A 40650-nucleotide genomic window follows, 5' to 3' on the forward strand; every position below is an offset into this window, starting at 1 on the left:
GGTACTTGGCGCACCGGCGGGCAATGGTAGCGTCGTTGTGGTGCAAACCTACAGTGGCTTGGTACATGGCCTGAATGCCGAATCGGGAGAGCGCCTGTGGACTTATACCTCGCAGGTTCCTCGCCTTACCATGCGCGGCACCAGCAGCCCGGTGATTGTTCGCGGTGTTGCCCTGGTGGGCTTGGCCAATGGCCGGATTGTTGCTCTGGACGCCGATACTGGCACCGTGCGTTGGGAACAGCGCGTAGCGGTCGCGCAGGGCAGTACCGAAATTGATCGTCTGGTCGACGTCGACGGCCGCTTGCTGTTGATTGAAAACGAGCAAATTGTGGTCGTTAACGGATATCAGGGCAAAGTGATCGCCATTGATATTGCCAGCGGCCGACCGCTGTGGGCGAAAGACAATTCCAGCTACGTGGGCGCGGCCGAAGCACTCGGTAACATCTACGTGGTCGACGCCGAAGGCGGTGTTAGTGCGATTGCCGAAGGTGGCCAGAGCATTGTTTGGACGCAAACCGTATTGGCGCGTCGGCGCTTAACAGAGCCGGCGGCGTTAAGCGGTGTTGTTGCGGTTGGCGATTTTGACGGCTACCTGCATCTGCTGGGCCAATTAGATGGCCAGCTTATCGGCCGCACGCGGGTAGACAGCGACGGCCTGCGAGCGCCCATGGCGGTGGATGGAAAGCTGCTATACGTCTACGGCAACAGCGGTAAATTGGTAGCGTATAAAGTTACCGATCGATAGTCGATTGGCTGACGCGGTGTATATTCAGGTAAGAGAAGTATGGTTCCGGTAATCGCCTTAGTCGGCCGCCCCAATGTGGGCAAATCTACATTGTTTAATCGCTTAACCAAGAGCCGCGATGCCTTGGTGGCGAATTTTCCCGGGCTGACCCGCGACCGCAAATACGGCGATGCCATTCTCGGTGATCGCCATTTCATCGTTATTGATACCGGCGGTATCAACGGCGATGAAGAGGGCATTGATGAAGCGATGGCGCAGCAGTCATTGCAGGCCATTGATGAAGCGGATGCCGTGCTGCTGATGCTAGATTCGCGTGCCGGCTTGATGCCTGCTGACCAGGGGCTGGTTAACCACCTGCGTGGCTGCTCGAAACCGGTGTTTTTCGTTGCCAATAAAGTGGATGGCGCCGACCCCAATGTGGCCATGGCGGAGTTTTACCAAACCGGCGCCTCGACGATTTATCCTCTGACTGCGACGCACGGCAAGGGTGTGCGCAAGCTGATCGACGATGTTCTCGCCCTGTTTCCCGAGGCTGATGAAGCCGCCGAAAGAGAAGAAGCCACCGGTAAAAAAATAGCGGTAGTTGGCCGGCCAAATGTGGGTAAGTCCACCCTGGTTAACCGCATGCTCGGCGAAGATCGCGTTGTCGTCTACGATCAGCCGGGTACCACCCGCGACAGTGTGTACATCAATTATGAGCGCGATGGGGAACCCTATACCCTGATCGATACCGCGGGCGTGCGCAAGCGCCGCCACATTAACGAAGCGGTGGAAAAGTTTTCAATTGTTAAGACCCTCAAGGCCATCGATGACGCCAATGTGGTGATTTTGGTGATGGACGGTCGCGAGAATATCGTCGATCAGGACCTTCACTTGTTGGGGCAAGTTGTCGATGCCGGACGCGCGGTGGTGGTCGCGATCAACAAATGGGATGGCCTGACCACCGACCAGAAAAACCGTATCAAGACGGAGTTGGACCGCCGCCTGCAATTCATCGATTTTGCTGAAGTGCATTTCATTTCTGCCCTGCATGGTACGGGGGTAGGGCATTTGTATGAGTCGATAGAAAAGGCCTACCGCTCTGCGACCCAAGATCTGCAAACCCGCCGTTTAACGATGATCCTGGAAGGGGCGGTCTACGACCATGCGCCGCCGATGATCAATGGTCGCAGAATCAAACTGCGCTATGCCCACCCCGGTGGTCACAACCCGCCGATCGTGGTGATTCACGGCAATCAAACCAGCAAGGTGCCCAATAGCTATACGCGCTATCTGGAGAAAGTTTTCCGCCGCGAGCTGAATATGGTGGGCACGCCCATCCGCATTGAGTACAAAACCTCCGACAACCCCTACGAGGGCAAGAAGAATCAGCTTAGCAAGCGCCAAATAGACCGCAAGCGACGCTTGGTCAGCTTTGTTAAGAAGAAAGAAAACAAGAAAAAACGCGGGCGTTAACGCGCAATCGTCCGTGAAAAGCGTTGTGAATATGTCTTTGCCTACCACGCCTGCCAATGCCGATATGGATACGCCCGAGCGTATTCGTGAGTTTGTCGAGGCGTTTTACGAGCGCTTGCTGGCCGATGAGCGCCTGGCACCCATTTTTATCGATGTTGCCAACATCGATATTCGTGAGCATTTTCCGCGAATTCAGGCGTACTGGGAGAAACTGCTGCTGGGCGGTGATAATTACCAGCGCCACACCATGAATATTCACCGTGCACTTCACGCCAAGCAAACCCTGACGTCTGCCGATTTTGAACGTTGGCTGAGCTACTTCGAGCAAACTGCGGATAGTCATTTTGCCGGCCCCAAAACTGAGCGCGCCAAAATGATCGCCAAGCGCATCGCCACCAATATGGAACACGCCCTGTCATCCTGAAGGGCGCCCAGTGTTAATGGCTAAGCATGGTGCCTGCCAGCGCCAGGCAAAACCCCATAACTGCCCCGAGAGGCGGTGCCCAGTGTTTGTCGAGCCGCGACTGCGGTGCAATATCCTGAAATATCAGGTACAAAATCCCGCCTGAAGCGAACAGCATAATCCCACCTAAGATGCCTGGTGCATCGCCCAGGAACAGATAACCGAGTAGGCCGGCGATAGGTCCCAGCGGCACAAAGGCATACATTATTCTCAAGCTACGGCGCGCGTTGGCGCTGATTTGATTGAGCTCACGGTAGGCGTTGAAGCCTTCGGGCAGGTTTTGTAATCCTATCAGCAGCGCCATCAGTGCTGCCGTCGGTGACCCCGTCGCCATCAGCCCGCCCAGGGCGATCGCTTCGGGGATGTAGTCGAGCATCATCCCCATTAATTGTGGTGACTCTCGTCGCCGCAAGCCCATTGCTCTCTCAATGGCGAAAAAACACAGGCCACCCAGCACAATGGTGATGATGGCCAGAGCCGGCATGTCCATGCCTTTCAGGCCTTCCGGCACTAAAACCAAGCTAACCGCGCCCAGCAAGATGCCGCCGCCAAAGGCGATAACGAAGTGGCGAAATTCGTTCTCTAGCCAATCCGGGCCGAGGTGTTCAACGCGTGCCAGCAGGCCGCCTATGGGAATGGCGACGCCGGCCAGTCCAGCGTAGAGCATTATTTGCAGAATGTCGGACATACTTATTCAGACTCGCTCTGCTCAGCATCCGGGGTGGGTTGGCGCAGTATGTAGATACTGACTAGCGCGGCGATGCTGCACAGCACGGCGCTTACCCAGGGGATTCGCACGATCAAAAAGGCGCTACTTAACATCATTATCCACAGCACAGTGATGATCAGCGCCTTTATCTTTTTGGGAATGCCTTGCCCCTCAATGTAATAGCGAATGTACACACCGAACCAGGGATGCTCAGTTAGCCAGCGATAGAACTTGGGCGAGCTGCGAAGAAAGCAGGCGGCGCTGAGAATCAAAAAAGGCGATGTCGGCACCACGGGCAGCAATAAGCCGATCATCCCTAAGACAAATGACAGCCAGCCTATGGCGATCAGGCTATAGCGGATGACGGGATTGCGGTGCTCGTAGGGTGACTTCATGTTGAGTGGCGTACGACCTCTGGGTTTGTTGTCTGTGGCATTTTAGCGCGCTGATCGTTTTTGTCAGCAGAGTGATCAGCAGCGACATTGTCTGGTTTACGCCTCACAGAGATACTCCTCCGGCAAGCCAAATCTGGGCCTGCTATTGCACTATCGGCCATATGGCCTAGGTAGCTGCAGGGCAGGGTACATTACCAAGGAGAGACGAGATGTCTTCATCGGCTGAAATTTTAAGTCAGGCCTTTACATTGGGGTATACCTATACCCGTTCAACCGGCCCTATTGTGGGCCAGTTTCTCACAGCGTTGCGCGACCGGAAAATGGTCGGTATCAAAGGCAGCGGCGGCAAGGTTCTTATGCCGCCGGTCGAATTTGATCCAGTGAGTGCGCAAGCGCTGAGCGAGTTTGTGGATGTTGCCGATTGTGGCGTTGTGCAAACGTGGAGCTGGGTCAGTGAGCCGCGTAAGGCGCACCCCAGCGACAAACCCTTTGCTTGGGCGCTGATTAAGCTCGATGGCGCTGATACGCCCATGCTTCATTGGGTGGATGCGGGTGATGCGGCGCAGATGTCTACGGGTATGCGTGTGAAAGCTCGCTGGGCAGAGAAAACCCAGGGCTTAATCTCCGATATCAATGGCTTTGTTCCCGAGGCGACCGCGCTGAGTGAAAACTACCAAGCTAATGAGGCGGAAGAGCCTATCACGGGTATCGACTCGCCCAGCTACCTGACCTACAACTTCACTGCAGGTGGCGCGACCGCACGTTACCTGGCTGAACTCAAGAAAGGTAAGTTGGTAGGACAGCGCTGCCCCTCCTGTGAAAACGTTTATATTCCTCCACGCGGTAGCTGCGCTGCCTGTGGTGTGGCGACAACCGACGAAGTTGAATTGACCAATAAGGCTACCGTCGAGTCGTTCACTATCGTGTATATCCCCATTCCCAACAACCCGATCAAGCCGCCCTACGTGATTGCAAACCTGGTGCTCGACGGCGCCAATATCAGTTTCCTGCACCTGCTTAGTGAGTGTAAGAACGAAGATGTGCGTATTGGTATGCGGGTTGAAGCCGTGTGGAAGCCCGAAGAAGAGTGGGGCTATGCCATGGAGAATATCCAGTACTTCAAGCCCATCGACGAGCCCGATGTTCCGGTGGAAGAAATTGGCAAACTGAAAAAAGGGGGCCGTTAAGATGCGCGATGTAGCTATTGTAGCTTTTGCCCAGTCTGATTGTGTGCGCGATGCTGGCGCTCGCAACGAAGTTGAGCTGATCATGCCGGTCTTGCAGGAAGTCTACAAGCAGACGGGTATTAACAGTGCTCAGGATGTTGACTTCACTTGCTCTGGTAGTTGCGACTACCAGCAGGGCGCAGCCTTCGCATTTGTGGCGGGTGTTGACGCGCTGGGTGCCGTGCCACCAATTAAAGAGTCTCACGTTGAGATGGACGCCGCCTGGGCGCTCTATGAGTCTTGGCTAAAAATTCAAATGGGTCAGGCCGAGTCGGCACTGATTTACGGCTTTGGTAAGTCGTCGCCAGGCGAATTGCCGATCGTACTCTCTCAACAGCTCGACCCTTATTACTTGGCGCCACTTTGGGTGGACACCATTGCCTTCGCTGCCATGCAGGCGCGGGTGATGCTGGAGCAGGGTTTGATAACTGAAGCCGAGATGGCTGAGGTCGTTGCGCGCTCACGCAAAAACGCCGCCAACAACCCCCACGCTCAGTTGAAGGGTGATGTCAGTGTGGATGAGCTGCTCGCCGAGCCCGAGTATGAATCGCCACTGCGTCGCCACGATTGCTGCCCAATCTCTGATGGCGCTTGTGCAATGATTATCTGCACCGTCGAGAAGGCTAAAGAATGGGGTAAGCGCTATGCCGTGATTAAGGGGATTGATCACCGCATCGAGACCCACCACATCGGCTCGCGCGATCTAACGCAATCAATCTCTACCAAACAAGCAGCTGAGGCGGCTGGCGTCGCGCAAGGGCCGGTGGATATTGCCGAGTTGTATGCGCCGTTCAGCCACCAGGAAATCATCCTGCGCCGGGCGCTGAATTTATCCGATGACACCAAGGTAAACCCGTCGGGCGGCGTGTTGGCGGGCAATGTGATGATGGCCTCCGGCCTGTCGCGCATCGGTGAAGTGGCCATGCGATTAATCAACGGTGAAGGCAAGCGCGGCGTGGCACACGCAACGTCGGGGCCGTGTCTGCAACAAAACCTGGTAACTGTACTGGAGGCCCAATAATGGCTCAATTAGCTGCTGTGGTCGGCGTCGGTCAGACCAAATACAAAACAAAGCGCGGCGACGTATCGATCGCGGGCCTGGTTCGCGAAGCGGCGCAGAATGCGCTCAATGATGCTCAGCTAACCTGGGATGACATCGATGCCGTCATCCTCGGCAAGGCGCCGGACATGTTCGAGGGCGTTATCATGCCCGAGCTGTACCTCACCGATGCACTGGGTTGTAACGGCAAGCCAATGCTGCGTGTGCACACTGCTGGCTCGGTTGGGGGCTCCACGGCTATCGTGGCGGCATCCTACGTGCAGAGCGGCGTGTTCAAACGCATTCTCACGGTGTCGTTTGAGAAGCAATCCGAGTCCAACGCCATGTGGGCATTGTCTAACCCTCAGCCATTTTCCCCACACTTGAATGCGGGTGCTGGCGGTTATTTTGCGCCGATTATTCGCGAGTATATGCGCCGCTCTAATGCCCCCTATGACGCGGGTATTAAAGTTGCCGTTAAAGACCGCTTGCACGGTGCCAAAAACCCGCTGGCGCATCTACAGCTGCCAGAAATTACTATGAAAGAGGTCGAAGACAGCCCAATGCTGTGGGAGCCACTGCGCTTCCTTGAGGCCTGTCCGTCGTCTGATGGTGCCTGCGCGATGGTGATTGCCAACGAAGATCTTGCCGAGCAATCACCGGGCAAACCGGCGTGGATTCGCGGTGCGGCAATGCGCTCTGAGCCGACTATGTACGCCGGTCGTGAGCAGGTTAATCCGCAAGCGGGCCGCGATTGTGCGAAGGATGTGTACAAGCAAGCGGGTATCGACAATCCTCGCAAGGACCTCGATTGCGCCGAAGTCTACGTGCCATTTTCTTGGTATGAGCCCATGTGGCTGGAAAACCTCGGTTTTGCCGAAGACGGTAAGGGTTGGGAGCTCACCATGAGCGGCGCAACCTCCTTGCTGGAAGGTGGCGATATTCCCTGGAACTGCTCTGGTGGCGTACTGTCGTCGAACCCGATTGGTGCCTCGGGCATGATTCGCTTTGCCGAAGCTGCGCAGCAGGTGCGCGGTGAAGCGGGAGACCATCAAGTGGACGGTGCCAAGACGGCATTGGGTCACGCCTATGGCGGTGGTGCCCAGTTCTACTCAATGTGGGTAGTGAGCAGCGAAAAGCATTAACAAATGGTCATCAGCCATCCCCCTTAACTCGTCCCTTGGGAGGATGGCTGGGTGAGAATGGCCTTGTTACTGTGTTGGGCTATACGCCGTTCTGGCCTGCCCGGCAATACGGTTGCGATACATTACTGCGAGTCATCGCAGAGATAACAATTAAACAAATTGGCGCCGCCGTCGAGGCGGCGTTGATCTAACAGGGACCCACTATGAGCATGCATTTTAACCTTGCGGATTTGTTTGAAGCCGTTGCCGATAAAGTACCCAGCCGTGAAGCGCTGGTATGTGGCAGTAGCCGTGCGACCTACGCCGAGCTTGATGCTGGCGCCAACCGTATGGCCCACTACCTGAGCAGTCAGGGTGTGAACGCCGGCGACCACGTTGGTTTGTACATGTACAACTGCAACGAATATCTGGAAGCGATGCTGGCTTGCTTCAAAATTCGCGCGGTGCCTATCAATGTTAACTACCGCTATGTGAAAGATGAGCTGCTTTACATCTTTGATAATGCAGACATGGTTGCCTGTGTGCATCACCGCGAGTTCGCCCCGCATATTGCCGAAGTTCGTTCGGCGGCGAAGAAACTGAAAGTATTTGTGTCGGTGGATGACGGTAGCGATGCAGACATCGCCAGCATTGGTTCTATCGACTACGCGCAGGCCTGTGAAGGGCAGAGCGCCAAGCGCGATTTCGCTGAGCGTGCCGATGACGACTACTTTGTTCTCTACACCGGTGGTACTACGGGCATGCCTAAGGGCGTTATGTGGCCGCATAAAAATGTATTTTTTGCGGCGATGGGCGGCGGCGGTCACTTTTCGCCACTCGGCCCCTGTGAGAAGCCCGAAGATATTACCGAGCGCGTTGGCGAGCACCCGCTGACCGGTATCGCACTGGCGCCGTTGATGCATGGCGCATCGTGGTGGTATGCCTGTATCCAGCTGCTTGCGGGCAACAAGCTGGTGCTTAATCACAATCGCTCCTTCGACGGTGCCGAGGTATGGCAGATCGTTGCGGACGAAAAAGTGAATGCTGTGCAGATCGTTGGCGATGCCATGGCCATTCCCCTGTTGGATGCACTCGATGCGAACCCCGGTCGCTGGGATTTGTCGGCAGTATTTAACGTTGGTTCAGGCGGTGCGATCTTCTCTGAAGCCAAGCAAGAGGCCTTCAAGAAGCATTTCCCTAATGTCTTTGTTACCAACGCGTTTGGTTCGTCGGAAGGCGGCCAAATGGGCATGGATAACGGCAGCAAGAAAACGGCATCGGGACTTGGCAACGTTAGTCGTACCGACTACATGGACGTGATTATCGACGAGCCAGACCAGCCGCGTCGTCACGCTGAACTCGGCGAAACCGGTATCTTTGCTCGCGCGGGTTACATCCCAATGGGCTACTACAATGACCCTGAAAAAACCGCCAAGACCTTCGTTGAGGTGGACGGTAAAACCTGGTTGTTGACGGGGGATGCCGCCAAGCTGGAAGAAGATGGGTCAATTACTGTCTTCGGTCGCGGCTCAAACTGTATTAACAGCGGTGGTGAGAAAATTTTCCCCGAAGAGGTTGAAGACGCGCTTAAGGCCCACGACGGTGTCTTCGATGCACTGGTCATTGGCGTTCCCGACGAGCGTTGGGGTAGCCGCGTGAGTGCGGTTATTCAGGCGCGCGAGGGTGTCGACCTCGACCTTAAGAATGTTCAAGAGCATTGCCGCAAACATGTGGCGGGTTACAAGGTGCCACGCGAGGTGCATATCATTGCAGAAATTCCTCGCGCCCCCAGCGGCAAGCCCGACTATAAAACAGCAAAAGCCTTTGCGCTGAGTGGTGAGGGGCAGGTTTCCTGATCCCTGGGCCGGGGTAGCGATGCTACTCCGGCACACTCTGCCCGCATTCATGGCCGCTGCTTTTCACTTATTCTCATAACAATGAATTGCTAATGGAGCCAATCATGCCTACCGAACTGCCTATCAGTACCGAAAACTGCATCGTTGAAAAAGACGGCCACGTACTGATTGTTACCCTGAACCGCCCGGAAGCAAAAAATGCGTTCAGCCCTGAAATGCTGTTGGGGCTCTATAAAGCGTGGCGCTTGCTGGATGAAGACGACGATCTTCGCTGCGCTATTCTTACCGCCAACGGCGATACCTTTTGTGCGGGAATGGATCTTAAGGCCGGAGCGGATGGCCAACAGCGCAGCACGGAAGAGTTTATGGAATTGATGGCCACAGTGCCCAATATCCATTGGCAGGCACTGCTGCGTGACAACCGCCCCTGCAAGCCATTGATCCTTGCTGTGGAAGGTTATGCGCTGGCGGGTGGAACGGAAATTCTTCAGGGTACTGATATTCGCGTTGCGGCTGAGGATGCCATCTTCGGTGTGACGGAAGTGGCGCGTGGCCTATATCCGATGTCCGGCTCAACTGTGCGTCTGCGCAAACAAATTCCCTACTGCATTGCCGCTGAAATTCTGCTGCTTGGTGAGCACGTTAGTGCACAGCAGGCGCTGGAATTTGGCTTGATTAACCGCATTGTGCCCAAGGGTGAAACCTTGAACGAAGCGAAGAAAATAGCCGAAAAAATCTGTGCAAATGGTCCGCTGGCGGTGAAAGCGGTGACGCGTTCATTGCGTGAGCACACGGAGCACCTGGCAGAAGACGAGGCGATGCTGAAGTCCGATGAGCTGGCAGGCCCGGTGTTTGCCTCCAAGGATGCCAAAGAGGGCATGCGCGCCTTCAAAGAAAAACGTCCCGCCGAATTCATCGGCGAATAGACCGTCGCAGCGGCGGACGATGCTTCCGCCGCTACCCGCGACCCCCATCTCAATACCAATAATTCCCCCACTAAGAAGGATGAGGCTATGTCTGGGCCACTAAACGGCGTGAGAGTTATCGAGATGGCCGGCATTGGCCCCGGGCCTTACGCCTGTATGTTGTTATCCGACCTGGGCGCTGAGGTGATCCGAATTGATCGCAGCGGCGCACTGGGCCAGCCGGGTGATGTCAGCACCCGTGGTCGGCGCTCGATAGCCTTAAACCTGAAATCAGAAGACGGGCTCGCGATTGCCCGACAGCTGATCGATAGTGCCGACATGCTTGTCGAAGGTTTCCGACCCGGTGTGATGGAAAAGCTAGGCCTGGGCCCCGAGGTTTGCTGTCAGTCAAATGAAAGGTTGATATACGGTCGCATGACGGGGTGGGGGCAAAACGGGCCGCTGGCAATGACAGCCGGTCACGATATTAATTACATCGCCTTAAGTGGCATGTTGGCAAGCATGGGCGATGCTGACCGCCCACCACCGGTGCCCCTGAACGTGGCGGGCGATCTGGGTGGCGGCTCGCTATTTCTGGTGATGGGAATGCTGGCGGCGTTGCATGAGCGAAGCCAGTCAGGCAAAGGACAGGTTATCGATGCGGCAATTTGCGACGGCGCGGCATCGTTAATGAGCACCCTGCACGGCCTCAAAGCGATCGACTTCTGGGATGCCGAGCGAGAGCACAACATGCTTGATGGCGGCGCGCCGTTTTACCGCAACTATGAGTGCAAAGACGGGCGCTATATCTCCTTCGGCGCAATCGAGCCACAGTTTTATGCGTTGTTGCTGGAAAAACTGGATATTGATTTTGGTGGCACAGACTACAGCGTGCAGTTGAACAAAGCCGATTGGCCGCGTCAGCGTGAGCAGATCGCTGCGCGAGTTAAGGAAAAGACCCAGGCACAGTGGTGCGCGATTTTCGACGGCACTGATGCCTGCGTAGCACCGATTGTGCCGTTAGATGAGGCAATCGACCACCCACATAACGCCCAGCGAGGGAACCTTGTTGAACGCGATGGCGTGGTTCAAACTGGCGTCGCGCCGAGGTTGTCTCGCACTCCCGGTGAAATACAAAGTGGCCCAGCGGTGAGTGGCGCTCAAAGCCGGGAGCTACTGCAGGAACTGGGTTTCGATACAGAAAAGATCGAGTCGCTAATTGCGGGGAATGCGGTTAGTACAGACTGATAGGGAGAGAGAATGAATCACGCACACGCTTTTTACGACGTGCTAGAGCGCAGGCGGTCAGTTCGCGCATTTCGCCCCGAGCCGATAGCCGAGGCGCGCTTACAGAAGATTTTTCGCGCTGCGCAGCAAGCGCCGTCGAACTGTAACACGCAACCGTGGTTGTGCGCGGTGGTCAGTGGTGAGCGATTGGAAGTACTCAGATCAGCGATTCCGGAAGCATTTACCGCAGGGCAGTGGACCATGGACTTTCCCTACGATGGCCAATACCAAGGGGTGTACAAGGAGCGCCAATACCAGGCAGCGACTGACCTATATAGCGCGATGGGGATTGCCCGCGAGGATAAAGCCGGGCGCAATGAACAATTCATGCAAAACTTTCGGTTTTTTGGTGCGCCGCACGTGGCATTTATTTTCCTGCCCGAGCCCTTCGGTTTACGCGAAGCAGCCGATTGCGGCATGTATGCCCAAAGCCTGATGCTGGCTCTGACAGCAGAGGGCTTGGCCAGTTGTCCGCAGACGGCACTGAGCTTTAATGCCGACCTAGTGCGAGAGGTACTGGGAATAGGTGCGGAAAATAAACTGCTATTTGGTATCTCCTTCGGCGAAGAAGACACCGATGCCGCAGTGAATAATTGCCGAACCCAGCGCGACACCTCAGACAATTGCCTGCGGTTCTTTTCCTGAATAGAGCGAGATAACTATGAGCGATACAGTACTTCAGAAACTAGACGAGCACGGTGTGCTGCTGCTGACGTTGAACCGACCCGAGAAAAAAAATGCTTTTAGCAATGAGCAGTGGCTAGCCTTTGGCGAAGCGCTGGAAGCCGCCGATGAAAATCCGGCGGTCGCCTGTGTGGTGGTGACCGGAGCGGGCAGTGATTTTTCCAGCGGCGTAGATCTAAACGATTTTTCAGAGGCGGGTGGGGAGCACCCTTTCGAGCGCTGCGCGCGACGTCTGGTCGACTTTAACAAGCCTATTGTGAGCGCGGCCAAGGGCGTGGCGATAGGTGGTGGCGCGACCTTACTGCTGCATACCGATGTTGTCTATGTGGGCGAATCCCTGCGTTTGCGTTTTCCTTTTACCGCGTTGGGCTTGGTGCCTGAGTGGGGCAGCAGCTACCAGCTTCAGGCCGTCATCGGTGCCCGTAAAGCCGCAGAACTGATGTATACCTCTGAGTGGCTGGGGGCTGAGCGCGCAGTAGAGCTGGGTATTGCCACGGCGGCTTACAGCGATGACGAGCTGCTGGAGCGGGCTATGGAGAAGGCAAGAGAAATTGCGAAGTGGCCGGTCAGCTCGTTGCGTGAGACGAAAGATCTGATGCGCCGAGTGCACCGTGCAGCGATTCATGCCGCTATTGATGCTGAACAAGCAGGCATGGCGAAACTGGCGGGTAAGCCCGAAAATATTGAAGCTGTCGTAGCGATTATGGAAAAGCGCGCACCGGATTTTTCCCAGTTTCGCAAGGCATAACTCTCTGTGAGGTGAGGGTTGCCAATATTTGATTGAGCCCAGGGAGTGAAAATGAATCAGCCCTATATTGGTTATCGCGGAGCGGTAAAGCCTGAGTGGATCGATGTAAACGGCCATATGAATGCGACGCACTTTGGTTTGGTGATCTACGAGGCGCACGCCGCGCACAGTGAATGGCTAGGCTTTAATGAGGAGTATGTCGAGCGGGCCCGGTGTGGCAAAGCAGTGCTGGAAAGCCATATGCGCTATGAGCGTGAGGCCGGGTTGGGCGACCAGCTGGAGGTGCGGTGTTGGCTGCTGGCGGTCGATAATAAGCGTCTGCATTTCTTCCACGAGCTGTATAACTGCAGCCGGCAATGCCGCAGCGCCACATCTGAGCAAGTGGACATTCATATCGACTTACAAGCGCGGCGCTCAGCAGACATGCCCGAATCGCTGCAGCGCTTTTTGCGTAAGCAAGTCCGCGAAAATCTGGCGCAGCCGCTGCCGCTAAATATTGGTAGTCAATTGCGGCCGCCGCGAAATACCTGGTTGGATGGCGAATGATCAAGTCTTGGTATCGGCGTCCGCTGATACATTTTCTTGTGCTGGGTTGCCTGTTGTATGCGGCAGAGCATTGGCGGCTGCAATACGCCGCTTATCAAATTACGGCGCCCGATGCGGCGTTTTTGATCGATGCTGCTGTGCAAGTCGAAACACTGCAGGGGCGACCGCTTTCCTCGGCGCAGCACGCGGCGCTGCGTCAACATGAAATTGACCAACGCATATTGTTTAGCGAAGCACTGCGCCGAGAGCTGCATTTGAGCGACCCTGTTGTCAAACAACGGCTATTGCGCAACGCGGCTTTCCTGGGGATGGACGGCAGCGCTGAGCAGCAGATGAATACGGCGTTGTCCTTGGAGCTCCATCGCGGTGACGAAGTGATTCAGCGCCGTTTAATACAGCGCATGGAAGCACTCGGCAGCGCTTCCGGAGCGTTAACAGCGCCAACGGAAGCCCAGCTGAGGGCTGCTTACGAGGCCGATAGAGCGCGCTGGAGCGGTGAACCGAGTTATAGCTTCCAGCATGTTTTTATCAGTGCAGACAAACGAGGTATGCAACAGCGGGCCCAAGACCTACTCCAACGGCTGCGTAGTGGGGCACTCAGTGACGCCGCGGCTCTCTCACAGGGAGACAGCTTTCTGCTTGGCTCTGAGATGTCTCAAGTCTCGGCATACCACCTGGAGCGCAGTTTTGGTGAATCTTTTTCCCAGTGGATGCAACAGCACTCAGCAGCGTCGTTGCAGTCTTCCAATTGGCAGGGCCCCGTTGCCTCGGCGTATGGTTTACATCTGGTTAAGATAACGGGCTTTCATCCTGCTACTGAGCGCGCATTTGACAGCGTTAGGTCGCCGCTGCGCGAGGAGCTGTTACAACAGCAGCGCGCAGACAACCTCCAGGGCTTCATAGAGCAATTACGCCAACGTTACCGAGTGCGCAGCCCATGAATGTATTTTGGCGCCTATCATTCCTGGCGGGACTAATGCTGTTTGCTGGGGCGAGCTGGGCACATAAATTAGCGCCGTCGTTGCTGGAATTTCGCGCAGTAGGCAATGCTGAATATCAGGTGCTGTTTCGCACGCCAGCTGACGCACAGCGACCGCCGCATCCGCAGTTTCCCGCTGCGTGTTCACCTTCAGCGCCGAATATTTCGCCTCAGGGAACGGCCCTGGAGTGGCGCTGGAAACTGCATTGTTCAAGCCCCTTGTCTGGGCAGAGCATCGCCATCACGGGCTTGCAGCAGAGTCGTACAACGGCCTTATTGCGTGTTCAGAATGAACGCGGTGAGCTATTCGAAACACTCCTAACGGCGGACGCCCCGCGCTTTGAATTTGCCGAAAAAGCATCGCAGGGCAGCGTCTTTACACAGTATTTGGGCCTGGGCTTCAGCCACATCTTAATTGGTTTGGATCATTTATTATTTGTAGCGGGGCTGCTGTTACTGGTTAGCACATGGCGCCTGCTGTTGTTGACCATTACCGCGTTTACGGTCGGGCACAGTATCACCTTGGTGCTGGTGAGCATCGACGTGTTGCCGCATTGGCCGGCCTTGGTGGAGTTGGCTATCGCGGCAACGATTTTACTGTTGGCCCTGGAATTAACGCGCCCGGCATCTGGCCGCGCTGGCGGTATTTTGCGCCGCCACCCCTGGCCGATGGCGCTGCTGTTCGGTTTGGTGCACGGGCTGGGCTTTGCCGGCGTATTGGCGGAACTGGGTCTGCCCAGTGGACACCTGCTCAAGGCGGTGTTGGCCTTTAATATTGGCATTGAGCTCGGGCAGCTAGTTTTTGTTGCAGCACTGGCCGCGGTGCTGGCAGCCCTGCGCTCGGTTTCGCGCTGGGAGCCGCCATTGCGCTATGCGCTGATATACAGCATGGGCGCGATATCGGTATTCTGGTGCCTGGATCGCGGCGTTAGCCTCGCGGCAGAGCTTAGCCGTGCCGCCCTGTAAGCACTCAGCTGCTGAAGGGCGCCATATCAAAGTAGTCCCGCCACTGCTGAATTAACCCGTCGCGCAATAGAAATACCCCCATAACAGGCAGGTCAATGGTCTTGCCTGCCAGGTTTATTCGGTCTGTGCGTTCATTCATGACAACACCATTAGCGTCATCGCAAAGCTGGTGGTGCACAATGAATTCAATGTCTTCCAGGCTGTTGAGAAAACCCTCGATAAATTCGCGTATGGCGGCTTTGCCAATGTGTGGCGGTCCCATAGGAATGTTGCAGTATTCGGCGTCCTCGTGAAAGAAACCCATGATCTGTTCGAGATTTCGCTGGTTCCACGCCTGCATAAACTGGTCGATTATTTGCTGATTCTTGTCGTTCATTGCTTGTGTCTCGCCGTTATTATTTTCTGGTTTACAGTGTAAGCTTGCTCGGGTAGTTTTACCAGTACCTGCAATGAAGCTTGCTGAGGCTCTGCTATGAATCGTCCGTTTTACCACAGTCGCCGTTGTTTACTTTCTCACCTCATTGAGCGGGGAATGCGGTTATCGGCGCGACGCTATACCCGTCGCACAAAGCGAGTTGACAGCCCGGGCGCCGAGACCGCCACGGGAAATATCGCCGTGGGGCAGCCCACGCGCCCGGAAGATTTTCGGCCGCTGGAAGACGCCTGTTTTCAGAACCCCTATGCCTTTTACAAAATGCTGCGCGACGACTACCCGGTTTACCAGTTGCCCAATGGCATTTACTGCCTATCCCGGTATCAGGATATTGTTGAGGTGAGCCGGAACACTGACGTTTTTTCGTCTACCCATCAGGGCGTGATTGCAGGGCTAAAGCCTGGACACAGTGTCGAGCGCGAGGCGGCGAAGTTGCGCCCCCTTGAAATGATGGGAGTGATACCCAGCGACGTGTTGGCGCTGTCTGATCCGCCGGCCCATACCGCCGAGCGCAAGGTCGGACATCGCGGTTTAAATGCGCGGGTGGTCAAGGCCATGGAAGACGAGGTGACGGCGCTTTGTCGGGAAATGATGGATGAGGTCATCGACAGAGGGGAACTTGAGTTTATGCGCGACTTCGCCTGGCGCTTGCCCATGCGACTGATCATTCGCATGCTGGGCTTTCCCGAAGCAGACTATGAAAAAATAAAAGACTGGTGTGTGCACGGTATTGCCACACAAAGCGGTATCGCTCAGGGGGCGGCGCTAGCCCGCAGTCAGGCAGAGCTGGTGGTGTTTTATCGCTATTGCTGGCAGCAATTTATACTGGCCAAGCGGCGGCCACGCGATGATCTTAGCGCGGTGTTTGTGCAGGCGGCCACGGGCGAAGATGCGGTGATGGCTGAGCACACCGCGGTTTCCGCAGTAATGCAGCTGCTGATCGCCGGGTCGGACTCCTCCGCGACCAGTATGGGAAATGCGCTGAAACTGTTAATTGAAAACCCCGAAATCCAGACGCAACTGCGCGAGGATTTGGATGGCTTACTGCCGGTCTTTATCGAAGAGGTCTTTCGCCTTGAAGCGGCCTTTCAGGGGCATTTTCGTTGGACCAAGAGCGCGACGCAATTGCACGGTGTACACTTGCCCGCCGACAGCCGGGTGTTTCTAATGTGGGCGGCGGGGAATCGCGACGAGCGCGTATTCACGGCGCCCGATGACATTCGTCTTGACCGCAGCAACGGCAAAAAACACCTGACATTTGGTCACGGTATACACGCCTGCATTGGTCGCGAGCTGGCGCGCACGGAAATTCGTATCGTATTGCGTGAGTTTCTGCTGCGCACCGAAAACCTATCCTTAGCGGGGCCTTCCCCCTATGTGGCGTCGATGTTTGCACGCACATTGCAGTGCTTGCCGATCCGCTTTACCGCTAAGCGCGGGCTCGCTGGTGGTGGCGGAGGAGCCGAGCGTCGCGACCACGCCGGAGCGGCATAGTTGTGTTGGCTACAAATAAGATAAGTCGAGGTGATATGAGTGGCAGTTTGAATCGCCAGCGTTTTGTGGATGCTGCGCTAGACGTGATTGCCGATGTTGGTGTTGAGAAATTATCGATGCGCCGCGTTGCCAGTCAGCTGGGGGTTTCCGCAATGGCGATGTACAAGCATTTTGCGAATAAAGAGGAGTTGCTGGGGGCCGCCTTTGAGGAATTTATCGCTCGCGCGGAGGTTCTGCCCGATGACCAATTGCCCTGGGATGAATGGCTGACTGTGAGTGCGCGGGGCATGTACCAGGCGCTGTGTAGCGAAATGTCCTGGGTGCCCTGGCTGGGGAAATTGCGCCTTGGCGGCAACGCGCTCCGGGTGACAGAACGCTTTGCCGCCAAGCTGGCGGAAAGTGGATTGGCGACAGATGCCTCGGTGAGGGTCTATATGGCGACTATTCAGCTCGTCGTCGGCGCTGTGTGTATGCGGGCCTCTTTGCATGCCGGTCATTGGCAACAGGGCGAGGCTGCGGCGGCGATGCCTGAGGCACTGTCGCCGGAGATCTTAACAGGCTTGGCCAATGCGGTTGCTCAGGAGCCCATCGACATATCCTTACCCCTGTTGATTGAGGGGGTTCGCCACCAATTACTGGCTTAATGCCGCCTGCCTGCCCGCCAGTCGACCGAAAAATGTCGCATCACCCACCGACATGCCGCTGGCGTATCCCTTTGCGGTGCGCGGCAGGCCCGCGGTTGCACGGCCTGCGGCGAAGAGGCCGGGGATCGCCTGGTTGTCGACATCGAGTACTTCGCCATTACAACGTGTTTTTAAGCCGCCAAGCGTAAAGATTAGCGGGCCATTGGTGCCCGGCATAATGATTGCGCGCATTTCACTGGCGGAATACTCCAGCAGGGCGTAAGGCGGTTTATTGAGCGGCTTTAGCCATTCGGAGGTTTTGTGGAAGAGCGGGTCGCGCCCTTCACTGGCATGTCGATTAAAATAGTCGACAGTATCCTCCAGCGCGCCGGGGGGGAAGGGCGCTTCTGATGCCACTTCAGCGATGCTGTTACCGCTGGCGATCAGCGGCGCACGCTCCAGGTAATGTGAGGCCTCGTAGTCCTCTTCCTGCACAAGTAAATAGAATTTTTGCTCAGGCTGCTGGCAGGAGTAATGCGCTAACCGGGCAAGGTAGGCATCTTCATTGATGTAACGCTGACCACGCTGGTTGAGCAGCAGGCCGTAGGTAAGCTTGGCGGGTGGGTAGAGTGGGAACGACATGAAGGCCTGATCCATATTGATGGCTTGGCCACCCGCCGCGAGCCCCAGCTGGATACCGTCGCCCATATCATAGCTATTGCCGTAGGGCACCGCGTATTGATGAATCTCTGGCAGATATTGGCGGGTCATCGCCTCATTCATAACAAAGCCGCCGGTGGTCAACACCACCCCGCGCGTGGCGCGGATCGCGATTTCGCGGTTATCGTGTTTCGCGATAACGCCACAGATTCGCCCCGTATTGTCCGCCAGCAGTGCCAGTGCCCGGCAGTCGTTAACAACGTCCACTCCCGCTTCATCAACGCGCTGCATAATTGCATCCATAAAAATTTTGCCGCCTTCGTCACCTTCGTTTGAGGGGACGTGGCCACGCGGCACTGGCTCAGCGATGGTATTGAAGGGGTAAGATTTTTCATTGCCGGTAAACAGCAGCGATTCGTCGCTGAGTGGCACCACGGTGCGCTCATGCATTACCGCACGCTTATAGCTAACACCCAGTGACTCTACCCAGTCGAAGTGAGCGGCCGCGCCCTCGGCGTAACAGCGAATTTTTTCGCTGTCGCCGTAGGGGCCCAGCGCTTCGTGTAGGTAGGCGAGCAGGTTTTCAGTACTGTCGTGTATGCCCAGGTCTTTCTGCAGCGCGGTGCCGCCACTGCCGCCGAGATACATTTCGCAGCTGGATAACGCGGTGGCACCGCCACCAGCGCTGGCGCGCTCAATAATACAGACCTTCGCGCCGGCCGCGGCAGCCTCAAGGGCCGCGGCAGCGCCAGCGCCCCCGTAGCCGCAAATTAACACGTCGGTGGTGATATCAAAGTGAGTAACGGATTCAATCGGGCGTATGCGGGCGTTCGCTGCCATCTTTCAGTACCTCATTATTGTTGTTTGTGACGTCGATAATTTTAACTTATCATTTGATAAGTATTAATGTCGAGTCAAAAGAGCGCCCCATGGCTAAGCCGTCATCACGAAATCACATTATTGCTGTTGCCACCGAGCTGTTTGCCGAGCGCGGTCTGTCGGTGTCGCTGCGGGAGGTCAACGAGGCGGCGGGTCTGAGCGCTGCGGCCGTTCACTATCACTTTAAAAACAAGGGGGCGTTGATTGATGCGGTGCTTCGCAGCCGCATGCGACCCAAGGCCGAGCGAGAAGGGCAGCTACGACAATTGGCCACTGCGCCCAAGGTCACCATCGACGATATTGTTCGGACCTTGCTTGCGCCGCTGCGCGAGGTGTTGTCGGAAGACGCCATCGCAGGGCGGCAGTATGCCAGGGTGATTGCCCGGGTGTACGCCGAGCAGTCGGAAAAGCTTCCCTTGCTGGATGAATTCCTGTCGCCAGCCAATGCGCTGATTGCCATGCTCGCGCAACAGCGCCCGGATCTGTCATTGCTGCAGTGCCGACTCCGCTATGGCTTCGCTGTGGAAGCGATGCTCAACACGCTGTCTTGCGTACACTTCCCCAGCCCCTTTGGTGGTGATGAGGTGGCGGACGATATGGCCATGTTGTTTGATGAATTACAGAAATTTTTGGTGGCCGGTTTGATGGCGCCTTAAATAATTTGCTGTCATATCGTATTGATGTTGTTGCATGTCCCGGTTGGGACATGCGGGCACGACAGCGTTCCTCCCTTTTATTTATCTGGTGGAAGTAGGGGGCTGCCTGGGTCTCAGCTAGCTTTTTTCTGCGTAGTATGTTGACTCTGCGCTGCGGCATTGATTACGGCCTGTAGTGATGCGCTGACGACATCGTTGTTCACCGCCACGCCGATATAGCGCTGCTTGTTAATGCTCAGCAACACGTAGGCTATCGCTTCTGACGCAGTGCCTGATTTCAGGGCGTGCTCGCTGTAGTCAATCACTTCCACCGCGTCGCCATAGCGCTGTTGCCAGGCATCGGTCAGAGCACTGATCGCGCCATCGCCTTCACCTTCCAGGGAAACCGCTTGGTCGTTGATATGGGTGACCAGCTTGAGCCGGTCGTGACCGCGATGGCTGGCATTGTCCTGACTAATGGAGAAATTCTGCAATGACTGCTGCCCCTCAGGTTGAAGGTAACTGGCGGCGAAGACCGACCAGATCTCGGCTGCACTGAGCTCTCCCGATTGGGCCTCGGCTTCGGCCTGTACTTTTCGGCTGGCGTCAATTTGCAGCCAGCGCGGCATATGCAGGCCGTAGTCGTTCTCAAGCACCCAGGCGACACCGCCCTTGCCAGACTGACTGTTAATCCGGATCACAGCCTCGTAGTTGCGACCTAGGTCAGCCGGATCAATAGGCAAGTAGGCAACGTCCCACTGCGCATCTTTGTCCTGCTGGGCGAGGCATTTTTTTATCGCATCTTGATGGCTGCCCGAGAACGCCGTGAACACCAGCTCACCGGCGTAAGGGTGGCGGGGGTGCAAGGGAATCGCTGTGCAGTGCTCAACCACCGAGATGATTTCGTCCATATCGGAGAGGTTCAGCTTGGGGTCAATGCCCTGGCTATACAGATTCATCGCCATAGTGACGACATCCATATTGCCGGTGCGCTCGCCATTGCCAAGCAGGGTGCCTTCAATGCGGTCGGCGCCTGCCATCAATGCCAGTTCGGCAGCCGCAACCCCGCAGCCGCGATCATTGTGAGTATGAATCGACACCCGGTAGTCTGCGCGGTACCGACTGTGGCGGCAGAAGTACTCGACCTGGTCGGCGAATACATTGGGAGTGGCGCATTCTACGGTAGCGGGCAAATTGACGATGAGAGGTTTACCACTGTCACGCCACTGGGCGATAACCGCATCGCAGACCTCAACGGCGTAGTCGACTTCGGTACTGCTAAAGCTTTCGGGTGAGTATTGAAAGGTCCACTGGGTTTGCGGGTAGCGCTCAGCGTATTCCCGAACCCATTTCGCCCCTTGAACGGCGATGGCTGTAATACCCGCTTTGTCGAGACCAAATACCCGCTCGCGCTGCACAGGGCTGGTGGAGTTATAAACATGGACAATGGCGCGCTTGGCACCCTCCAATGCTTCGAAGCTGCGAGCAATCAAGCTCTCGCGCGCCTGCACCAAAATTTGGATAGTGACGTCGTCAGGTATACGTTGCCCCTCTATCAAGGCGCGTACAAAGTCGAAATCGGGCTGGGATGCAGAGGGAAAGCCAACTTCAATTTCCTTAAAACCGAGCTTGACCAGCAAGTCCCACATACGCAGTTTTTGTTGCACGGTCATAGGTTCAACCAGGGCTTGGTTGCCATCGCGCAGATCAACTGAACACCAGTCGGGGGCGCGATCGATAACGCGGCTTGGCCACTGTCGATCATCTAAGGCGATGGTGGGGGTGGGGCGGTATTTGCTGTGGTCAAAAGTCATGTCAGTTCCTGTCGTGAGGCTTGGCCTCATAGTTGTTTTTTAGCCCGCGGGTAGCGGGCTGTTTTTTTTCAGCCTTGTGGGCCTTTTAACGCGTCGGAGTCGCGGGGTGTTGCGGCTCGTTCGGTGAGGGTGGAAGGGGTAACTTCCTGTAGTTGGGCTACGTGGAACAGTGTAGGGAAAACGGTATGGCAGGCGATTGCGAAGTGCTGGTTAATTTGGGGTGAAAATTCTTTTTTATTGCCAAGATTGCTTTTGTTTTGGAATAATATTGCTATTGATCGTTATTTGGTGATTTTTATGAATATAGATCGCTATGACAGAGCAATTTTAAGTGCCCTGCAGAATGACGCGCGTCTGAGTAACCAGGAGTTGGCTGATCATATTGGCTTGTCGCCGTCGCCCTGCTTGCGGCGGGTGCGGCGCCTGGAGGAAAGTGGCTTAATTGAAGGTTACCGGGCCCTGCTCAATGCCCGCCAACTGCAACTTAAGTTGATGGCTTTCATCCATATCAGCATGGACAAACACACGCCTGAGCGCTTCGAGAACTTTGAGAAGAAAGTGGCCACTTGCGACGCAGTATTGGAGTGCCACCTGATTACCGGCCAGGATGCCGACTACCTGCTAAAAGTGATCGTCGAAGATATGGACGGGTTTCAGGCCCTGTTGCTGGAACAGATTACTCGAATAGAAGGCGTAAGCGGCGTACACTCGAGCTTTGTAATGAAGTCGCCAATCAGTAAAACGGCGCTACCTATTTAGCGTAAAATGACGAAGGGGTGATGATATGGGCGGTCAGTTTATTGCTTCACTTGAAGAGGTGAAGGACGGGGAATTTCTCAAGCGGGAAGTCGATGGCAAAAAGGTATTGCTAACCCGTGTGAACGGGCAAATCGCCGCTGTCGAGAACCGCTGCCCGCACCTGGGCTTGCCGCTGGCGAAAGGGGCGATTTGTGACGGCGCCGTTACCTGTCCTTTTCACGGTAGCCGCTTTGATTTGCTCAGTGGTGAGAACCTGGATTGGACGCACTCTTTCTTTGGGGCAGAGCTGCCGAAATGGAGTCATAAGCTGATTGCATTGGGTAAAGCCCCGCAAGATTTACATACCTTTGATATCGAGTGTGTTGATGGTGCGGTGTATCTGCGCGGGTAAGGTATGTTGTGCTTTTTGTGTAAGGGCTTGAGATAGTAATGGCGGTAGATATTTCCGTTGTCCCGATTACCCATGCCATTCAGCAGGCGGTTGCGCCGGTTTTTTTGCTGGCGGGCATCGGTGCAATATTAAATGTGCTCACCAATCGCTTAGCCAGGATTATTGACCGGTCGCGTAATTTGCACGCCAGGCTGGAGATGGTCGGACCGGAGAAATCTGAGACAATACACGCTGAGTTGGTTGTGCTCACCAAGCGCGCTCGGGTGGTCAATCGCGCTATTGGCTACGGCACGGTGAGTGCCTTGCTGGTATGTACGGTGATTGCGACGCTGTTTATCAGTGCTGTGGGCGAATGGAATAGCGGCATGTTTGTCGTCGCGCTGTTTGTGTTGGCAATGTTGTTTCTTATTGTTTCGCTTTTGAGTTTCTTGCGAGAGATTCAAATGGCGATGAAAGTGATCCTCAACGGGCCGTGACGACGCCAGCGCTTTTTATTGTCGCTTACGCGTCTTTGTCGTCGGGCGCTTCGGCCCGCGGCACCTGGTGTTGTTTGCTAACCTTCTGCAGCATAAATACCGGGTAGTGCTTGCGAATATAGGTTTGTTCGCGAAACAGCTGCCCAACATCCAGGCTTTTGTCGAGGGCAATTGCCAAACCGTCACTGTCTTGCCGAATAGCCACACCTTCAGCTTCCAGCGTTTTTCCGTCATGAAAGATAATGACGCCGCTGAGCCGGGTGGAGATGGCTAAGTCGGGCTCATTGACCGCCGCGATTTTTAGCCCCTTTTCTGAGACATCAATGACCGAGTAGCGCTGACCGGAGTGCGCGTGAAAGGGGGGCTGTTCATTATCTGGGTAGGGCACCCGGAAATACCGTCGCTGGCTAGGCGGCTTTTGTTCGCTCATTGCGTTTTTCCTTCATCTCTGAGCATGAGCATAGCAGAAACCGTATCCGGCAGCGTGCGACAGCGGTTTACAGAATTTATTTACTTTTACTATTTGGAGAAGATCTATGACCGACAAAATCGTCATTGTGGGAGGTGGCGCCGGAGGCCTGCCGCTGGCAAGTAGCCTGGGTAAAAAACTGGGGCGCCGGGGTCGTGCAGAAATCACACTGGTGGATAATTCTGCCAGCCATATCTGGAAACCTCGCTTCCACGAGGTGGCCACGGGCGCGATTGATGCAGACTTAGACGCGGTGGATTATCGAGCCCATGCCCGGCGCAACCATTACCATTTTGCCTTGGGCAAAATGCAGAGCGTGGACCGGGAGAACAAGCAGTTGGTGTTGGCGCCTCATTGCAATGCAGCGGGTGAGGAAGTACTGCCTGAGCGACGACTGGACTACGATTATCTTGTGTTGGCAGTGGGCAGTCGCGGGAACGATTTCAACACACCTGGTGTGCGCGATCATTGCTTGTTCCTGGACAGCCGCGAGCAGGCGGACCGCTTTCACGACCGTTTTCTCGATCTGTGTTTGCGCGCCAACCATCGCGCTGAGCCACTTTCTATCGCCATTGTTGGCGGCGGCGCAACCGGCGTTGAGTTAGCTGCGGAGATTCATCACGCCGTTGCCTTGTTGAAACTTTACGGACATGAGCAACTGGATCGCAGTCGCCTGAGGGTGGATGTTATCGAGGCGGGTCCCAGCCTGTTGCCGGTACTTAAGCCGGCACTGGCGGCGACGGTGAAATCTGAGCTGGAGAAAATGGGGGTGAATGTTCACCTGAATACCAAGGTGAAAAGCGCTGATGCAGAAGGCTTTGTTACCGCCGACGATCAGCGCATTGATGCGGACATCCGGGTTTGGGCGGCCGGCATCAAGGCGCCATCGTTTTTGGCGGAGCTCGGCTTGGCGCACAATCGCATCAACCAGCTGATGGTTTCGTCCACCTTGCAGACCGAAGATCCCAGTATTTTCGCCATTGGGGACTGTTGCGCCTGTGAGATGTCGGAAAACAAATTTGTGCCACCCCGCGCGCAGTCTGCCCAGCAAATGGCTAAACACCTGTCCAGGAACCTGCAGCGACAAATTGCCGGCGAGGCGCTAAAACCCTTTACTTACCGCGACCATGGTTCCCTGGTATCGCTCTCTAACTACACCGCGGTAGGGAGCCTGATGGGAAGTTTGCGTGGCGGCTCGGTATTCGTAGAGGGCTGGTTGGCGCGAATGATGTACATCAGTTTGTACCGTATGCATCAAGTTGCCCTTTATGGCTGGATCCGCACGGCGATGCTGCTGCTCGCCGGGCGTTTTAATAAACTGTGGCGCCCGCGCCTAAAACTACATTGACGTAGCGCTGGCCGCTGCTGCGTCGGAGTGCTAAAAAGGAAGGCACACGACAAGCAGGAGGCCGTAGTGGACGGACAACATGAGCAGGCCACTGCCCGTAAGGCGCAGTGGTTGCACTCCGAAGCAGAGTGCGTTGAGCAGGTGCGCCAGCGCTTGGGTAATACATTAACGCTGGCGCTACCGCTGGGCTTGGGCAAGCCTGTTGCCCTGGTCGATGCGTTTTACCAACAAGCCTGCAAGCACCCTGAGCTTTCCCTTACGGTGATGACGGCGCTTACCCTGGAGCGTCCGCAAGAGAATGACCCGGTACGCGGGCGTTTATTAACGCCGGTATTTGAACGCCTGTTTCGCCGTTATCGCGAGCCCTTGTATACCACTGCGGAACGTCGCGGCGAGCTACCGCCGAATGTGCAGGTACACGAGTTTTATTTTAAGGCTGGCGCCCGCCTTGGTAATCCGATAGCGCAACAAAACTATGTAAGTAGCAACTATACCCATGCGGCTCGTGATATCAGTGAGCGCGGCTGCAATGTGGTCATGCAGTTGCTCGCCCGGCATGCCGATGGCCGGCTGAGTATGAGTTGCAACCCGGATACCTCCAATGCCTTGCTGGAGCGATTGCGCGCAAAGGCTGAGCCATTTGTCGCTATTGGCGTGGTACACGACGAGCTGCCCTTTATGGTTGGCGATGCCGAAGTTAGTGAACAGCACTTTGACTATCTGTTGAACAATGACAGCCACCAGCACGGCTTGTTTGCGGTGCCGCGTTTGCAGCCGGTTCCCGCTGCCGACTATGCAATTGGGCTGATCGCCAGCAGTTTGGTTAAAGATGGTGGAACGCTTCAACTGGGCATTGGCAGTATGGGTGATGCGATTGTGCAGTCGCTAATGCTCAGGGATCAGCGCAATGACAGCTATCAGCAACTGTTACAGCAGTTGGGTGTTAGCGCCTCGCTCAGCGATCAAGTAGGTGGGCGTTTACCGTTTGAACACGGCCTTTACGGCGCCACCGAGATGTTTGTGGAGGGCTTTCTTTCGCTGTTCGACAGCGACATTTTGCGCCGCGAAGTATACGATTTCTGGGCGTTGCAGCAGCTGATTAACGAGGGGCGTTGCCAGCCCGACAATTTACAGGCGGACTGTTTGACCGCTATGGCAGACGTCGGTGTGCGAGAGCTACGCGGTAAGGACTTTGAGGTATTGCAGTACCACGGTTTTTTCCGGGATGACTGCCGCTATCGCGAGGGCCGCCTGATCGCGGCAAGTGGTGAATCCTGCGCGGCGAATATGGCGAACCCGTCGAGTCAGCGGTTTATCGCCGAACACTGTCTGGGAAGGGCGCTGCGAAATGGAAAAGTATTGCACGGGGGCTTCTTTCTGGGCAGTGAAGACTTTTACGCTCGATTGCGCGCGCTACCAGAGGAGCGCCGTCGACAGCTTGCGATGTGCGGTGTCGATAAGATCAATCAACTCGATCTGAACCCACGGCTATTCCGTGCGCAGCGGCGCGACGCACGCTTTATCAACACAGGGTTGAATGTGAGCTTAAACGGCGCCGTCGCCTCCGATACATTGGAGAGTGGCCAGGTTATTTCCGGTGTTGGCGGGCAATACAATTTCGTTGCGATGGCCCACCAACTTCAAACGGGGCGCTCTGTGCTGATGATCCGCTCGCATCGTCGGGGCGCTTCCGGCCCGGAGTCGAATATTGTGCCGCACTACGGTGCCTGCACCATTCCGCGTCACCTGCGGGACCTTATTGTTACCGAGTACGGTGTTGCCGATTTGCGGGGTAAGTCAGATCGCGAGGTAGCCGAGGCGCTTATTGCCATTGCCGATAGTCGATTCCAGCCTGAGTTGATCCGCTATGCGCAGCAAGCGGGTAAGCTTCCCGCTGATTTTGTATTGCCTGAGTCGCAGCGCAGCAATACGCCGCAGCGCATTCAGACAATCATTGCCCGTGCGGCAGCGCAGGGTCTGTGTCCGCCGTACCCACTGGGCTGCGATTTTAGTGATGTTGAGCTGCGAGCGGCTAAACGGCTTCTCAAGGTAAAGAATATGAGTGCCTTGCAGCTATGTCGCACATTGTTGCAGTCAACGCCGATAGATAGTGCCTCAGATGAACTGTTAGAGTTGCTCGCGCTGAAGCAGGTAAGCGGGCTAAAACAGCGCCTTTTGCGGCGATTATTGCTGGCAGTCGACGATTGAATTTGTGGCTCTGCTCACATTTTGAACAATTGGCTTGTTGGTCATTGAGCTCCGCAAGTTATTGATAATGAGGCTAAATATAGTCGTTAGCGATAGTGGGGTAGGGGAAAATGCCTGCTGCTGTCGCCATCTGTTTTCGCTAGTGTGAAGGCTACTGAATTGCACGCCGCGACATAAGTTCTTGTTTGCGACGGCCCAGCGAAAAGCAATAGGTGACGTATGAAGGCAGTAATGGCAACGAAAGTATTGATTGGGTGTTTGAGTGTGTCGGCGTGGTGTTATGGCGCGGAACCTGAGCAGTGCTTGAACTGGACAGTTGAAACCCATAATTCCGCCTCGAAAGCCTCCAGTTGCGCCTATTACATGCGCGACAAGGTGTCCACGCGCTTCCTTGTACAAAACCAGTGTGAGAGTAGAGTGTCAGGGGTTTTCAGTTACACGCGAGAAGATGCGGTACGGCCGCTGAGTGTACAGGCCTTTGATGTTGAACCGGGGGAGGTTGAAGAGGTGGCGAACCCTTGTGACGAAGCCGGTGACTGGCGCATTCAGGTGTCGCAAGTCAGTTATTGAGAGCCTGCCTTGTCGCCGCCCTGTTGCGGTAGTTTTCGCCAGACAAAAAAAAGCGCTGCATATTTGCAGCGCTTTTTTTATGCCAGAAGACCTAGCGAAGTTCGAAGCGAGCCGGGTCCATGCCCATAACGCTTTCGGTGCTGCTGTCCATTGACGCTGCGTGAGCTTTCGCGCGAGGTAACAGGCGAGAGAAGTAAAACTCAGCCGTTTCCAGCTTGGCTTTGTAGAACTCGCTGTCGCCTTCACCGGCTTCCAGCTTGTTCGCGGCGACTTCTGCCATCATCGCCCAGTAGTAGGCCATAGACAGATAGCCTGAGTACATCAGGAAGTCATAGGACGCGGCTGATACGGCATCGCGGTTACGGCTGGCGCGCGCGACCATTTTGATGGTTTTCCAGTTCAGGCCCAGGGTGTAGCCAATCAGCTTGGCACTGTGGCCACGGCGCTTGCCGCTGATCAGGTTTTTGAAGCCAAATTTGTAAAGCTTTTTGCTGAAGCCTGCGTACAGTTTAAAGCCATCCAGAACCACTTTTCGGCCGATCAGGTCCATCGCCTGAATACCGGTTGTGCCTTCGTACATGGTGGCAATACGTGCGTCGCGGTAAATCTGCTCCATGCCGTGCTCAGTGATGAAGCCGTGGCCACCGTAAACCTGCATGGCATTGCTGGCAGATTCCAAACCGGTTTCTGTCAGGAAGGCCTTCAGGATAGGAGTTAAGAAGCCCAGCTCGTTTTCCGCTGCGTCGCGCTCTTCCTGAGTGTTGGCGTGAACCATTACGTCAGAGTATTTGGCGGCGTCGTAAATCATTGCGCGGCCACCTTCAGCAAAGGCGCGAGCTGTTAACAGCATGCGGCGCACATCGCCGTGGTGGATGATTGCATCGCCGGCTTTGTCGGGGTTTTTAGTGCCTGACAGGGCGCGCATAGAGTGGCGCTCCATCGCGTAGGGCCAGGCGTTCTGGTAAGCCAACTCTGACGCAGCCAGGCCTTGGATGGCCGTGCCGATACGGGCGGTATTCATGAAGGTGAACATGGCCGCCAAGCCTTCGTTCTCTTTGCCCAACATATAACCGGTGGCATCGTCGAAATTGATAACGCAGGTCGCGTTGCCGTGGATACCCATTTTCTTTTCGATGCTGCCACAGGCAACGCCGTTGCGCTCAGTGATGTTGCCGTCGTTGTCAGACAGGAACTTGGGCACGATAAACAGAGAAATACCCTTAGTGCCTTCCGGCGCGCCGGGTGTGCGGGCGAGTACAATGTGGACAATATTTTCGGCCAGGTCGTGTTCGCCAGCAGAAATAAAGATCTTGGTGCCGGTCAGTTTGTAACTGCCGTCTTCTTGTGGCTCGGCCTTGCTCTTCATTTGACCGAGGTCAGAACCGCAGTGGGGTTCGGTCAAGCACATGGTGCCGGTCCAGGTGGCTTCGCAGAGCTTGCGCAGGTAAAGGCCTTTCTGCTCTTCAGTGCCGTGTACGTAAAGCGTGTTCATCGCGCCGAGGCTCAGGCCTGGGTACATGCCCCAGCTCCAGTTGGCGGTGCCGACCAGCTCTGATTTGATCAAACCCATTGACATCGGCAGGCCCTGGCCGCCGTATTCTGCGGGGTGAGACAAGCCCTGCCAGCCGCCCTCTACCCACATATCGTAGGCTTCTTTGAAACCGGGAGGTGTGGTGACTTCGCCGTCTTTCCATACACAGCCGTGCTCGTCGCCGCTTTGGTTGAGAGGCGCAAGGACTTCTTCAGAGAATTTTGCCGCTTCGCCAATGATGGCATCGATCATGTCGGGGGTGGCTTCTTCGCCGCCGGGGATCTGGGCATAGTGTGCTTGGTAGTCGAGCACATCGTTGATCACAAAATCGATATCGCGTACCGGGGCCTTGTAAGTAGTCATGGCTGCCTCGTGGTTGTCTATTCGCTGTCGGAGGAATTCCCAGTGAGGAATTCAGCTAGGTGGCGGAGCATAACGAAAGCGTTGCGGCGACAAATTGGCCGTGCCAACCAATAAAAAATGACAGTTGGGTCAATGTAGACACGAGCTGTTGTCAAAAAAGCGCGAGGCAGTTGGCTCAGCGGCGCCCCGCTATGCTTGAGAGATATGCGGTCAGGAGGGATACTGGGGGTTCGCGTTCTCGCAGGTGGAGTTGTCAGCATGAATGTTGATTTTTCAATTTGCATGGAGCGCCATCCGCTACCCGCGGGTGGCTATTTGGCCCAGCTTACGCTGAATGCGCCGTCGCGGCGCAATGCCATTACCCCGGAGATGGCCGAGCGTTTGCACCGGGCGCTTCTTGGCCTGCGCGACGACCCCGAGGCGGTGGCAGTACTGCTCGATGGCGCTGGCGCTGGCGGTTTTTGCGGCGGTGCTGATGCTCAGCGTATGTTGGCGTCGGCACTGGCCAATCCGGGGGGCGCCGCCGTCGAAGCGGAGGCCTTTCTACGCTGTGGCTATATTTCCGCGTTTTTGATTCACACTTTCCCAAAACCTGTAATTTGCTGGGGTGACGGCAGAGTAATGGGGGCCGGCCTGGGCCTGATGGCGGGTGCCAGCCACCGCATTGTCACTGAGCACAGCCGCTTATCGGTGCCCGAGGCGAGTATTGGTTTACTGCCGAACGCGGGCGCGGGCTGGTATTTGGGGAAGATGCCCGGCGAAACCGGTTTGTATATGGCGCTGACCGGCGTGCAGCTGGGTGCGGCTGACGCGCTTTATGCCGGGCTTGCTGACTACTGCTGGGCATCGGCAGAAAAATCGACCTTGTTGCGCAGTTTATTGCACTTGCCCTGGTGCGACGACTCCTCGGCGAATCACGAGATGCTGACCGATGCACTCACTGACTGGGAAGTGGAGCAGGGTATTTGCTTGCAGCACGCGCCGCTGAAAACGCACCGGCAATGGATAGACCAGCATTGCCGTGAATCCTGCCCGGCAGGCCTTGAGGCCGCTTTAGCGGGCGCCGCACCGCGCGACGCCTGGTTGTCGGAATCGCTGGCGGGCCTTCGTCGAGGCGCCGCGAGTGCTCATAAACTAATTGTTCGCCAGTTTGAGCGCAGTCGCGGTTTGGGGCTGGCCGATGTGTTGCGTCTGGAAATGACCCTGGCAGCGAACCGGCTTCGCGACCCGGAGTTTGCCGAAGGGGTGCGCGCGCGCTTCAAAGACCGCGACCAGGACCCTCACTGGTGCTACCGCAGCGTGGCCGAGGTGCCGGACGAGGAAATTGAGGCGCTTTTTGTGCCGCCCTGGCAGCAGCACCCCCTGACCGCGCTGGGATAAGATGCACGAGGCGTTTATTGCGCTTCAGCCAGGATGTCCTCGTCGGTGTCTATTTGACGCGGAGCGGATATCCAGTTGTCGAGAGCATCTAGCATGTCGCTGCGCCGCCGTTTCAGGCCACTAAATGCCAGCAGCGGCGCAACATGGCCACCGTCGCTTACAAACAACTCCGCAGAACTTCCCGCTGACTGCAGTAATTCAACCAGCCGCTGACTATTGCGCACACTAACCGTTGTGTCGTCGCGACCGTGTATGAGCAGCGCTGGCGGGTGATTGGCACTGACAAAGTTCACCGTATTGCCCTCTGGGTAACGCTCTGGTGGGCCAAAGATCGCCGCCACCTTCTTTGCCTTCGGTGGCAGGAAGTCGTAGGGGCCAGATAGCCCGAAGACACCACTCAGCCACGCTGGGCTGCCGCCTTCTGCACGAAGGTAACGCTCATCCAGGGCAAGCATCAGGGCGCTGTGTGCACCGGCAGAGTGACCACCGACATAGAGTTGCTGCGGGTCGCCACCGTACTGCGCGGCAATTTTACGCACGGCTGCCACGGCGCTTGCGGCATCTTCAATAAACGCGGGGAAGCGCACTTCGGGGAATAAGCGGTAACTGATGATGACGGCCAGATAGCCACGTTGAGCCAGGGTTTCGCCCACAAAGCGATACTCGCTGCGCTCGCCAGATGACCAGTAACCACCGTGAATAAAAACCACCACAGGAAGATTATTGCCCTGCTCGGGGCGATAAAGGTCAAACTTGTTTCGGGGGTGCTCGCCATAGGACAGCGCTGGTATATGCGTGGCACCGGAGTCGGGCGTCAGGGCATTGACAAGATGCAGGGCGCAGCCGGTTACTGAAAAAAATGCCATAAGGAGTCCTGTCCACCGTAGAGCACAACTGAGATTGCTGAAAATAGGGCTCATTAGAGCGTGATTCCGTATTGGATAAAAGCGTGTTTACGGTGTGGTGCCGCAGTTGTGATCAGCAGAATAATTTTTGCCTATCAGTTTTATAGATATAATCGAATTTATCTATTTTTGGTGCGCGGTTAAGGTGAAAGCCAGCAATGAGGATTGAGGGCAAATACCATGAAAAAAACTCTGAGCTTTGCCGTGATGCATTTCAGCGTGGCCTTTGCCGTGGCTTATATACTGACCGGCAGTGTATTGATCGGTGGGCTGTTAGCCCTGGTTGAGCCAGCAGTGAACACGGTGGCGTTTTACTTCCACGAGCAATTTTGGCAGCGGCTGCAGTCATCCAGACCGCAGCCAGCGGAGGTGTTATCCGTTTAACAGATGCTGTATCAGTGCCACCACGATACCGACGGCAACCAGGGGCAGTATCCAGCGGCTGATCCGCTGTTGCTGCTCAGGGCTTGCCCGCGGCGCGTATTTTTCAATTAGTGGCACAAGCAAAAACAGCGAGATAAATATCGCCGCAACAAGGGCTAGCATGGTAGCCATAGCGTCGCCTCTCCTTTATTTAAAACGCCTACTGGCCGCGCCACTTTACCTGGTAGAGGTCGTGACGTCGGTCGCGAAGATTCTGCACGGTGCCACTATTGCGGGCGACGTGCAGGCTTTCTGGTCGCAGGTCTGCAATGGCAACGGTTTCGACATTGGGCGTGGTGTCAGCGGCAATACCGTCGCGGGCAAAGGAGAAATCGCAGGGTGTCAGTATGCAGCTCTGTGCATACTGAATATCCATATTCGCCACGTTGGGAAGGTTGCCGACATTGCCCGACATCACGACATAGATTTGGTTTTCCACCGCCCGTGCCTGACAACAGTAGCGTACGCGCATATAGCTCTGGCGTTCGTCTGTGCAAAACGGCACGAACAGGATCTGAGCGCCCTGGTTCACGAGATGGCGTGATAATTCGGGGAATTCCGAGTCGTAACAGATCAATACGCCAATGGGGCCGCAGTCGGTGTCGATAGTATTCAGGCTGCTGCCGCCCTCAATATTCCACCAATACGCCTCGTTGGGGGTCGGGTGGATTTTCGGTTGCTCGTCGATGCGGCCATCGCGATGAAAGACATAGGAGATATTTTCCACCCGTCCATTGGCGACGCGGGTAGGGTGGGAGCCGCCGATAATATTGATGTTGTAGCGCACGGCGAGGTCTTGCATGGCTTCGCAGTAGCGCGGCGTGTATTTGGTCAGGGCTTCAATGGATTCCGCTGGGCTGAGCTCTTGGTCTTCAATGGAAAGGAGCTGGAGGGTAATCAGCTCAGGGAAGACCACAAAATCCGCTTTGTAGTCGGCGACGACATCGACGAAGTATTCCACGAAGGACATGAATTCCGCGAACGACTGCACTTTGCGCTGCATGTATTGCACTGTGCCAACGCGCACGGTATCCGCCTGCCTGCCACCAAATTCGCTGGTTTGGGTGATATAGGCGTCTCTGGCGATCTTCGGGTTGTGCCATACCAGGTGGGCGCCAAAGCCCAGCGAGTCGCGGTCGGCGCTGAGGTAGTTTTCAACCACGCCCAAAACCTCAAAACCGTTGCCAATCTGGAATGACAGTACCGGGTCGCGCACCTGTTTTTGCATTACAGCGTCAAGGTAGGCTTCGGCACTGCCGAAACGGCGCAAACGCTTGGCCAGCCCTGGCAGGCGACCGACAAAAACAATGCCCTTCAGCGACAGGGACTCGCAGAGTTTTTTACGGGCATTGTAGAGCCGTTGGCCAATGCGATAACCGCGCACACTTTTGTCGACACACACCTCCATGCCATACAGCCATTCGCCATTGGGGTCGTGCCGGGTGCCGTAGCCATTGGCCGTTATCGACTCCCATGTGTGGGGCTGCAGGCATACTTTACCGCTGACGCGAAACGTGGCGCAGTAGCCGACGATGTCTTCGTCGAGGGTGACCACAAACTTCCCCTCCGGGAAGTGGCTGAGCTGACCGCGCAGTTCCGCCGGTGAGTAGGGGTCGATGCCGGTGCCCTGATACACCCGACGGGACAAATTGACGATGCCCGGAATATCGCCGCGTTGGGCGGTTCTTACATGCAGCCGTTTGCCCGAGGCGGTGAGCTTTTCGCCGCCTCGTGAAGCCGATTTTGCCATTCTATGATCTCGCTAGCGTACGGGAAGGTGGAAACTATTCACTGGTTTTCGCGCTGGACGCACGGCGCTTCGCAGGCGTTTTACGGGCGGATGGCTTGGCCTTGGTTTGGGTTTTGCTCTCCGAGTCGCGCTTGGTTGCCAAGCCGCTGACTGTTTTCAACAGGCGAGTGGTCATATCCAGCGTTTTCATGCCCTCGGTGAAAGCCGTTTTGGCGATTTGCTGCACCATCTCCGTATCGCCTTCGGTGATGCGTTTTTGCACAGAGTCCCAAATAGGCTGCATATCGGGCAGGCCGACTAAGCGCCGCAGCTCTTCGGGTTCGATCTCCAGTTCTAAATGTACTTTCATTCAAGGTGCTCCTTGTGGATATGCTGAGTATGCCACTGGCAAAGCAAGGGTCAATCACCTGTTGTTCGCGAATCGCATTATTTTTGTAGCTGTCTCAAAACGTACTGCAAAATGCCGCCGCAGCGGAAGTATTCGGCCTCTTGCAGGGTGTCGATCCGGCTGTGGGCAAGCACCTCATGACGACTGCCGTCGGCCCGCGACAGAACAACTCGCACGGCTTGCTTGGGCGTTAATTCAGCGTCGCAGGGAATCAAATCAACCTCTTCCAAGCCATTGAGATCAAGCATGGTCAAGGAAACTTCACCGTCCAGTTCAAGCGGTAAAACACCCATACCAATCAGGTTGGAGCGGTGAATGCGCTCAAAGCTCTCTGCAATCACGGCGCGAACGCCCAATAGCAATGTGCCTTTGGCAGCCCAGTCCCGGCTAGAGCCCGTGCCGTATTGTTTGCCGGCGATAATAACCAGTGGCGTGTTGGTCGCGCGGTACTTTTCTGCCGCTGCGAAAATGGTGGTGACATCCTCACCATTGGGGGCCAGTGTAAAGCCGCCTTCTTTCTCGACCATGCGATTGTTCAGCCGGGTATTGGCGAAGGTGCCTCGCAGCATCACTTCGTGGTTGCCCCGCCGCGAGCCATAGGAGTTAAAGTCAGCAGGCTCGATACCCAGGCTTTGTAGGTAGTGGCCGGCGGGACTGTCGTCGGCGATTTTACCCGCTGGCGAAATATGGTCGGTGGTGATGCTGTCGCCAAATACGCCAAGTATTCTGCCGTTGCGCAAGGCATCGAGCTGTTGCTTGGGGGCGGCGATATCGCTAAAGAAACCAGGCAGGCGAATATAACTGGAGTCATCTTGCCAGTGGTACGTCTGCCCGGTGGGGGCGTCGAGCTGGCGCCATTCCTCGGTGCCTTTAAAAACGTCGTCGTAGGCCTCTCGATACATGCCACCGCTGACGATTTTGCGCACCTCATGGATTTCTGCGGTGGTCGGCCACAGGTCTCGCAGAAACACCGGTTGTTCCTTGCTGTCGTGCGCGATGGGGTCGTTTTGCAGGTCGATCAAACTGGTACCGGCCAGCGCGAAGGCGACAACCAGCGGCGGTGAAGCCAGCCAGCTCGCTTTAATTTGCGGGTGAATGCGGCCCTCGAAGTTTCGGTTGCCGGAGAGCACCGCCGACACCAGCATATCGCCGTCGTCGATGGCTTTGGCAACAGGTTCCGGCAGCGGACCGGAATTGCCGATACAGGTGGTGCAGCCGTAGCCAACGATATCAAAGCCCAGTGAATCCAAATCGTCTTGCAGGCCGCTATCGGCCAGATACTGGCTGACAACTTTGGAGCCGGGGGCCAGGGAGGTTTTCACCCAGGGTTTAACGCGAAGACCGCGCTCGCGGGCTTTGCGTGCCAGCAGCCCAGCGGCGATCATCACGTCAGGGTTGGACGTGTTGGTGCAGCTGGTAATCGCCGCCAACACAACATCGCCGTGCTGCAGGGGTTGGTTCATGTCCGGGATGGGTGTCTGCTGATCGAGGTCGCGCCCCTGCAATTCAATATAGTCGCGCATTGCCTGGCCTAATTGAGGCAGTGCGACGCGGTCCTGTGGCCGACTGGGGCCAGCCAGGCTGGGTTCAACAGCGCTCAGGTCGAGGCTCAATGTGGTGGTAAATACCGGTTTGTCGCCAGCGGAGCGCCACAGCCCCTGCGCTTTGCAATAGGCCTCTGTCAGCGCAATAGTGTCGGCGCTGCGGCCGGAGAGCTTCATGTAGGCCAGAGTGGCGTCGTCGACGGGAAAGTAACCACAAGTGGCGCCGTACTCGGGTGCCATATTGGCGATGGTCGCCCGGTCGGCAACGCTCAGTTCGCCGAGGCCGTCGCCGAAAAATTCCACAAACTTGCCAACAACGCCCTGTTTGCGCAGTAGCTCCACCACGGTCAGCACCAGGTCGGTGGCGGTAACCCCCTCGCGAAGGGCGCCGCGCATTTCAAAACCGACAACATCGGGAACCAGCATGGAATAGGGCTGGCCCAGCAGCGCCGCTTCGGCTTCTATACCGCCCACTCCCCAGCCCAATACGCCCAGGCCATTGACCATCGGGGTGTGGCTGTCGGTGCCCAGGACGGTGTCGGGATAGGCGAGAGGGCCGTCGTCATCCTGCCCTTGAAATACCACCTGCGCTAAGTATTCGAGATTAACCTGATGGCAAATACCTGTGCCCGGTGGCACAACATTGAAGTTTTCAAAGGCGGACTGCCCCCACTTTAAAAACCGGTAGCGCTCGACATTGCGCTGCATTTCCTTGCTAACATTTTCCTGGAAGGCCTGGGCGGAGCCAAATTGGTCGACGGTCACCGAGTGGTCGATAACCAAGTCCACGGGGATTTGCGGGTTGATTACCGACACGTCGCCACCGCGCTGGGCGACGGCATCGCGCATGGCCGCCAGATCGACTATGGCAGGCACCCCTGTGAAGTCCTGCATGAGTACACGTGCCGGCGAGAAGTTGACATCGGCGCCGCCGCTGGCCTTATCCGCCCATTGGCACAGGGTGTCGATGATGTGCTCGTCGACCTGCGCGCCGTCGAAGTGACGCAACTGATTTTCCAGCAAAATTTTAAGCGACTTGGGCAATCGCTCAACGCCGGGTGAATCGAGTTTTTTTAGGTCGTAATAGCGAAAGTGTTTTCCTGAACAAGTCAGCTCAGAGAGCCATGATTCCCTACTTTTCATTACCGCCCCCTCAATCGTGTGATAACGCCAGTGCAGGCCTAATGCTTTGACTACAACCCTAGCACAAGGTTGCGTGGATGAAAGCGGCTTACCTTGCCGCGCCGCCGCTAAAGCATCGCGTTTTTCAGGTCGCGACGGCGGGGGCGAAGGTGTAAGCTTGCAGGCGTTTTGCCCTGTTGTGGGGCGTGATAATGGAAAGCGGCGAGGATGCTATGACAGTAATTGAAAACACCATCAACGGACTGATGAGCAGTAGTCCAGCACAGTCGGAGTTCTACCAGGCCGTCGAGGAGGTGTTGGAGTCGCTGGAGCCGTTGTTGGAGAAGGAGCGTCGCTACACTGAACACAGCATTATCGAGCGGATGGTCGAGCCAGAAAGACAAATTATGTTCCGGGTGCCCTGGGTCGACGACGCTGGCTGCGTGCAGGTAAACAAGGGGTATCGCATCGAATTCAACTCGGCGCTGGGGCCCTACAAAGGCGGCTTGCGCTTTCACCCGTCGGTAAATGCAGGGATTATCAAATTCCTCGGCTTTGAGCAGATATTTAAAAATGCCCTGACGGGCCTGGAAATTGGCGGGGGCAAAGGGGGCGCGAATTTTAACCCCAAGGGCCGCTCGGATCGCGAGATCATGCGATTTTGCCAGTCGTTTATGACGGAGTTATACCGCCATATCGGCCCTCACACCGACGTTCCCGCGGGGGATATTGGCGTTGGTGCGCGTGAAATTGGCTATATGTTTGGTCAGTACAAGCGGCTGACAGGTCGCTACGAGGGTGTGCTTACTGGCAAGGGGCCCCTGTGGGGAGGCTCGTTGGGACGGCGCGAGGCCACCGGTTATGGCTGTGTGTATTTTGCGCAAACGATGATGAAGGCCCACGACGAGAGCCTGGAAGGGAAAACCTGTTTAGTTTCCGGTGCGGGCAACGTGGCGATTCACACCATTGAAAAACTCCGCCAGATTGGCGCCCGTCCAGTGAGCTGCTCCGATTCCACGGGCACCTTGTACGACGCTCACGGCATCGATGTGGAAATTTTGAAACAGATCAAATTGGAGCGGCGGGAGTCCCTTGAGGCCTACCTGCACGAGTTTCCCAAAGCCGAATTCACGCCGATTGATGATTACCCCGAAGACGGTCACGCGGTATGGCGAATGGAGGGCGAGGTCGCCTTTCCCTGTGCAACGCAGAACGAATTGACGGCGGCCGATGCCCAGGCGCTATTGGCTAACGGTTGCCTGTGCGTCTGCGAGGGGGCCAATATGCCTTGCGAGCCTGCGGCGGCGGAGTTATTGATGCGAGAGGAAATCCTCTACGGCCCGGGTAAAGCTGCCAATGCCGGTGGCGTGAGCGTCAGTCAGTTTGAGATGAGCCAGAATGCCAGCATGCGTCGTTGGACTTTTGAACAAGTGGACGAGCGACTGCAGCAAGTGATGGCGGATATTTATGCCCGCTGTAGTGCGGCAGCGAAGGAATTTGGCGAGCCGGAGAACTTGGTTGTGGGGGCAAATATTGCGGGCTTTCGCCGCGTCGCTGATGCGATGATTGAGCAGGGTGTGGTGTAAGGGCACAGGGTAGCGGTGCAGGGCAATCTTGCCGTGGAGGATAAATGTCTTCAGTAATCGTGTTTCTCGATTTTTTTGGTATCGCGGTGTTTGCGATGTCGGGTGCACTGACCGCCGGCCACAAGCAGCTGGATATATTCGGCGTACTGGTTGTGGCCCTGATCGCCTGCCTGGGCGGCGGCACGCTGCGCGATGTGATCCTCGGCGCGCACCCTGTGATATGGGTGGCTAACCCCGCCTATCTCTATGTGGGCATTAGCGCAGCGATGGTGGTTTTTGTGCTGGCGAGATTTGTGAGGCTACCGCTGCGCACGCTGGAAGTGTGCGATGCGATCGGGCTGGCCTTCTTCACCTTGGCAGGCTTGCAAAAAGCGCAGTCACTGGGTCACAGCGCTGATATCGCCTTGTTGATGGGCCTGATGACAGGGGTTGCAGGCGGTATTCTTCGCGACGTGTTATGCAACGAAATCCCGCTGATATTTCAGCGGGAAATATACGCAACCGCGGCGATCGCCGGTGGCGCGCTGTTCCTGGTTTTACAGGGGCTAGGCGTTGCGGGCAGCGTTGCCCTGTTTTTGGCCATGGCCACCATACTTATACTGCGCCTAACAGGCGTGTTTTTTGGTCTGTCGCTGCCGCGCTTCCTGCTGAGCAAGCCTTAGCGATCAAGCTGCTGGTGGCGGTATTGCGCTGGCGTGAGCTGCGTCCAGTTTTTAAAGGCGCGACTAAAGGCACTCTGCTCTGAAAATCCCAGTAGCGCCGCCACTTCACCGAGCTGCAGCCGTGGGTCGGCCAGATAATCTTCGGCCAGTTGCTGGCGGGTCTGTTGAAGAAGCTGTCGAAAGTTGCAGCCTTCTGCGGCAAGTTTTCGGTGGAGGTGGCGCACCGAGACATGCAGGTTGTCGGCGATGCGCTCGGCGCTGGGTGGCCCCTGGCGCAGTTGGCTAACCAAACGCTGCCTGACGATATTTGCCAGCTCCTGGCCCTGCGGTGCTTCAAGGCTGTTTAAGAGTTTCCGCGCCTGGCCCTCCAGCACCTCGATGAGAGCAGGGTCGGCGGTGCGCAGCGGGGTACTGAGCAGGTCCAGCGAGATACTCACCCGCGTTTGGCTGTGGCCGAAGCTCACCGGGCAGGCAAACCACTGCTGGTATGGCTGCACATTTGCGGGGGCCGGGTTAATAAACTCGACCTTTAGCGGCGCGGCGTCTGGCTGATTGGTGATGTCCCGGCAAAACTGCAGCAGGGCCGCAATGGCAGTCTCGTCGACCAGGGCGCCGGGCCTGCCATTCTCGGCACTCCAACACAAGTCAATGTAGTCACCGCAGTCCACGCGCTGCATGGGGTTCACGTCGTAGATCAATTGGTGGTAGCGCTCCAGGCGTTGCAGCGCGCCGGCAACACTGCCACAGGCCAGCAGTACATAGCCGAGAATTCCCAGGTGACGGGGGGTAATACGTTGTCCCAGGTGCAGGCCTAGCAGCGGGTCATCAAGAGCAGCTGACGCGCGCTGCAGGTAGTCGCGCCAGCGCAATACCGGAAAGCGACCCATGCCTTGCGGCGCGGGTTCACCGAGTAGCTGTTGCGCATCAATCTGGTGTTCGGCCAAATGCTCGTAGAGCAATTGAACATAGGTGTGGGGCACCACGGCGTTTTGAAGTCGGGTCTGGGGCATTGCGGCACCTTAACATGTCCGAAATGGTCAAATACATGTCGTGTGGCGTCAATCATAATGCCTCGGCAGCGGGAATAATAGCGACAAAAACGGAGTCCCT

The 40650-nt window shown here is 56.2% G+C and carries 40 protein-coding genes (1 of these 40 running past the window's edge); 27 read left to right on the forward strand and 13 right to left on the reverse strand.

Going from position 1 to position 40650, the window contains the following annotated elements; translation table 11 throughout:
• The 3 genes in view from bamB to AC2Q8J_RS16305 are tightly spaced (at most 39 nt apart) and all read left to right on the forward strand, a layout consistent with a single transcriptional unit that may run on beyond the window.
• Positions 1-745, forward strand: partial view of an outer membrane protein assembly factor BamB gene (gene bamB / locus AC2Q8J_RS16295; RefSeq protein WP_204995918.1) — the 3' portion only. Its footprint begins 407 nt before the window's first position; the window shows 745 of its 1152 coding nt (coding positions 408-1152); its start codon lies beyond the left edge, outside the window; its stop codon occupies positions 743-745.
• Positions 746-784: 39 nt separating this feature from the next.
• Positions 785-2200 carry a ribosome biogenesis GTPase Der gene (der, locus tag AC2Q8J_RS16300; RefSeq protein WP_204995917.1) on the forward strand — a complete coding sequence of 472 codons (1416 nt, stop codon included), beginning with the start codon at positions 785-787 and terminating at the stop codon, positions 2198-2200.
• Between the two features lie 31 nt (positions 2201-2231).
• Positions 2232-2624, forward strand: coding sequence for a group III truncated hemoglobin (locus AC2Q8J_RS16305; RefSeq protein ID WP_204995916.1), 393 nt, complete (start codon positions 2232-2234; stop codon positions 2622-2624).
• Between the two features lie 13 nt (positions 2625-2637).
• On the opposite strand, the gene AC2Q8J_RS16310 is transcribed toward AC2Q8J_RS16305, so the two are convergent.
• Positions 2638-3351: a ZIP family metal transporter gene (locus tag AC2Q8J_RS16310; protein ID WP_288363484.1), complete on the reverse strand. Its 714-nt coding sequence runs from the start codon at positions 3349-3351 to the stop codon at positions 2638-2640.
• A 2-nt stretch (positions 3352-3353) separates the two neighbouring features.
• Complete coding sequence (locus AC2Q8J_RS16315; RefSeq protein ID WP_204995914.1) at positions 3354-3767, reverse strand: YbaN family protein; 414 nt, start codon at positions 3765-3767, stop codon at positions 3354-3356.
• A gap of 209 nt (positions 3768-3976) precedes the next feature.
• Between AC2Q8J_RS16315 and AC2Q8J_RS16320 the strand changes: the two genes are divergently transcribed.
• From AC2Q8J_RS16320 to AC2Q8J_RS16370, 11 genes are all read left to right on the forward strand, one after another.
• Complete coding sequence (locus AC2Q8J_RS16320) at positions 3977-4954, forward strand: Zn-ribbon domain-containing OB-fold protein (RefSeq protein ID WP_486451816.1); 978 nt, start codon at positions 3977-3979, stop codon at positions 4952-4954.
• 1 nt (position 4955) lies between these two features.
• Positions 4956-6014 (forward strand): thiolase domain-containing protein, encoded by a 1059-nt coding sequence (locus tag AC2Q8J_RS16325; protein WP_486451817.1) that lies wholly within the window; start codon positions 4956-4958, stop codon positions 6012-6014.
• Entirely contained in the window at positions 6014-7177 is a 1164-nt protein-coding gene (locus AC2Q8J_RS16330) for a thiolase domain-containing protein (protein ID WP_204995912.1), read from the forward strand. The genes AC2Q8J_RS16325 and AC2Q8J_RS16330 overlap by 1 nt, the downstream gene beginning before the upstream one ends.
• A 203-nt stretch (positions 7178-7380) precedes the next feature.
• The gene (locus tag AC2Q8J_RS16335) at positions 7381-9012 is read left to right on the forward strand and encodes an acyl-CoA synthetase (protein WP_486451818.1); all 1632 of its coding nucleotides are present in this window, start codon (positions 7381-7383) and stop codon (positions 9010-9012) included.
• Between the two features lie 104 nt (positions 9013-9116).
• Positions 9117-9938 (forward strand): crotonase/enoyl-CoA hydratase family protein, encoded by an 822-nt coding sequence (locus AC2Q8J_RS16340; RefSeq protein WP_204995911.1) that lies wholly within the window; start codon positions 9117-9119, stop codon positions 9936-9938.
• A gap of 87 nt (positions 9939-10025) precedes the next feature.
• On the forward strand, positions 10026-11165 hold the full coding sequence (locus tag AC2Q8J_RS16345) for a CaiB/BaiF CoA transferase family protein (protein WP_486451819.1): 1140 nt from the start codon (positions 10026-10028) through the stop codon (positions 11163-11165).
• A 12-nt stretch (positions 11166-11177) separates the two neighbouring features.
• Positions 11178-11849, forward strand: coding sequence for a nitroreductase (locus AC2Q8J_RS16350; RefSeq protein WP_204995909.1), 672 nt, complete (start codon positions 11178-11180; stop codon positions 11847-11849).
• Between the two features lie 16 nt (positions 11850-11865).
• Positions 11866-12636, forward strand: a complete 771-nt coding sequence (locus AC2Q8J_RS16355) for an enoyl-CoA hydratase-related protein (RefSeq protein WP_204995908.1) — start codon at positions 11866-11868, stop codon at positions 12634-12636.
• Positions 12637-12687: 51 nt separating this feature from the next.
• Complete coding sequence (locus AC2Q8J_RS16360; protein ID WP_286695851.1) at positions 12688-13182, forward strand: thioesterase family protein; 495 nt, start codon at positions 12688-12690, stop codon at positions 13180-13182.
• Positions 13179-14123: a peptidyl-prolyl cis-trans isomerase gene (locus tag AC2Q8J_RS16365; protein ID WP_289083537.1), complete on the forward strand. Its 945-nt coding sequence runs from the start codon at positions 13179-13181 to the stop codon at positions 14121-14123. The genes AC2Q8J_RS16360 and AC2Q8J_RS16365 overlap by 4 nt, the downstream gene beginning before the upstream one ends.
• A complete protein-coding gene (locus AC2Q8J_RS16370; RefSeq protein ID WP_204995905.1) occupies positions 14120-15127 on the forward strand; it encodes a HupE/UreJ family protein in 1008 nt (335 codons plus the stop codon). The genes AC2Q8J_RS16365 and AC2Q8J_RS16370 overlap by 4 nt, the downstream gene beginning before the upstream one ends.
• Before the next feature lie 4 nt (positions 15128-15131).
• On the opposite strand, the gene AC2Q8J_RS16375 is transcribed toward AC2Q8J_RS16370, so the two are convergent.
• The gene (locus AC2Q8J_RS16375) at positions 15132-15503 is read right to left on the reverse strand and encodes a nuclear transport factor 2 family protein (RefSeq protein WP_204995904.1); all 372 of its coding nucleotides are present in this window, start codon (positions 15501-15503) and stop codon (positions 15132-15134) included.
• A gap of 96 nt (positions 15504-15599) precedes the next feature.
• Between AC2Q8J_RS16375 and AC2Q8J_RS16380 the strand changes: the two genes are divergently transcribed.
• Complete coding sequence (locus tag AC2Q8J_RS16380) at positions 15600-17054, forward strand: cytochrome P450 (protein ID WP_288364620.1); 1455 nt, start codon at positions 15600-15602, stop codon at positions 17052-17054.
• Positions 17055-17089: 35 nt separating this feature from the next.
• Positions 17090-17698 carry a TetR/AcrR family transcriptional regulator gene (locus tag AC2Q8J_RS16385; RefSeq protein WP_288364618.1) on the forward strand — a complete coding sequence of 203 codons (609 nt, stop codon included), beginning with the start codon at positions 17090-17092 and terminating at the stop codon, positions 17696-17698.
• On the opposite strand, the gene AC2Q8J_RS16390 is transcribed toward AC2Q8J_RS16385, so the two are convergent.
• On the reverse strand, positions 17687-19177 hold the full coding sequence (locus AC2Q8J_RS16390; RefSeq protein WP_289083538.1) for an FAD-dependent oxidoreductase: 1491 nt from the start codon (positions 19175-19177) through the stop codon (positions 17687-17689). The two genes, AC2Q8J_RS16385 and AC2Q8J_RS16390, sit on opposite strands and share 12 nt — an antisense overlap.
• Positions 19178-19266: 89 nt before the next feature.
• Between AC2Q8J_RS16390 and AC2Q8J_RS16395 the strand changes: the two genes are divergently transcribed.
• Positions 19267-19872: a TetR/AcrR family transcriptional regulator gene (locus AC2Q8J_RS16395; RefSeq protein ID WP_288362310.1), complete on the forward strand. Its 606-nt coding sequence runs from the start codon at positions 19267-19269 to the stop codon at positions 19870-19872.
• Positions 19873-19985: 113 nt separating this feature from the next.
• On the opposite strand, the gene leuA is transcribed toward AC2Q8J_RS16395, so the two are convergent.
• Positions 19986-21665 (reverse strand): 2-isopropylmalate synthase, encoded by a 1680-nt coding sequence (gene leuA / locus AC2Q8J_RS16400; RefSeq protein WP_288362309.1) that lies wholly within the window; start codon positions 21663-21665, stop codon positions 19986-19988.
• 297 nt (positions 21666-21962) lie between these two features.
• On the opposite strand from leuA, the gene AC2Q8J_RS16405 reads away from it, so the two are divergent.
• The 3 genes from AC2Q8J_RS16405 to AC2Q8J_RS16415 are packed head-to-tail and all read left to right on the forward strand — an operon-like array spanning position 21963 to position 23291.
• Entirely contained in the window at positions 21963-22424 is a 462-nt protein-coding gene (locus AC2Q8J_RS16405; protein WP_288362308.1) for an Lrp/AsnC family transcriptional regulator, read from the forward strand.
• A 25-nt stretch (positions 22425-22449) separates the two neighbouring features.
• On the forward strand, positions 22450-22815 hold the full coding sequence (locus AC2Q8J_RS16410; protein ID WP_286695840.1) for a Rieske (2Fe-2S) protein: 366 nt from the start codon (positions 22450-22452) through the stop codon (positions 22813-22815).
• A 38-nt stretch (positions 22816-22853) separates the two neighbouring features.
• A complete protein-coding gene (locus AC2Q8J_RS16415; protein WP_204995897.1) occupies positions 22854-23291 on the forward strand; it encodes a DUF2721 domain-containing protein in 438 nt (145 codons plus the stop codon).
• 25 nt (positions 23292-23316) lie between these two features.
• Here AC2Q8J_RS16415 and AC2Q8J_RS16420 read toward each other — a convergent pair whose 3' ends face one another.
• Entirely contained in the window at positions 23317-23721 is a 405-nt protein-coding gene (locus AC2Q8J_RS16420) for a PilZ domain-containing protein (RefSeq protein WP_204995896.1), read from the reverse strand.
• A gap of 106 nt (positions 23722-23827) precedes the next feature.
• On the opposite strand from AC2Q8J_RS16420, the gene AC2Q8J_RS16425 reads away from it, so the two are divergent.
• The 3 genes from AC2Q8J_RS16425 to AC2Q8J_RS16435 all read left to right on the forward strand — a co-directional run bounded on the left by AC2Q8J_RS16425 (position 23828) and on the right by AC2Q8J_RS16435 (position 27886).
• Positions 23828-25108, forward strand: a complete 1281-nt coding sequence (locus AC2Q8J_RS16425; protein WP_288362306.1) for an NAD(P)/FAD-dependent oxidoreductase — start codon at positions 23828-23830, stop codon at positions 25106-25108.
• 66 nt (positions 25109-25174) lie between these two features.
• On the forward strand, positions 25175-27316 hold the full coding sequence (locus tag AC2Q8J_RS16430) for an acetyl-CoA hydrolase/transferase C-terminal domain-containing protein (protein ID WP_486451820.1): 2142 nt from the start codon (positions 25175-25177) through the stop codon (positions 27314-27316).
• A 231-nt stretch (positions 27317-27547) separates the two neighbouring features.
• Positions 27548-27886, forward strand: coding sequence for a hypothetical protein (locus tag AC2Q8J_RS16435; protein WP_154653854.1), 339 nt, complete (start codon positions 27548-27550; stop codon positions 27884-27886).
• A gap of 91 nt (positions 27887-27977) precedes the next feature.
• Here the strand turns inward: AC2Q8J_RS16435 and AC2Q8J_RS16440 are convergent, their stop codons facing one another.
• Positions 27978-29780, reverse strand: coding sequence for an acyl-CoA dehydrogenase C-terminal domain-containing protein (locus AC2Q8J_RS16440; RefSeq protein ID WP_027873664.1), 1803 nt, complete (start codon positions 29778-29780; stop codon positions 27978-27980).
• A gap of 258 nt (positions 29781-30038) precedes the next feature.
• On the opposite strand from AC2Q8J_RS16440, the gene AC2Q8J_RS16445 reads away from it, so the two are divergent.
• Positions 30039-31160, forward strand: a complete 1122-nt coding sequence (locus tag AC2Q8J_RS16445; RefSeq protein WP_486451821.1) for an enoyl-CoA hydratase/isomerase family protein — start codon at positions 30039-30041, stop codon at positions 31158-31160.
• 14 nt (positions 31161-31174) lie between these two features.
• Here AC2Q8J_RS16445 and AC2Q8J_RS16450 read toward each other — a convergent pair whose 3' ends face one another.
• Positions 31175-32026 carry an alpha/beta hydrolase gene (locus AC2Q8J_RS16450; protein ID WP_051171082.1) on the reverse strand — a complete coding sequence of 284 codons (852 nt, stop codon included), beginning with the start codon at positions 32024-32026 and terminating at the stop codon, positions 31175-31177.
• A 219-nt stretch (positions 32027-32245) separates the two neighbouring features.
• On the opposite strand from AC2Q8J_RS16450, the gene AC2Q8J_RS16455 reads away from it, so the two are divergent.
• Positions 32246-32449: a DUF2061 domain-containing protein gene (locus tag AC2Q8J_RS16455; protein WP_027873667.1), complete on the forward strand. Its 204-nt coding sequence runs from the start codon at positions 32246-32248 to the stop codon at positions 32447-32449.
• Here the strand turns inward: AC2Q8J_RS16455 and AC2Q8J_RS16460 are convergent.
• From AC2Q8J_RS16460 to acnA, 4 genes are all read right to left on the reverse strand, one after another.
• Positions 32438-32620, reverse strand: a complete 183-nt coding sequence (locus AC2Q8J_RS16460; RefSeq protein WP_027873668.1) for a hypothetical protein — start codon at positions 32618-32620, stop codon at positions 32438-32440. The two genes, AC2Q8J_RS16455 and AC2Q8J_RS16460, sit on opposite strands and share 12 nt — an antisense overlap.
• A gap of 28 nt (positions 32621-32648) precedes the next feature.
• The gene (locus AC2Q8J_RS16465; protein ID WP_027873669.1) at positions 32649-34238 is read right to left on the reverse strand and encodes a carbon-nitrogen hydrolase family protein; all 1590 of its coding nucleotides are present in this window, start codon (positions 34236-34238) and stop codon (positions 32649-32651) included.
• A 34-nt stretch (positions 34239-34272) separates the two neighbouring features.
• Positions 34273-34587, reverse strand: coding sequence for a hypothetical protein (locus AC2Q8J_RS16470; protein ID WP_036256002.1), 315 nt, complete (start codon positions 34585-34587; stop codon positions 34273-34275).
• Between the two features lie 77 nt (positions 34588-34664).
• Positions 34665-37313: an aconitate hydratase AcnA gene (gene acnA / locus AC2Q8J_RS16475; protein WP_204995888.1), complete on the reverse strand. Its 2649-nt coding sequence runs from the start codon at positions 37311-37313 to the stop codon at positions 34665-34667.
• Positions 37314-37525: 212 nt separating this feature from the next.
• On the opposite strand from acnA, the gene gdhA reads away from it, so the two are divergent.
• Both gdhA and AC2Q8J_RS16485 read left to right on the forward strand, forming a co-directional pair.
• Complete coding sequence (gene gdhA / locus AC2Q8J_RS16480; protein ID WP_486451822.1) at positions 37526-38878, forward strand: NADP-specific glutamate dehydrogenase; 1353 nt, start codon at positions 37526-37528, stop codon at positions 38876-38878.
• Positions 38879-38922: 44 nt separating this feature from the next.
• On the forward strand, positions 38923-39540 hold the full coding sequence (locus AC2Q8J_RS16485) for a trimeric intracellular cation channel family protein (protein ID WP_286695832.1): 618 nt from the start codon (positions 38923-38925) through the stop codon (positions 39538-39540).
• Here the strand turns inward: AC2Q8J_RS16485 and AC2Q8J_RS16490 are convergent.
• A complete protein-coding gene (locus AC2Q8J_RS16490) occupies positions 39537-40550 on the reverse strand; it encodes an AraC family transcriptional regulator (protein ID WP_486451823.1) in 1014 nt (337 codons plus the stop codon). The two genes, AC2Q8J_RS16485 and AC2Q8J_RS16490, sit on opposite strands and share 4 nt — an antisense overlap.
• Positions 40551-40650: the final 100 nt, after the last annotated feature.

It is taken from the genome of Spongiibacter sp. C9W (genome assembly GCF_057370015.1).

Bases quoted from the DNA above. Each gene is read 5' to 3' on its own strand.
- der (WP_204995917.1), top strand. From the start codon at position 785: ATGGTTCCGGTAATCGCCTTAGTCGGCCGCCCCAATGTGGGCAAATCT.
- AC2Q8J_RS16305 (WP_204995916.1), top strand. From the start codon at position 2,232: ATGTCTTTGCCTACCACGCCTGCCAATGCCGATATGGATACGCCCGAG.
- AC2Q8J_RS16310 (WP_288363484.1), bottom strand. From the start codon at position 3,351: ATGTCCGACATTCTGCAAATAATGCTCTACGCTGGACTGGCCGGCGTC.
- AC2Q8J_RS16315 (WP_204995914.1), bottom strand. From the start codon at position 3,767: ATGAAGTCACCCTACGAGCACCGCAATCCCGTCATCCGCTATAGCCTG.
- AC2Q8J_RS16320 (WP_486451816.1), top strand. From the start codon at position 3,977: ATGTCTTCATCGGCTGAAATTTTAAGTCAGGCCTTTACATTGGGGTAT.
- AC2Q8J_RS16325 (WP_486451817.1), top strand. From the start codon at position 4,956: ATGCGCGATGTAGCTATTGTAGCTTTTGCCCAGTCTGATTGTGTGCGC.
- AC2Q8J_RS16330 (WP_204995912.1), top strand. From the start codon at position 6,014: ATGGCTCAATTAGCTGCTGTGGTCGGCGTCGGTCAGACCAAATACAAA.
- AC2Q8J_RS16335 (WP_486451818.1), top strand. From the start codon at position 7,381: ATGAGCATGCATTTTAACCTTGCGGATTTGTTTGAAGCCGTTGCCGAT.
- AC2Q8J_RS16340 (WP_204995911.1), top strand. From the start codon at position 9,117: ATGCCTACCGAACTGCCTATCAGTACCGAAAACTGCATCGTTGAAAAA.
- AC2Q8J_RS16345 (WP_486451819.1), top strand. From the start codon at position 10,026: ATGTCTGGGCCACTAAACGGCGTGAGAGTTATCGAGATGGCCGGCATT.
- AC2Q8J_RS16350 (WP_204995909.1), top strand. From the start codon at position 11,178: ATGAATCACGCACACGCTTTTTACGACGTGCTAGAGCGCAGGCGGTCA.
- AC2Q8J_RS16355 (WP_204995908.1), top strand. From the start codon at position 11,866: ATGAGCGATACAGTACTTCAGAAACTAGACGAGCACGGTGTGCTGCTG.
- AC2Q8J_RS16360 (WP_286695851.1), top strand. From the start codon at position 12,688: ATGAATCAGCCCTATATTGGTTATCGCGGAGCGGTAAAGCCTGAGTGG.
- AC2Q8J_RS16365 (WP_289083537.1), top strand. From the start codon at position 13,179: ATGATCAAGTCTTGGTATCGGCGTCCGCTGATACATTTTCTTGTGCTG.
- AC2Q8J_RS16370 (WP_204995905.1), top strand. From the start codon at position 14,120: ATGAATGTATTTTGGCGCCTATCATTCCTGGCGGGACTAATGCTGTTT.
- AC2Q8J_RS16375 (WP_204995904.1), bottom strand. From the start codon at position 15,503: ATGAACGACAAGAATCAGCAAATAATCGACCAGTTTATGCAGGCGTGG.
- AC2Q8J_RS16380 (WP_288364620.1), top strand. From the start codon at position 15,600: ATGAATCGTCCGTTTTACCACAGTCGCCGTTGTTTACTTTCTCACCTC.
- AC2Q8J_RS16385 (WP_288364618.1), top strand. From the start codon at position 17,090: ATGAGTGGCAGTTTGAATCGCCAGCGTTTTGTGGATGCTGCGCTAGAC.
- AC2Q8J_RS16390 (WP_289083538.1), bottom strand. From the start codon at position 19,177: ATGGCAGCGAACGCCCGCATACGCCCGATTGAATCCGTTACTCACTTT.
- AC2Q8J_RS16395 (WP_288362310.1), top strand. From the start codon at position 19,267: ATGGCTAAGCCGTCATCACGAAATCACATTATTGCTGTTGCCACCGAG.
- leuA (WP_288362309.1), bottom strand. From the start codon at position 21,665: ATGACTTTTGACCACAGCAAATACCGCCCCACCCCCACCATCGCCTTA.
- AC2Q8J_RS16405 (WP_288362308.1), top strand. From the start codon at position 21,963: ATGAATATAGATCGCTATGACAGAGCAATTTTAAGTGCCCTGCAGAAT.
- AC2Q8J_RS16410 (WP_286695840.1), top strand. From the start codon at position 22,450: ATGGGCGGTCAGTTTATTGCTTCACTTGAAGAGGTGAAGGACGGGGAA.
- AC2Q8J_RS16415 (WP_204995897.1), top strand. From the start codon at position 22,854: ATGGCGGTAGATATTTCCGTTGTCCCGATTACCCATGCCATTCAGCAG.
- AC2Q8J_RS16420 (WP_204995896.1), bottom strand. From the start codon at position 23,721: ATGAGCGAACAAAAGCCGCCTAGCCAGCGACGGTATTTCCGGGTGCCC.
- AC2Q8J_RS16425 (WP_288362306.1), top strand. From the start codon at position 23,828: ATGACCGACAAAATCGTCATTGTGGGAGGTGGCGCCGGAGGCCTGCCG.
- AC2Q8J_RS16435 (WP_154653854.1), top strand. From the start codon at position 27,548: ATGGCAACGAAAGTATTGATTGGGTGTTTGAGTGTGTCGGCGTGGTGT.
- AC2Q8J_RS16440 (WP_027873664.1), bottom strand. From the start codon at position 29,780: ATGACTACTTACAAGGCCCCGGTACGCGATATCGATTTTGTGATCAAC.
- AC2Q8J_RS16445 (WP_486451821.1), top strand. From the start codon at position 30,039: ATGAATGTTGATTTTTCAATTTGCATGGAGCGCCATCCGCTACCCGCG.
- AC2Q8J_RS16450 (WP_051171082.1), bottom strand. From the start codon at position 32,026: ATGGCATTTTTTTCAGTAACCGGCTGCGCCCTGCATCTTGTCAATGCC.
- AC2Q8J_RS16455 (WP_027873667.1), top strand. From the start codon at position 32,246: ATGAAAAAAACTCTGAGCTTTGCCGTGATGCATTTCAGCGTGGCCTTT.
- AC2Q8J_RS16460 (WP_027873668.1), bottom strand. From the start codon at position 32,620: ATGGCTACCATGCTAGCCCTTGTTGCGGCGATATTTATCTCGCTGTTT.
- AC2Q8J_RS16465 (WP_027873669.1), bottom strand. From the start codon at position 34,238: ATGGCAAAATCGGCTTCACGAGGCGGCGAAAAGCTCACCGCCTCGGGC.
- AC2Q8J_RS16470 (WP_036256002.1), bottom strand. From the start codon at position 34,587: ATGAAAGTACATTTAGAACTGGAGATCGAACCCGAAGAGCTGCGGCGC.
- acnA (WP_204995888.1), bottom strand. From the start codon at position 37,313: ATGAAAAGTAGGGAATCATGGCTCTCTGAGCTGACTTGTTCAGGAAAA.
- gdhA (WP_486451822.1), top strand. From the start codon at position 37,526: ATGACAGTAATTGAAAACACCATCAACGGACTGATGAGCAGTAGTCCA.
- AC2Q8J_RS16485 (WP_286695832.1), top strand. From the start codon at position 38,923: ATGTCTTCAGTAATCGTGTTTCTCGATTTTTTTGGTATCGCGGTGTTT.
- AC2Q8J_RS16490 (WP_486451823.1), bottom strand. From the start codon at position 40,550: ATGCCCCAGACCCGACTTCAAAACGCCGTGGTGCCCCACACCTATGTT.